Genomic DNA, 57,671 nt, shown 5'->3' with positions numbered 1-57,671 from the left:
TTCTAGCATCGGGATTAAAGGGCTTACCTTTTTGAATGCCAATAGCTGCTGCTTGTCCTCTAAGTTCCGGCTCCAAGAATGAAATAGGTTCTTTTTGTAATACATGCCATAACTCTTCATAGAACTCATAATCATTGGCATGGACGGTATTAAAGTACTTACCACTACCATTAACAAATTTCATTGTTTTCGGTTTTTTAGCATCTTTTAGTGGATAGATTTTTAAACCCGTGCGCCACATATTGGAGGCATGATCAGGCTTACCATCTTTTAAGAAGCCACGTAATATCAGCCAATTGGTATAACTGGTAGATTGCGCCACCCAAACTTTAGTTTCTATACCTGCAATCAGAGTAGTAATTCGAGTATCTTTCCCTCTGTGCTGCATGCCATTTAACGTTGGTTTTAGCTCACCTTTATAATCCGGCGGTAAGATAATGTAAGTGCCACCTTTTTTAGCATCTGGACCCGGAGCACCCATATCAACAACAAAACGGAAGAAAGCATCATTTACTGTACCTGGACCAGCGCCAGCTGGAATTTCAACGACAGTCACGCCATCTTTTTCAAGATCTAACATGGCACATGCATAAACAGTATCGGTATTACCTGTTAAAAATAACGGGCTGGAGTCCATTAAATTATCAAAGACCAATACTTCATTGGAATTTTTAACCCCTAAGCTTTTCATGCCTAAGCGGATGCCCTCAATGGAGGTCGCCGGAATAAAGTTCAAAAATACATCAATACCGCGGATAAAATCTAAATGGTCATAGACTTTGGTTAGTGTTTCATCGGTTGGAATACCATCATAAAAGTTTAAATCACCAATACGGGTTTTCACCTTGTTTGGCGTCATTATTTGCTCAGGGATTTTATGGTTAAAACCCGGTGTTACTTCTTTGTCCACAGCCCACGAACTCTGCATACTGGTAAGTAAAATACTCACTGTGAGTGCAACAACTACTTTAGGAAAGTTTTTCATTGGTAAGTTCTCCATGCTCTAAAACCAATTAGCATGATGTACAAAATTTGAGTTATTAAACGCGACTAGTTAACAAATAACAAGTTAATTAACAACTTAGCTGATTCTGCACCACCTAGTTTTTAACTAGGTGAGTATTATCTTTTTGATGAAGTGGCTAATAGCCCCCCGGTTTCATTACTAAACTAATGCTTATGTTTATGATAATGACTGCATCATATCGCTGACCGCTTTATTCATTGCCTGCTGACGTTCTTCGGCAGTTTCATAGGACTTTAATGGCTTAGTTAACGTGCTACGATAAATACTTAGCTTGCTGTCATTATCAATAATATCCAGCACTAACGTACCCTCGACATAGTTACGAGTATTGATATGAGTAACTCCGCCGCCATAGCCGTAACCACAACGATAACAACTGCTGGCATAACCTCCGCTATAACTAGAGTTCACTTTGACTTTATCTTTAGTGACGACAAAATAACTCACCAATACATCTGCTTTCTCTGGACTAACTTCTTCAATATTGTGCTGCTGCATTGAAATATCTATCGCGGCATCAAAACGCGCTCGGTCTATATCACTAAACATTGGGTTTTTAAGCTGCTCATCACCAATAACGCTATAAGTCTCGATCTTGGAAAAGTCATATGAACTACTTTGATCTGTCTCTGGCACATAGTTACTTGAACATGCGCCAAGTAGTAATACCAGCGGTAGAGCTGAATACATAAGGTTAAATTTAACAAATTTTTTATCCGTGTTAGTTACTCTTTTACTTACATTGCTTAATATTAAATTTTTCATATTAATTCTCTCTCGTTACAAGGCTGACTTAGTGATAACAATGATAAAAGTATATTCCCGTCAACCTATGTCATCCAACGACTTATATTCATGACAAATATGCGCAAAACGCATATCCATGTATACTCAACTCATTATTAAAACAATTCACTGGCAGAAACAGATGGCTTTATTAGAACAAAAATTAGCAAGGGTCGATCTTAATTTATTGGTATCACTTAGCGTGTTATTAAAAGAAAAGAATGTCAGCAGAGCCGCTGAGCGTTTGTACTTATCGCAATCGGCCATGAGTAGAACCTTGCAGCGCTTACGAGATCTGTTTGAAGACCCACTTTTTCATCGCACATCAACCGGCATAGTACCAACAGAAAAAGCGCAAACCATAGAAGCTTTATTGCCAGACCTATTACAAAGACTTGAGTCTATTCTACAAGGTGATGACTTCTCGCCACAAAGTTGTGATAAACACTTTTCTATTTCTCTGCCTTCTTTAGCCAGCCATACACTTTTCTTACCTTTAGTGCAGAGTATTAATAATGAAGCGCCTACGGTTCAACTGTCTGAGTACTCAGCAAATATAAGCTCAAACAAATCACTCGAATCAGGCTTGCTAGACTTCGTCATTCATATTGAAAAGCCCAATGATGCTGCTTTCATTGCCACCTCATTAGGAAATATATCTTTAGCGGTTTTTGCAAGAAAGAGTCATCCGTTAGCCATACAGCAGCAAGTGGCATTAGCCGATTGTTTTACTTACCGATTTCTTGATCTAAATGTGCGAGAAGATTCCGGTATCACCTTGACTAACCCCATTGATAGTATCTTGCTCAAACAAGGTTTTAAGCGCGATATCCAATTAAAAACTAGCCAGATCAGCATTCTAGTGGAAGTACTCAAGTCATCAGACACCTTACTTATCGCGCCGAGCTTTTTTGCTAATTCTTCACCTTATAAAGATCAGTTGGTCAGTGTTTATCAGTTTGAACAAACACCAAGCAATATGGTTGAATTGTTCTTACTGCAACATCAGCGCACCTTAAATAGTGCGGCGCATCAATGGTTAAAAGATAAGATTTTACAGTGCCGTTTGTAATTCCCCCCTTGCTAATCATTAATTTCTAGGGGAAAATTACTACATATGAACACATATTCAAACAATTTAACTGGGTTTTCCTCAAACATTCTCAAAGAGTAACCATGGCCCTATTAAAAAAAATCGTCGCACCTGTTTTTATCTCGCTTTTCTCGACCAGTATCTTGGCAGCTTCGGGACTATTTACCGATAAGCTAGATGGCCAGTTAGATGCTTCACGTTACCTGTCAGAAAATGCTTACGGCTTTCTACCTGTGCCAATTATTATCACCGATCCAGCTGTAGAAGGTGGCTTAGGCATGATGGGCTTATTTTTTCACGAAACCGAAGAAGAAAAGTCTGCCCGATTAGCTGCCATGCAAGATGAAAATAATGATCAAGCCGCACACAGCTTAATGCCGCCGAGTGTTTCTGTAGCTTTTGGCGCCTATACCGGCAATGACTCTTATTTTGTTGGTGGTGGCCACATGGGTTTTTTCAATCAAGGCAGTATTCGTTATATGGGCGGTGGTGGTTATGGTGATGTTAATATCGATTTTTACGGTTTTGGTGATATAAGCCTTAACAAACCACTGGGAATAAAAACCAAAGCTACCGCTATAATGCAAACACTAAAGTTCAAGCTTGCTGACAGCAACTTTTACTTAGGCCCAACACACCGATATATTGATGCGCAAATTTCACCAACGAATATCAACGACTTAATTGGTAGCTTTCCGCCCGAATGGCAAGAAGCATTAACGAATTTATTGACTAGAAACATCACTACCTCAGGCGCAGGGTTTTCCTTAGAATATGACTCAAGAGACAACATTTTTTCGCCAACTAACGGCTTAAAATATCAACTCAATTACCTCTGGTTTGATGAAACTATTGGCTCTGATGTTGATTATCACTTAACAGAGTTATCGGCTTTACATTACTTTCAGCTGTCTAAACATTGGCGTACTGCCTTTAGAGTAGAAGCAAATTACGCTAACAGTGACAGCCTTTTACCCCCTTACGCAACACCAAGTATTAGTATGCGCGGTATTCCCGCCGCCCGCTATCAAGGACAGTCTGTTGCCATGTCTGAGCTGGAATTAATCTATAAAATCAATTTACGCTGGGAAGTAAATGCATTTGCCGGTGTGGGTAAAGCCACCAATGAATTTTCAGAGTTTTCAGAGAGCCCTAGCAGAGTCAGTAAAGGCGTTGGTTTTAGATACCTAGTTGCACGTCGTTATGGCTTTAATATGGGAGTAGATATCGCTAAGGGACCTGAGGATACGGTTTTTTACATTCAAGCAGGCTCTGCCTGGTAAATTACTCTCTAGCAGCTATTTTTACTTATTATCTGCGTTAAATTCACTTGCAATAGCTCGCTATTGACGCGTAAATTTGCCTTGAAATAAGCAAAACTATCAAGCTAGACAATAGTTACCTAAATAAAGTGTTATAGATAAAATACTGAGTTAATCACTTTTCACTTATCTTACTACTACAAAAGATGAGTAATTCTATTTAGACGAATTTTTTACGTTAGAAACACATAAAAAAACACCGCAATCTCAAAGAGAGTGCGGTGTTTTTATTAATAACTTAATAGCCATAGCTTAACGCTATGACAAAGTTATTATGCTTCAGCGATAACAACAACTTTGATGCTAGTATCAACATCAGTGTGTAAGTGAATAACGATTTCGAATTCACCTGTTTCGCGGATAGCACCTAATGGTAAACGTACTTCAGCTTTAGCAACTTCAACGCCAGCTTCAGTGATCGCATCAGCGATATCACGAGTACCAATAGAACCGAATAATTTACCTTCGTCACCAGATTTTGATGCGATAGTAACTTCAGCTAACTCAACAATTTTTGCTGCACGAGCTTCAGCTGCTGCTAATACTTCAGCTAATTTAGCTTCAATGTCAGCACGACGAGCTTCAAAGTGCTCAACGTTAGCTTCAGATGCAAATACTGCTTTACCTTGTGGTAATAAGTAGTTACGTGCATAACCTGATTTAACAGATACCTTGTCACCAAGGCCGCCTAATTTGGCGATTTTATCAAGAAGAATTACTTCCATTTTAAATCCCTATTAGCTTACTTATGTAAGTCAGTATATGGTAATAATGACAAGTAACGAGCGCGTTTAATAGCACGAGTTAGTTGACGTTGATATTTAGCAGCAGTACCAGTGATACGGCTAGGAACAATTTTACCACTTTCAGTGATATAGTTTTTTAAAGTAGCAACATCTTTATAATCAATAGAAGTTGCGCCTTCCGCTGTGAAGCGACAAAACTTACGGCGTCTAAAAAAACGAGACATGGAGTTCTCCAATATGGTTTTATTTAAATAACGATTCCGTTAGTAAATAAAGCCTAATTAATCATTTCAATTTGCTGGGCATGTAACACTAAAAGCGGGTTTCCGTTTCTAGATTCGTGGCGGTTGATAAAACCACTCACTTTTACATTTTTTCCAGCAACTAATTCACGTGTTAAGTGTGATAATTCACCTGTAGCAACAACTTGTATTCTGACAAATGCTTGTCGATTCATGCCGGCTTCATTTTGTATAGACTTATGGTCTATTGAAAACTGACTATGAGCAATACCAGCTGGGCTAGTTGACTGTTTTGGTGTTCTTACTACCTCACCAACCAACACTAGGCAATTCTCTTGCGAGAGCATCACAAATTACTTATTCGCTAGCAGCTTCTTCAGACTTCTCTTCTGTAGAGACTTCTTTAGCTTCAACTGGCGCAGTAGTAACTTCTTTCTTAACTTCGCGACGGTCATCACGACGATCGTCACGACGGTCATCTTTAGCAGCAGCCATAGGCGATGCTTCAGTTACCGCGTCTTTAGTACGCATGATCATGTTACGAATAACAACTTCGTTATAACGGAAAGCTGATTCTAACTCATCAATAACTGACTGTGGCGCTTCAATGTTCATAAGAACATAGTGTGCTTTGTGTAGTTTATTGATTGGGTATGCTAATTGGCGACGGCCCCAGTCTTCAAGACGGTGGATTTTGCCTTCAGCAGCATTAATCAAGTCTGTGTAGCGCTGGATCATACCAGACACTTGTTCACTCTGATCAGGGTGAACCATAAATACGATTTCGTAATGACGCATTACGAGCTCCTTACGGTTGTAGCCTCATAGTCTGGCTCAGCCAACACCAGTTGAGGCAAGGAACAAAAAGTTCAGGCTGAATTAAGGAGGCGTATTGTAGGGAAAACAAGCAATAAAAGCAAGTAATAGATAAGTACTAATAGCAACAGCTTAAATTTACCTTTGCTTAGCTAAAGTTGCTGCTGGCCTATGGGTTCGATATTGACAATTACTGAGCGATTCAAGGTGATTTTAAAACGTTGCAATGATTCTTCGCCCTTATAAACATGACGTAATATAAGGTTGATTTGATAACGCCGTTCGACCCCTTGACTAGATATTTTCTGTCCATCTAAGCTATACAGTCGACCTGCGCCTTTTTTCAAGAAGCGGACAAAAGGCGTTAAGTTAAAAAAGGTTTGTTGCTGAATTTCATCGTAACCCGGTAAAAACTCTTTCGCCATAACCTTATTATCACAGCGAAAATGCAATAATTGTGCATCTTGTTTGTTTTGCTGTCTGCGCTGCTGAAACAGCGCATTCACTGACTTAGGCAAATCTTTACTGCTGATATATTCTAGCCACAGAATTTGACTTAAAACCCGCTTTTTGGTGACGCTATGGGTAAATAGATTTTGCCATTTAGGTCGGCCTTTTTGAATTTTACGCCATATTAGACTGGTTAAGTCCTCTTTAAAGGTTTCTCGTAAACCATAAATAAGGCCAAGAAAGGCTACTAACGCCACTGTCACTTCGGTAAAATTCGAGCGAGCATTTAATACCAACACCATAACAAAAGCCATGATAATTGCGGTTACCACACCACGCACTAATCGCTTTAAGTTAAGGTTCAAATAACGGGTTTGCCGTTTAAAGACCACGCCATACTCTATTAACCGTTGTAATAAACGCATTTTATTGGTGATACGGTTAGCGTCGTCTAGGGTAACTTGAGAGTTATATTTATTATCAACGCGATAGCTATTTTCACCTTTACATAAACTCAACAGCAACTCACGTTCAGGGGTAAATTCAGAACTCTTTGGCCCTAACGTTAATAACTTTAAAAATGATTGCTCTATATGCCAGCTTAAATAGTTGTCGGCATTTTCAAAAAAAGAGATAAGTTTGTTATCGGAGGGAGTATAACGTCGTAATTTTTTGGTCAAGGATTGCGTTTGCTCTGCCAACTCAACCGCCGCAGGATAAAATTCTTCCGCTGTTTTTAGCTTTAATGTTTGTTTGATATCGGCATCCAGTGCCTTTTTTACTTGGTAAGAATATAAATTAAGGTTTAGCCGGTAATCGCTTTGCTCACCTTTATTTTGGCTAATAAAACGGCTTCTGACTAACGGCAGGTGTAATTTATCCGCATAATAAGCACTGTGATTTTTAATGTTGGAGTAAAAAAACTCCTCTTCATTGAGGGTACTAGGATTGATGCCCATTTCAACCGGAAGTGAGAAGTAGAGATCGATACGCTGATAATCTTGCGGCAATAGCTGATGACTGACTTTGAATGACAAGTTTTCATCTTGGCTGAGTTTAGCTTTATTCACTCGTAGAAAAGACTCCTTATTTTTACTTTACTTAGCTAATAAAAAATAATTAACAATCATTCTTTATTAGTTAAGCATAACAAAAACAAGGCTTTTTGATAGTCTTTTAAACCGTTAACTTAAGAAGTTCACGTTGAAATTAACGGCTAAGATAATGTTACTAAATTTTGATGAATATTTTGCGTTGATAGAGCTTTAATGACACATACCAGAAAAATACCACATGTGAAAAAGCAAAAATAAATGATGCTAATTTCGCTGGTAATACCGAACTAAGCTGCTGATATAGCCAAGCATACATTGAGACATCACCAATATTAATGTTTAAGTACACAGTCACTACTAAAAATGACAGTACATAAACAAACAATGGGTTAGTACCATAAACCAGTAAGGGCTCGGCGATTTTCACTAGCTTCATAACATCAATTAACCAAATAAAGGCGGCCAGTAACAGACAAGAAAAGCCTGTGGTATAAATAACATAAGATGGTGTCCATAAAGATTTATTAATGGGCAGTACTAAACTCCATAACGCACCTAAACCAATCGCTAAACCGCCAATCAGGGTTAACTTTATAACACTACTTTTTTTATCTTTAATACTGGTTAAATAACGCGTTAGTTCAAAACCAAGTAACATATTAACAATGGCAGGAATGGTACTTAATAACCCTTCCGGCTCAAACGCTACACCACGCATGGTATACATATGATTAGCGCCCAGTACGGCGATATCAAGCTGACGAATAATATTACCATCAAGAGTTAAAGCACCGTCACCAATACTCAAGAGTAATGCCCAGTAAGCCAATAACATAACCGCTGATACTATAAATACTCCACTGCGATTTAGTATTAGTACTAAACAAGCCGCTACAGCGTAAGCTATACCGATGCGCTGTAAAACACCCATAATGCGCCAATCATCAATATTGGTGGTAAATGGAATGACGTTTAACATAAAGCCAATAAAAAACATGATAAAACCACGTTTAATAATACGTTTAAATTGCTCGGGGCTGGCAGCAAAGTTACTCTTTTTGAAAGAGAAGAACATCGCAGAACCAATGATGAATAAGAAAAATGGGAAGACTAAATCCGTTGGTGTAGCGCCATGCCACTCTGCATGTAATAAGGGTGTATAAACATGCGACCAGGTTCCCGGCGTATTCACTAAAATCATTAAAGCTATGGTAATGCCTCTAAAAGCATCAAGCGCGAGATAACGGGTCATGTTAATTTCCTAGCAGGTTAACCATCAAAAAGTGTCAAAAGACAGCGCTGTCTTTTAGCGAATAAGCCTCATTGTAATTGAAGGCTATTTAAATGGCGAATGGTTTTTAACAACCTAATAAAGCTTACCCTAACAAGCCATACTAACCATCTGATTGACCTAAGCTAAAAATATTTACGTCCTGATAAAGAGCTATGCTACACTGGAAAACTAATCAACTCTTAGACAAAAAATATCCGAATAGCACCATGACGGCAGAATCTTTATTACATCAAGCACAACTCGTTTGCCAAAAAAAAGGCGCTCGCTTTACTAAAGTAAGAGAACAAGTTTTTTTACTATTGGCTAATCATCAAGGGGCTGTTGGCGCCTACGATTTATTAGCTGAACTAAAAGAATTAGATGCTGCGGCTAAACCAGCCACCATTTATCGTGCTTTAGATTTTTTATCTAAACAGGGCTTTGTTCATAAAATAGAGTCCATTAATGCCTTTATCATGTGTCACCATTTCGGTGAATGTAATCACCCGGTGCAACTATTAATTTGCGACCAATGTGGCCATGTTGAAGAAATACAATCTAATAACTTTGATTTAGCTTTGCGCACTATGGCCGATGCCAATGGTTTCACCATCAGTCATCAAATCGTTGAAGCACATGGCAGCTGTAAAAACTGTACTCAAGTCTGATCTTCATTACCCTCTATCCATTTATCCTAATTAATTAGCTTTTTATCGCAAATGACTCTTTGTCAGTAACAAGGTGTTGCTGATTGTGATATAAAAGCCAGATCAGTATTAAATATTGTATACACTCTATAAAAACGTGTGCTAAATCTACACTGGAAAATTATGAAATATTCAACGTCTACTGCCTTAATAGGCCTAGTACTGGCATTTTCTGGCCTACTGTCAGCAAATAGCCAAGCAAGTAAAGCTCCCTTCGATGATAAGTTCCGCCAATTAGAGGAGGTATTACCTACCCCTAATATTTACCGTACCGCTTCTGGTGCACCAGGCCATAAATATTGGCAGCAGCAAGTAGATTACGACATTGCCATTGCCCTAGATGACAAAACCCAGCGTTTAACGGGCGCGCAAACCATGGATTATCAGAATAACTCTCCTGATACCTTGCGCTACTTATGGTTACAGCTAGACCAAAATCGCATGAAACGTGATTCTGCTAACAAAATGACCAGTACTGCTCCTAGTAAAAAGAAAGTTAGCTTTAAAGGCTTTCGTTCTCTGGTAGAAGCTCCTGAGTTCGATGGCGGTTATGAAATAACCAAAGTAAGTGCAAGTAATGGTAAGCCACTACATTATATTATCAATGGCACTATGATGCGCATTGATCTGCCTAAACCATTAAGATCAGGTAAAAGCGTCGAAATAAATATTAACTGGCACTACCAATTACATGAACAAAAAGTACTGGGTGGTCGTTCAGGTTATGAGTACTTTAAAGAAGATGATAACTACCTTTATGAAATTGCCAGCTGGTTCCCAAGAGCCGCGGCTTATTACGATGCGATAGGCTGGCAAAATAAACAATTTTTAGGCAGTGGCGAATTCACTTTAGAGTTTGGTGACTACGATGTAAAAATTACTGTACCTGCCGACCATGTTGTTGCGGCTACGGGTGTTTTACAAAATGAAAGTAAAGTATTAACAAGCACTCAACGCAAACGTTTAAAACAAGCTAAAACAGCGAACAAGCCAGTGTTGATCATTACGCCAGCAGAAGCGTTAGCAAATGAAAAATCACGTAGTAGCAAAACAAAAACGTGGCACTTTAAAGCCAAAAACATTCGTGATTTTGCTTTTGCTTCTAGCCGAAAGTTCATCTGGGATGCCCAAGGTTACCAACAAGGTAATAGTGACACTATGGCGATGTCATTTTACCCTAACGAAGGTAATCCTCTTTGGGAAAAGTATTCAACTGAAGCTATTATCCATACGATGGAGCAATACAATAAATATACCTTTGATTACCCATACCCAGTTTCTATTTCAGTAAACGGTCCTGTCGGTGGCATGGAATATCCAATGATCACTTTCAATGGTCCACGTCCTACGTTAGATAAAAAAACTGGTGAGAAAACCTATTCCCGTCGTACTAAATACGGCTTAATCGGCGTTATTATTCATGAAGTAGGTCATAACTACTTTCCAATGATTGTTAATTCTGATGAACGTCAATGGACTTGGATGGACGAGGGCTTGAATACCTTTTTACAATTCCTTGCTGAGCAAGCTTGGGAAGAAGGCTACCCATCTCGCCGTGGTCATGCGGCCAAAATTACTAGCTATATGAAAAGTAATAATCAAGTACCAATTATGACTAACTCAGAGTCTATTTTACAGTTTGGTAATAACGCTTACGGTAAACCGGCAACGGCATTAAACATTTTACGTGAAACCATTATGGGCCGTGAGTTATTTGATTTTGCTTTTAAAGAATATGCGCAGCGCTGGAAGTTCAAGCGACCTACGCCAGCAGACTTTTTCCGTACTATGGAAGATGCTTCAGCTGTTGATTTAGATTGGTTCTGGCGCGGCTGGTTCTACACCACAGATCACGTTGACTTATCTATTGATAATGTCTATTTGTATCGTCCAAACAGTCAAAATCCTGATATCGAAGAAGCTTGGGAGCGCGCTCTAGATAACGAACAACCAGAATTCATCAGTGATTTACGCAATAAAAGGCAATGGGTGCGTACACAAGACAAACCTGAGTTATTAGACTTTTACAATGAACATGACAAGTTTACTGCCACTAATGCCGATCGTAATAAATACAATAAAGCTCATAAAGCACTAGAACCTTGGCAACAAGAGCTATTAGTTAATGATAGTAAATTCTATGTTATCGACTTCTCGAATCACGGTGGTTTAGTGATGCCAATTTTACTTGATATTACTTATGCTGACAGCACAACTGAGCATATTTATATTCCAGCGGAAATCTGGCGTAGAAATACCAAAAAAGTATCTAAACTGCTAATTCGTGATAAAGAAATTACTGAAATTGCCTTAGATGCTAATTGGCAAACTGCTGACGTAAACATAAATAATAACTACTGGCCAGCACGCCCTATTCAATCTCGCTTTGACCTTTATAAAGCCAAGAAAAAAGATATGATGCGTGATTATAATAAGAAACTTAAAGATATCTCGAGTGAAGAAATCGACGACGAGAAAGAAGAAGGCCAATAATGTTTAAAGTGTTGAGCAAGTGCTTACTTGCTATCAGCTTTTATATGGGACTTGTAGCTTCGGCTACAGGTCACACCTATTTCTTTGGTGTGACTGACTTAAATGTTAATGCCAAAACTAAGCACCTGGAAATAGTCCATCAATTTACCACCCATGATATTGAAAATTCCATTGCTGAGCGGAAACAAATTCACTTTTCGGCAGAGCATAAAAGTTACGATTTATATATTCAGCAGTATTTTGAAGAGCAATTTTCACTAGAGAAAAATAGCATAAAAATTCCGTTAAATTGGCTGGGTTTTGAAATAATCTCAGGAAAAATAATAGCCTATCAAGAAAGTAAGCAACAAAGTTTTTTACCGCAAATAGTGGTAAAAAATGCAATACTCATCGATACTTACCCTAAGCAAGTGAATACAGTTAATTATCAAGGTAAAGATCTTCAAGGTGTTGCACTTTTTGGCAGCTTAACTTTCGATTATAGAATTAAAGAAGCAATAATCACTCCCCAAACAGATCACTAACAAAACCCCTAAGCGATTAACTGTATAAACTATAAAACTATTACGCTATTTGATTTACATTTGTAAAATAAGCATGCAAAATCAAATAAAGTACTTTGTCTAAACAGTTAAGATTCGGAATCTTCATGAATGTAGAGTTTATCAATCCATTTTTATCTTCAATGCTTAATGTCATGTCAACTATGGCTCAAATGGAATTAATACCAGAAAAACCACGACTCAAAAAAAATGAAGTCGCCATGGGTGATGTATCAGGTTTAATTGGTATGGTTAGCCCGCAAGCAAAAGGCTCTTTATCAATTACTTTTGAAGCAGGCTTAGCCTTAGCTACAATGAAAAATATGGTCGGTGAAGCACCGGATGAAGTAAACGAAGAGATTACTGATTTAGTAGGTGAAATTACTAATATGGTCACTGGCGGCGCTAAACGTCTGCTAAGTGAAAAAGGTATTGAGTTTGATATGGCCACACCTATAGTGGTTTCTGGTCCCAATCACACCATTCATCACAAAGCCAAAGGCCCTGTTATTCTTATTCCGTTGAAAAGTGAATTAGGTAGAGCCTATATTGAATTTAGTTTTGATGACTAAGCCTCACGCGAGTCTTCAATAAATAATCTAGCAATAATCTAGCAATATAAGTTGCTAACAAAAAAGCGACCAGCTGTTTCAGCCGGTCGCTTTTTTAATAGTAGTCTAGCAATTCAACCTTACTGGTATTATACCAATTTCATTAAATCATTGCTCACTTGTGCTGGTTAAAATACGCCATGTCTGCGTTGCTCTCAATCCCAATAGCCAGCTATTACTCAATCGAGCGCCTTGCCCTGATTTATTTTTCCTATGCACAACAAGATCACAAACTTAATGAAACTGGTCTTAGCTATAACCCCAACGTGGCATAATGTCTTGCGCAATACCAAGGTGATCTAATACTCTAGCCACCATAAAATCGATAAGATCTTCAATTGACTCTGCCTTATGATAGAAGCCTGGCGAAGCTGGCATAATGGTAACCCCCTGTTGAGACAGGCTGAGCATATTTTGTAAATGCAGGGTTGAGAATGGCGTTTCCCTGACCATCAAAATTAACTGACCACGTTCTTTTATCACCACGTCTGCAGCTCGCTCAATCAAGTTATCACTCATACCATGACAAATAGCCGCCATAGTTCCGGTCGAGCAAGGACAAACAACCATTTGTTTCGGTGCCGCTGAGCCCGAAGCAACAGGAGAGAACCATTGCTCTTTACCAAACACAGTAATTTGTTGTGCTTTCGCTTGATACTTTTCCGTTAAAAATTCACTAGCGGCGTCTGGTGAGCTAGGAATTTTTACACCTACTTCAGTATCGACAACAATTCGGCCGGCACTTGAGCACAGTATATATAATTGATAATTAGCAGCGACTAAACATTCAATTAAACGTAAGGCATAACCCGCACCTGAAGCACCAGTAATCGCTAGTGTTATTTTGCCGTTAAAGTCACTTTGCCCCGTTACAGCATTGCTTGATTTATTTGTCATTAATCATCCACTTTCTTGCTTATTTATTTAGTCATTCAATAAAGTTAGCTGTTTTTAATCATTTTTTTAACTTTCTTTAACGCCATTTGTTTTTTAAGTGGCGACAAGTAATCAATAAATAAAGTACCTTTTAAGTGATCTATTTCATGCTGCATAGCAATGGCAAGAAAATCATCACTGGTAATAGTAATTTCTTTGCCATGGCGGTCTAACGCCTCAACGGTAACTTTAGTAAAACGCTCTACGTCAGCGTAATAACCCGGTACAGATAAACATCCCTCTTGACCTTTAGCTTTTTCGTCACCGCTAACGATCTCTGGGTTTACTAAAACTAACGGCTCATCACGATTTTCTGAAATATCGATAACCACTACGGCCTCTCTGCGACCAACTTGTGTAGCAGCTAAACCAATACCGTCTTCAGTATCGTACATGGTAGCAAGTAAATCCTCGATTAAAACCTGGATTTTACTGACATCTGTTACAGGTGTTGCTGGCTTTAATAACTGCTCATTGGGGGCGGTAAGTATGGTTAAAACTGTCATTGTGCTTGGTTCTCTTTTTACGAATTTAATTAAACTACTATTATACGAAATGGTATTACTTAGATGCTAATACTTAAACGGCTTTTTTCTTTATACTGTTATGTAATTTATACGGTTATGTTAGCTAAACGGCCTAATAATTTGTCATGTATACCGGCAAAACTACCGTTACTCATGACAACAATAATATCGCCCGCTTGTGCTTGTAGCGCTATATTTTCAACTAACTTTTCAATATCATCTTCAACTTGGCAAGGTGCTTGGCACTGTTTGATCATTTCACTTACTGACCAAGTTACTTGCTCTCCCTGATAGATAAAGACCTGATCAGCATCAATAAGTGACTGAGGCAGAGCTTCTTTATGCACCCCTGACTTCATGGTATTAGATCTCGGCTCTAATACCGCTAAGATACGGCCAGGCTGAACTTGTTCGCCTATTTTAGCACGTACGCCGGCTAATGTTTTTGCTATGGCTGTGGGATGATGGGCAAAATCATCATAAACACTTATACCATTGACTGTGCCACGCAGCTCAAACCGGCGTTTAGTATTAATAAACTCCGCTAGGGCTTCAATAGCCACTGAGCTTGGTACGCCAGCATGACGGGCTGCGGCTATTGCCATGACACCGTTATCAATATTAAAATCGCCAATCAGATCCCATTTAACTGTGCCCTGTGTTTTACCGTCGAATTTAACGATAAACTCACTGCCTTGAGCCGTTAACTTTTCAACTTGCCAACCCGTTTCAAGCTGAGTGTCGTGCTGAGAAAACTCAGTTGCTGTCCAACAGCCCATGGCTAAAGTTTCACTAATGGCGGCTTCATTGGCCGGAGACAAAATCAAGCCATTACTGGGCACTGTGCGGATAAGATGATGAAATTGTTTTTGAATATCACTGAGATCATTAAAAATATCTCCATGATCAAACTCTAAATTATTGATCACTAAGGTACGCGGTCGGTAATGGACAAATTTAGAGCGCTTATCAAAAAAGGCACTATCGTATTCATCGGCTTCAATGACAAAAAAAGGTGCATCACCTAGGCGAGCAGAGCAAGAGAGATTTTGCGGTACTCCACCAATTAAAAAGCCTGGCGACATATGCGCATATTCTAAAATCCACGCCAGCATACTACTGGTAGTTGTTTTGCCATGTGTACCCGATACAGCGAGTACCCAACGGTCTTTTAAAACATTATCTAACAGCCATTCAGGTCCGGAAATATAAGGAATATTGCGATCTAACATATACTCCACCATGGCGTTACCGCGGGACATGGCATTACCAACAATAACCATATCGATATCATCAGTGAAATTTTCCACTTGATAACCAGACTTCAACTCAATACCAAGTTGCTCTAGCTGAGTGCTCATTGGCGGGTAAACGTTAGCATCAGAGCCACTGACTTTAAAACCAAGCTCTTTAGCTATAGCGGCAATGCCACCCATAAAAGTACCACAAATGCCTAATATATGAAGATGTTGAATTTTTTTGCTCATAGGTATAATAATCAAGGATAATGAAGCGCTATAATTGGCGATATCATACCTTAATTACTAAGCTTTAACTGTAAACAGGCTGCTTAAACTTAGTTGAGTAAATTAAAAAATGGTCCTACCTACCGCGACAAAACAAACATTTCAATTAATTTGTCAAAAGATTCAAATAGAAACACCTGATGTAAAAACGTTTATTTTCTCTTACCCAAAATCAGCAACAAAGCTGTCTTTTCACTATTACGCCGGTCAGCACCTAACATTTACCGTTAAAATGGCAGGTAAAGCACAGTCGTGCTGCTATACCTTGTCTTCTTCTCCCACAACACCCGATTATGTTAGCATCACCATAAAACGTATCCCGCAAGGAAAGATCTCTAACTATTTCCATGATCACTTTAAGATAGGTCAGGTAATTTCTACTCAAGAGGTTGCTGGCAATTTCTATCTGAGTGAGTCTGTTCCGCAGAAGGTATTATTGTTAAGCGCTGGCAGTGGTGTAACACCAATGCTTTCAATGCTACGTTATATGGTCACTAAACAATGTAAAAATCAAATCGTCTTTCTTCATAGTGCGCAAAAGGAAAACGACCTGATCGCTCAAGCTGAAATTACCAGTCTGGCTAGGCAACATGGAAATTGCCAAATAATTTACACCCTGACTCAATCTAGCTGCCCACAATGGTATGGCTTTCAAGGGCGCTTAAATGAACATATGTTGCACAATATAGAGCAAATTAGTCATTATCAAACCTATGTTTGTGGACCAAAATCATTCAGAAAAACAGCGCAACAACTTTTACGAAAATTAGGTTTACCGCCTAACCATTACCATTATGAAAGTTATGGTGAATATGAATATTCGAAGCAAGATGTCAGCTCTGCTAATAAAGGAAATACAATGACTAATCCTATGATTGACAACAAAATAATAACAACCGGATACAACAAAGCGAAAGTATCAATTTCCTTTAAGCGTTGGAATAAACAATATCTAGGCAATAAAGAGGACTCTTTATTAGAGCAAGGAGAAGCTGCCGGATTAATTTTGCCTTATTCATGTCGAGGAGGTTGCTGTGGCAGTTGCAAAGCGAAATTAATAAGCGGTCAAGTTAAGCAGCATTCAACTAATGGCTTATCTGCTAGCGAGCGGCAACAAGGTTATATTTTGCTTTGCAGCTGTAACGCCCTTACCGATGTTGTGATCAGCCATGAATAATTCAGCATCATAGCACTGTAAATAACAGTGCTGAAAATAAGAGTGCTGTAAAGATTAAAAATCATAACCTAGACTGAAGACCAAACTATAGTCATTGGATTTTGGTGCCACGGTATTAATTGATGAAACAGGCTCGGCAACACGGTCAAGATAAAAAATGACATCTAATTCAAGATCATTACTCAACTCAAATTCAAAGCCGGTCTTTAAATGTGAATTTCGCTTGCCCGAGCTCTGCTCAACAAACTGAATTTGATAATCAAATAGAAAATCTACTCGGCTTGACAGGCTATAATCCAATAAAGTCCCAAGAGCGACTACGCCACTATGCTGTTTACTTGCTGAACTACTGTCTTCATAAACTGTTTGTTGGTAACTAGGGCCAACAGTCAGATCCCACTGTAAGCGTTTATTTTGCATAATATGGTAACCTAAACTGACACCTAAAGTATCCCTTGAGCTAATATTTTGCTGTAAGTCTTTAAAGTGCTCATAGTCAAAGACACGAAAGAACATCTTACTACTATAAAACCAGTCAAAATAAGTAGTTAGGCGACCAGTATCAGTAATTACTTGTGCATCATCATCTAAAGTAGACTTACTATAGTTATAGATAAAGTCGACTTTAAATCGGCTGAAAGGGGTTCTTCTTTGTAATCTTGCACTGGCTATATAGTCAAGTTGATTGACATTACCGACATTAACATCAAAGCCTAAACTCAATTTACCGTCCCATAGTTCTGTGCGGTCATCCGATGAGGAAGTTATCGATAAGAGCTCAGATAAGGGATAATGTTGCTCACTACCGTCACTGATTATAATTAAGTGTTCATCTTTAACAATAAGAAAGCCTTGCTTTACCTCACCATTAGCAAAACGTATTTGTTGATCAAACCGGCTACGTAATTCTGCTACATCTTGCCAATCAAAAAAGATGGTATTAAATTCATCGCTGTCAAACTCAAGCTCATCCTCATACATGGAGATAATATCCCCTCTAAGCCATTCGCCAGAGCGTAACTGAAGCCAATCAAATTGTTGAGAAAATACCGGTGTAGGTGGACTCCATACAGCTGTATGCTCCGAAGGTTGCTGCCCATAACTAATAGAGCTAACCAAGGTAACAAAGAATAGGCCAAGTAATAGAAGATTTTTCACACTATGTAATAGGCCTACAGTCAAAGTATGGATAATAGAAAAGTGGATTAATTAAAAGTCATAACCAAAACTAACCACTAAACGGAAATCGTTTTTTTCAGGTATACCGCCTTCACTATCCGGTTTTGGATTATCGGTACGATCGGCATAGAAAGTTAAATCAAGATCAAAATCATTAGTAAGATCGATTTCTAAACCTGTTTGAAAGTGATGGATGTTACCACCTGAAGCCTCGTCAACCATCTGGACATTATAAGAAACATCAAAATCAATATCACTGCTTACTTCAAAGCTAAAATCGGTACCTAAAGTTAAACCAAATGAATCTTCGGTATCGCTATCATCATTTTGAACATCCAAGAACTTACTTTTCTGATAACTTGGACCAGCATTAACATCCCAAGTTATTCGACTAGTATCGACAAGGTGATAACCCAGGGCAACACCATAATGGATACGATAATCAAGGTTTAAAAATTCATCCGCTATATATTCAACATCTGCGACACGAAAATAAACCTTAGGACTAAAGAACCAGTCATAAGATGACGTTAACCGTTCACTATCTGCGGTAACTTTAGTTTCTTCGGTTTTTTGATCTTCATAACGACTATAATCTGTGGTGTAGTCAGCCTTAAAGCGACTACTCGAACTGCGGCGCTGCATACCAGCAGCAAAGGTATAATCAACTTGTACCGTATTACCTTGTCGTAAATTAATACCTAAATTAACATAACCATCCCATAAATCTATTTCGTTCTTTCCTGAAGAGGCAATCGATAAAAGGTTACTTAATTCATAGTGGCTAGTCACCCCATGTTTAACTAAAGATAAATCCCCCTCTTTTACTACTAAATAACCTTCTGCGATAGTGCCATCAAACATACGAATACTTTGCCACTGTTTGCTACGTAGCTCGGCTACATCATCCCAATCAATAGTTTGCATATCAAGTTCATCACTATCAAACTCTAATTTCTCGTCGTACATCGACACTATATCGCCTTTAAGCCATTCGTCTGAGGTCAGCTTTACCCAATCAAAGTCTTGCTTAAAAATTGGCGTTGGCTTTTGCCAATTACTTAGCTCTTCTTTAGCATAAGCACTCATCGAGATAATTAACGAAAAGATGATAAAAGAAACTTTAGCTAGCACAATAGCCATCAATTTATTCATAAAAACCCCATACCTTAAAGGTACCTACTTAATAAAATGGTATAAAAATTAGCAGTATAGCTATGACTAATACAAATTTATATAGCTACAAACATGATTAAATGTATCCTTGGGCATATATTTTAAGCATAACAGCTGAAAAAGTATAAATTATTAAGGGCAAGCAGCTAAATATATTCTATAGTAACATTCTTACAATAGTCACCAGCGCACCAAAATAGAGCAACGCAAGCGCCAACATGGTGCACAAAGAAAAGCTTAAACAATAAAAAAGCTTATTAATCAATGCCCTTCATCTTGGCATGATTTTAGCTAATTAATGAGCAATAATAGATGAATAATGATAATAACGAACCTTTATAACTTCATCCATTTTAAAACTTACTCGATTATTTACTAAAAATTTATAAAATTAACCTCACTGGAGAGACAAAATGTCACAAGCAGTATTCGACTTAATTAAAGAACACGATGTCAAATTTGTTGACCTTCGTTTTACTGATTCAAAAGGTAAAGAACAACATATTTCAATTCCTCATCACCAAGTAGATGAAGACTTCTTTGAAGACGGTAAAATGTTCGATGGCTCTTCAATTGAAGGTTGGAAAGGCATTGATGAATCTGACATGGTTATGATGCCTGATGCATCAACCGCTGTGCTAGACCCATTCACTGAGGCTGTTACTTTAAATATTCGTTGTGATATTTTAGAACCTGCAACTATGCAAGGTTACAGCCGGGACCCACGTTCTGTAGCTCATCGTGCTGAAGAATATTTACGTAGTACTGGCATTGCCGATACAGTATTAATTGGTCCTGAACCAGAATTCTTCGTTTTTGATGATGTTCGTTTCCACACTGATATGAGTGGTTCTTTCTACAAAATTGATGATAAAGAAGCTGCTTGGAATTCAGGTACCAAATACGAAGAAGGTAACATGGGTCACCGTCCTGGCGTTAAAGGTGGTTACTTCCCAACAGCACCAGTAGATTCTTCACAAGATTTACGTTCAGCTATGTGTTTAGTTATGGAAGATATGGGCTTAGTTGTTGAAGCGCATCATCATGAAGTAGCGACTTGTGGCCAAAACGAAATCGCTTGTCGCTTTAATACTATGGTATTGAAAGCTGATGAAGTACAAATATATAAGTATGTTGTTCATAACGTTGCACACGCATACGGTAAAACAGCTACTTTCATGCCTAAGCCATTAGTGGGTGATAATGGTACTGGTATGCATGTTCACCAATCTTTAGCTAAAGATGGCGTTAACTTATTCTCAGGTGATAAGTACGGTGGCTTGTCTGAAATGGCGATTTTCTATATTGGCGGTATCATCAAGCATGCTAAAGCATTAAATGCTTTCACTAATGCTTCAACTAACTCATACAAGCGTCTTGTCCCTGGATTTGAAGCGCCGGTAATGCTTGCTTATTCAGCACGTAACCGCTCTGCATCAATCCGTATACCTATGGTACCTTCACCGAAAGCAATGCGTATAGAAGTTCGTTTCCCTGATCCAACAATGAACCCTTACTTAGGCTTCACAGCTATGTTAATGGCTGGACTTGACGGCATCAAAAACAAAATCCATCCTGGCGATGCTATGGATAAAGATTTATACGACCTGCCAGCAGAAGAAGCAGCAGCCATTCCACAAGTTTGTTCTTCATTTGGTGAAGCGCTTGATGCCTTAGAAGCTGATAACGATTTCTTAACGGCAGGTGGTGTTATGGATATCGATATGATTAATGCTTATATTGGCCTAAAACGTAAAGAAATTGAACTATTAAATGCTACTACTCACCCGGTAGAATTTGATATGTACTACAGCGTTTAATTTCGCTTAGTACTATTTTGGTAGCGCTTGGCGCTCATCATAAAAAACTCACTTAGGTGAGTTTTTTTATGGGTGGAATAGCAATACCACCACATTAAAATAGCAAGTTACAAGCTATTCACCTTAAAAGATTACTAATTGACAGATAAAACAATAAAAAACATTTTGTTGTATAAATTATAGATATATACTTAAGTTAGCGTACATTATGGAACGATGCGGATTTTGAGCACCCAAGCACAGGAAGAATATAACGAACTATGATCAAGTTATTGCTGTTTTCACTATTGGTAATTACATTAGCAGCTCCTGTGCACCCAAACACGGCCAAAATCTATGTCTGGCGTAATGAAAACGGCGTATTAGTTTTTTCTGACTCTCCTAGAGCTGGCGCAGTAGAAGTAAAAACTAAGCCTGGTAATATAATTCAATCAAGTACCTCGGTTGAAACTAAAGTACTAGACATCACTCCTCAAAAGATCATTGAAAAGTACGAAATAGTAATAAATACCCCTAAAAACAATGCCACCATACGTGATAATACTGGCTCTATATATATTGGTGGCGGTATCAAGCCAAGATTTAAGTCGGGATTAGAAGTACAATTACTCCTTGATGGTAAACCTCATCAAAATCCTCAAAAGCACTCTATGTTTTCTCTAAGAAATGTTGATAGAGGTGAACATAAAATAAAAATGTTACTACTTGATGAAGAAGGCAAGGTTATTGCATCATCAGCATCAGTAACGTTTTATATGCATAGAGCTTCTGCTAACTAAGTTAACCCTATTATTTTTAGTGCCTACTACCACTGGGCTAGCAGGAAATATAACAGAGTTAACATCTTCTAGTTAATAAAAATAGCACTGCAAATAAAACCTTTCTTTAGTAAACTTACCTTTTACGCACCAAAAAAGTGCAATAGAAGTGTCTTCCTAAGGGTTTTTATGCGTAGTCGAAGTTATATACAAGAGCAAAAGTTATCTTATCAGCAGTCTCTCGCTAATCAGTTAGTAACAGCTGTAATTATTCTCAATCCAGAACTCGCCATCGTATATGCAAACCCTGCTGCCGAAGCACTATTAAACAAGAGCCTTTATCGTTTATATGATACTGCAGCGGAAACAATTTTTGCTAATACCAGCATTAATAGCCCTCGCTTAAAACAACTCTTTGCTACAGGTCAGGAGTTTACTGATAGTGATATAGTTGTTGAGCTCAATGAAAGTCATCGCTTTACCGCAGAAGTAACAGCATCTTCGGTTGAATTTGTCCGAAGTCCTCATGTATTACTTGAATTCAAGCAAATAGACCAACAAAAACAAATAAGCCTAGAGGTATTTCAACACCAACAATGGCTTGCTGCACGCGATCTCATCAAGGGCCTAGCTCACGAAATTAAAAATCCACTTGGCGGCTTACGTGGTGCGGCACAGCTACTAAGTAAAGAACTAAATGAAGACCAGCAAGAATACACCAACATGATCATCGAGCAAGCAGATAGACTAACAAATTTAGTTGACCGTTTACTGGGGCCAAATCAATTGCCGCAAATAGAGGCACACAATATTCACGGTATACTAGAAAAAGTCTGTCAGCTGGTCAGTTATTCAAATGGACAAAAATTTCATTTATTACGTGACTATGACCCTTCACTTCCCTCTATTGAATGTGATCAAGAAAAGCTACAACAAGCCGTACTTAATATTGTTAATAATGCAATTCAAGCCATAGATGAAGTACATGACATTACTTTAAAAACACGAATCGCCAGCAACAAGACCATTCATGGCAAACGCGTAAAATTAGCCGTGCAAATTAGTATTATTGATAATGGCCCTGGTATTCCAAGTAAAATTCAAAATACCTTGTTCTATCCAATGGTATCTGGACGTTCGAATGGCACAGGTTTAGGTTTATCCATTGCACAAACCCTGATAAATCAGCATCAAGGTAAACTATCCTGCCATAGCCGTCCTGGTCATACCGAGTTTACAATTCTACTACCATTGAAACAACAGCCTTTAAAGCAAGAACATTTATCACAAGAGAATGAATTATGATCACAGAAGAAGTGTGGATAGTTGACGACGATAGCTCAATTAGATGGGTGTTAGAAAAAGCCTTTGCCAATGCAAATATCAGTTGCGCCGCCTTTGAAAGCGCTGAAAATTTATTAATTGCTTTAGATCATGGCCAACCAGAAGTGATTATTTCTGATATTCGTATGCCGAATATTGATGGTATGGAATTATTAAAAAAGATAAATAAACAGCATAATCATATTCCCGTAATTATTATGACTGCACATTCGGATTTAGACAGTGCTGTTAATGCCTATCAAGGTGGCGCCTTTGAATATTTGCCCAAACCATTTGATATCGATGAAGCTATCACTCTGACCAAACGTGCACTTACTCATGCTAGAGAACAAAACCCAAAAAGCCAGCAAAAGAAAAATGTTCCTTTAGCGGTTGGTTTGATCGGTGAAGCACCAGCTATGCAAGAAGTATTTCGTGCCATTGGCCGCTTATCTCGATCAAGTATTAGTGTCTTGATTAATGGTGAATCTGGCACAGGCAAAGAGTTAGTTGCACAGGCCCTACATTCCCATAGTCCAAGAGTGAATGCACCCTTCATTCCATTAAATATGGCTGCCATTCCAAAAGATCTGATTGAATCAGAATTATTTGGCCATGAAAAAGGGGCTTTTACCGGTGCTAATGCTGTCCGACAAGGACGATTTGAACAAGCTCATGGTGGTACGCTATTTTTAGATGAGATTGGCGATATGCCGCTAGATATTCAAACGCGCCTTTTACGAGTACTGTCTGACGGGCAGTTCTATCGAGTAGGTGGACATTCACCGGTCCAGGTTGATGTACGTATCATTGCAGCCACTCACCAACACCTTGAAGAGCGTGTAAAAAAAGGTGAATTTAGGGAAGACTTATTTCATCGACTTAATGTTATTAGAATTCACTTACCTAGCCTTAGGGAACGTAAAGAAGATATACCACAGCTTAGCCAACATTTTTTAACACAAGCGGCGAATGAGTTGAGTGTTGATGTTAAAACATTAAGCAAAAAAGCCAGTCACTTTCTAAATAACTGCCATTGGCCAGGTAATGTTAGGCAGTTGGAAAATATTTGTCGATTTTTAACGGTAATGGCAAGTGGTCAAGAAATTCTGATTGAAGATTTACCTAATGAATTAACCGAAAGTTCGACACCTTTAAAGCATGAGTCTAATGCATGGCAGGAAGTACTCAGCGCTTGGATGGATAAAGAACTAGCACAAGGTAAAGATGCAATTCTTGATTATGCTCAAATAGAGTTTGAAAAAATCATGCTCGAGCGAGCGTTAATATTTACCCAAGGTCATAAACAAGATGCAGCGAAAAAGCTGGGCTGGGGTAGAAATACTTTAACTAGAAAATTAAAAGAGTTTGAAAGCTAGCTGCTAACCCACTAAGTTAGTAACTTGGTGGGTCATTACTTACAGCTATTAACTATTACAAGCTTCGTCATCACATTGCTTGCAATTGTTACACAGTTTCATATTAATGTAATGAGCAGCAATAATGAGGCTAGCGCCACCAATAATAAAGTACGGCTCTAATTCCTGAGAGTAGTCATGTTTTATCCAATACAAGGCAACACCTAAATAAAGCAAATAGAACGGATAAAGGCGTTTGTGGTAGCGTTTAAAGCCAGAAAATAAAGCGATGCTACCAAGTGCCGCTGTCATCAGCAGGAAGACATGTTCCCATGCATGATCAGCTAGAAAGCTTAAACCCAGTAAGGGGAGCATAGGTAATAAAATAGGTAATAATATGCAATGTAATGCACATAAGGAAGTTGCTGTAATGCCTATTCTATCTAACATGATTGTTCCGTGAATCTAGATTAATTTACTGTCATTGGTCAGTTGAGACCATCAAAATGAGATAATATCACAATTGAGATAGTATAACATTAGTAAATTAATCTTAAAGCTGCAAACCTAATCTATCCCGATATTTTAAACGAGATATAAGTCATAAAAACGGTGCTTATTTTAAGCACTATTAACAACAAAATAATGCGTTAATTTACTTTTTAAGTGTTCAAAAAAATCATCATTACTTTTATCGCTAATCAAGTGAGCAAGCTCAGCCCCTAGTGGGGTAAACTTGTAAAATTGCAGGCAAACATTGGCTTTTATTGCCGTTAACTTTAACGGTAAACCGTTATAGGTAAATTGTAGAACTTCTCCTTTACTTATCAGGCTCGATTCACTCTCTTGCAAATATATAAGGTGATTCTCTGATAAAGCTAATAAGTCCGCGTAATTCAGACCATAATGGCTTAGGTTACAATATTGCTGCCGCTGCTTAGAGAAGAAATTAAAAAAACCAGGCTGTTGATAAGCACCAGTAATTAACCGAATGCCTTTTTTATTGGGATCTTTTATCGCTAAGGAGCAAGCTTTAGCTAATAGTTTCGCATCAAAAATACTCATATCTCGAAAAACTTGTAGAGCCTTAAATGAAAATGCGCCAGGCTTGGTCAGCTCTCCTGCTAAAATTTTAGCCCATAGATCTTGCATGGTCGGATTACTTACCTCTTCAGACAAAGCAATATAGCGACTAAACCAATCAAGATCTGTTCTTTGCCCTATTTCAAAATCCGCACAATAAGTTAACGTTTTCTGCATAATACTTTCAATATTTTTCTGCTTGCGTAACTGGCTTAACCTAGCTCGTTTAACTGTTCTATCTTCAATGAGCATTTGCTTATCTTCAGGCAACAAAGCGCCATCGATGGCGAATTTTTTGGCAAGCTTCAAAAACTGCTGAGAAACACCTGCTTCAGCCGAAGTTTGATGCGATTTACTGGTTGTCACAATTACCGTATCATCGGCTGATTTTTGAAGATCTTTTTCCAGTACCACAACTTCTGATTTATCTTTACTCACTTTGCTAACTCCTTCTCGCAATATCTTAAGATAAAGTAGGTATAATTCACTTAATGGTCAATACTTAGCGTCTTAAATCACTGAGCTACATGATAAAGTGCTATTAACCGGACAGCAATCAATTCAATTTATTATAACTTACCGAAATAAATCAAATAAAATATTTGTAAACAGACTTTTAATATCCAGTTCAATAGTGTAAAAAAGTAGTATTAGGTTATAGTTAAACTAAATAAAATACATTTCAGTTTTAGCTGAGTATATAGGTAATAAATATGCTTAGTTATGAGGGCAGTATGCAAGCATCCGAAAATTCAAACGATGATTTTTTATTTATCGATGATAGTGATGAAGACGAGATTTTAGCGTTTGGCAGTGATGAAACTTGGCAGGTTTTAATTGTTGACGATGATCCCGAGATTCATTCCGTTACTCAATTAGCATTATCCGATTTAATTGTCTTAGGTCGCCGCCTTGAGTATTTACATGCTTACTCAGGTAAGGATGCTTGTCAGCTTATTGAAGAGCATAGTGATATTGTGCTGGTACTACTTGATGTCGTTATGGAAACGGATGATGCTGGCCTAAATGTAGTAAAATACATAAGAGAAACATTAGAACGAAAAGATATCCGCATTGTTTTACGTACCGGTCAACCCGGCTATGCCCCCGAAGAAAGTGTTATCAAAGAATATGATATTAATGACTACAAAACAAAAACAGAATTAACTCGCCGTAAACTTGTAACAACTGTTTTTGCTGCAATTCGTTCTTTTCAACAAATAGCTACCGTCAATGAGAATCGCAAAGGTCTAGAGAAAATAGTTTCTGGTGCCACAGAGCTATCATCTCAGCATTCGCTCTCGACCTATAGCCAAGGAGTTTTAGCACAATTAAGAGCTCTAATAGATGATGATATATCTGCCGTATTTTGCGCTAGAGGCCAAGGTATTATTGAGAATGTTGATGATTTAAGTTTTTATGTTTTAGCACAAACCGGTTTTGATGATGACTTAATTAATCAAAAACTCGACAAACTTCAAAATGAGCAAGCGAGTAAACAAGTAAAAGCTTGTTTCTTACAACAAAAGCATCAATACCAAGATGAAAGTCTAAATCTATATGTTGCCAAAGGAGATTATCGAGCAGTTATCCATGTAACGCTCCCTAACCCACTCACAGAAATTCAAACTCAGCTACTTAATGTGTTTTTAACCGGAGTTGCAGTCGGCTATGAAAATGTCCACTTATTCCAAAAGCTCACTAATGCTGCTTATAAAGATTGGCTAACTAATTTACCAAACCGCCTAGAATTTGTTCGTCTACTTGACCACTTTGCACAAAGCGATCAAGAAAACCAAGTCGCTGCCTTAATCGACATTAACCATTTCAGTGATATCAACGATGCCTTAGGGCAAGATATCGGTAATAAACTACTTACCGCTGTTGGTCAACGCATGCAAAGTATCAATCGTGATTGTAAATTTGCCCGTGTTGGCGCAGATGTTTTTGGCATTATCGGTCCTGAAGATTCTTTAACCCCTGAAAGCTTGATGGCTTTATTCCATCAACCTTTTACTGCAGGTGATCAACATCTTCCAATCAATGCTTGTTTTGGTCTTTGTACCAAAGAGCATGCGCAAAGCAGTGGAGTGCAAGTTTTAAACCAAATTAATATCGCTTTAAATATTGCCAAAAAGAATCGTTTAGAACATTTTGCTTATTATCACTCGGATATAGAAGATCAAATGCAGTGGCGACTGAATATGATCCGTCAACTACGTAATGATTTTGCCAATAACTGTCTGGAACTTTGGTATCAACCGCAACTATCTTTAAGTACAGGTAAAGTAATAGGCGCTGAAGCTTTACTTCGATGGCGCACCGCTGATGGAAAATTTGTTTCCCCTGCTGTTTTTATTCCTCTAGCTGAATATTCAGGCTTAATTATTGAAATTGGTGACTGGGTTATTAGCCAAGCATGTAAACAATTAAAAATTCTAGAGAAAGATTTCGCCGACATTAGTATTTCAGTCAATGTATCGATACCTCAATTTAGACAAGATAATTTCGTTGATAATATTATTAACACCATTACTGAACATAAAATTAAGCCAAGTAAACTTGAGTTAGAAATTACTGAAAATATTTTAATGGACGAACCGCAAATCATTATTGATGCCTTAACTAAGTTAAAGGCCCAAGAGATCAGCATAGCCTTAGATGATTTTGGTACTGGTTTTTCTTCATTAAGCTATTTACAAAAACTGCCTCTTGATCGACTCAAAGTTGATCGCGCCTTTGTTACCGATATTCATAAAGAAGGTCAGTCCGTTATTGCTGAAACCATTATCAATCTGGGTAAGAAGATGAAACTTAAAGTTATTGCTGAAGGTATTGAAGAAATTGAGCAACAAGAACGCTTAATTGAACTTGGCTGTGATGAAGTACAGGGGTTCTATTATGCCAAACCAATGCCAGGTAGTGATTTCATCAATTTTCTCCAACAACAAAATTAAAACATCAGATAATACTAAAGTTACCGCTACTTATTAGCGCGAGCGCATTCAATTGAAATACCCAGCCATATTCGCTGGGTATTTTTTTATATGCTTTACTATACTTATTCAGAGCAAACAAACAGCCAATTAAAACACCTGTTTAAATTTATTGCATTTAACTTTTTTTCAAGGCACACTCAGTCAGCTATTATTAGTTATCTAAGTTTTTTAGAATGATAATTTCGCTAAAAAAACTAGATTAATCATCCAAACATCAACACCACATTTAGGTGAAGGAGACGAAGCATGATATATCAAGGCAACAGCCTTTCTGCCCAATTACTCGAAGACGGCATTGTCGAACTTAAGTTCGATGCTCAAGGTTCAGTAAACAAATTTGATCAAGCAACTTTTGAAGAATATATCGCGGTAGTTGCAGCAATTAACAACTGCGCAGACGCTAAAGGCGTTATGGTTACCTCTGGTAAATCAACATTTATTGTTGGCGCGGATATCACTGAATTTTTAACTTCATTTAGTCAACCAGAAGATGAATTAGCCTCTTGGGCAAAGAAGGCATCTGATGTTTTCGATTCCTTTGAAGATATTCAATTACCTACCATTGCCGCCATTAATGGTGTTGCATTAGGCGGTGGTTGTGAAATGGCACTTGCCTGTGATTACCGTGTTGCAGATACTACCGTAAGCATTGGCTTACCAGAAGTTAAGCTTGGCCTTATGCCCGGTTTTGGTGGCACTGTAAGACTACCTCGACTTATCGGTTTTGATAATGCAGCAACGTGGATGTCTACTGGTAAAGCATTTAAACCGGCGGCGGCACTTGCACAAGGTGTTCTTGACGCAGTTGTTGAGCCAGAAAATTTACGCAGTGCAGCGATTAGCATGCTTAAATTAGCAATTAATGGCAAGCTAGATTGGCGCGCTAAACGTCAGCCTAAATTAGAAGCATTAAACTTATCTCCGACAGAATTAATCATGTCATCGACAACATGCAAAGGCATGATTGCCGCTAAAGCTGGTAAACATTACCCTGCACCAATGGTGATGATAAATACATTGATTGCTAGTGCTAACTTAGATCGCACTGGTGCAATGGCTGCTGAGAATGCCGGTTTTGCAAAATTAGCAAAAACTGATGCAGCAACAGCACAAATTGGTTTGTTTATGGCAGACCAAGTCATTAAAAGTAAAGCTAAAAAAGCGGGTAAACTGGCAACTAAAATAGTCAAAAAGGCCGCAGTATTAGGTGCAGGTATTATGGGTGGTGGTATTGCCTATCAATCAGCCTATAAAGGCACGCCTATCATTATGAAAGATATTAATGACCAAGCACTCGATTTAGGTTTAACTACAGCAACGGGCATATTAACTAAGCAAGTTGAACGTGGTCGTATGGATGCTAAGAAAATGGCTTGTGTATTGAATAACATCACGCCAAGCTTAAGTTACGACAGCGTTAAAGATGTAGATATTGTTGTTGAAGCTGTTGTTGAAAACCCTAAAATAAAAGGCATGGTTCTAGCTGAAGTTGAAGGCGTAATCAGTGACGATGCTATTCTTACTTCTAATACTTCGACTATCTCAATTGATTTATTAGCACAAAGCATAAAACGTCCGCAAAATTTTTGTGGTATGCACTTTTTCAATCCCGTAAATAAAATGCCATTAGTTGAAGTAATTCGCGGTAAAGATACCTCGGATGAAACGGTAGCTGCAGTTGTAGCTTATGCCGCTAAAATGGGTAAGTCGCCGATTGTTGTTAATGATTGCCCTGGTTTTTATGTAAACCGTGTTTTATTCCCATACTTTGCTGGCTTTAGTCAATTAGTACTTGAAGGTGCTGACTTTAGCGCTATCGATAAAGTAATGGAAAAACAATTTGGTTGGCCAATGGGTCCAGCATATTTGCTTGATGTTGTTGGTGTTGATACGGCTGATCACTGTACAGATGTTATGTCAGCTGGTTTCCCTACCCGCATGAAGAAAATTGCCAATGACCCAGTTAGTACTCTTTATGCTAATGAGCGTTTTGGTCAGAAAAATGGCAAAGGCTTTTATGATCACATGAAAGATAAACGTGGTCGTCCAATAAAAGTACCTGCTCCTATTGCATACGAATTACTTGGCCAACATTGTGCTGATAAAAAAGACTTCAGCAGCGAAGAAATTATTGCTCGCATGATGATCCCTATGGTTAATGAAGTGGTACGTTGTTTAGAAGAAGGTGTCGTTGATACCGCAGCTGAAGCTGATATGGGCTTAATCTATGGTGTTGGTTTCCCACCATTTAGAGGTGGTGCTATTCGCTATTTAGAAACACTTGGTTTAAATAACTTCATCGAAATGGCGGATAAATATGCTGATTTAGGTGAAATATATCAAGTTACTGATGGCCTACGTGAGATGGCAAAATCAGGTAAATCTTATTTCACTACCGATGTTAAATCAGCTTAAGCCGAGGAGAATAAAATGAACGAAGTTGTAATTGTAGACTGCATACGAACTCCAATGGGTCGCTCTAAGGCCGGCGTTTTTCGCAATGTACGTGCTGAAGCATTATCAGCACACCTAATGAAACAAATTTTAGTACGCAACCCAGCATTAAACCCAGAAGACATTGAAGATGTTATTTGGGGCTGTGTAAAACAAACTAAAGAACAAGGTTTTAATATTGCACGTAATGCATCATTACTTGCTGGTTTACCAAAATCTATTGCTGGTGTTACGGTTAACCGCTTATGTGGTTCTTCTATGGAAGCGTTGCACCAAGCGACTACCAGTATCATGGCTGGTCAAGGTGATGTATTTCTAATTGGCGGTGTTGAACACATGGGTCACGTACCTATGATGTATGATGTTGATTTTGATCCTGCACTAAATAAACATATTGCCTTAGCCTCTGGAAATATGGGATTAACTGCTGAGTTATTGGGTAAGCAACACGGCATTACCCGTGAAATGCAAGATGCTTTTGGTGCACGTTCGCATCAAAAAGCCCATGAAGCACACTTGGCTGGTCGTTGGGACAATGAAATTGTTGCCACACAAGGCCATGATGCTACAGGTGCACTAACGTTAGTTGAGCATGATGAAGTAATTCGTCCTGACACAACGGCTGAAAGCTTATCTGCATTGCGTCCAGTGTTTGACCCAGTGAATGGTACCGTTACTGCGGGAACTTCTTCTGCTCTTTCTGACGGCGCTTCAGCAATGTTAATTATGTCTGCTAAGAAAGCAAAAGAACTAGGTTTAACAGCTCGCGTTAAAGTTCGTGGTATGGCCGTTGCTGGTTGCGATCCTGCGACTATGGGTTATGGCCCTGTTCCTGCAACGAATAAAGCGTTAAAACGTGCCGGTCTATCAATTGCAGATATTGAGTTATTTGAATTTAACGAAGCTTTTGCTGCCCAAGCACTTTCTTGTGTAAGAGCATTAAAAGTTGAAGATAAAATGGATCAAATTAACTTAAATGGCGGCGCTATAGCACTTGGTCATCCTTTAGGTTGTTCAGGTACACGTATATCAGGTACCTTGATTAACTTAATGGAAGGCCAAGATGTCAATCTTGGTTTAGCCACTATGTGTATCGGCTTAGGTCAAGGTATTGCAACAGTATTTGAACGCGTTTAATTTGAAATAGCTCAAATAACTGAAATAAAAAAACCCAGCACTTGCTGGGTTTTTTATTGAAAGCAATTTTCTTTTAAACAGTAGCTAACTACTTAAGAAAAATTTCTTGAAGCGGTGGAACAACTTGTTTTTTACGGCTTAATACACCGTCTAACCAAGCCTTACCATTTTGTGGTGCTACACCAAATGCTTGTTCAGCCAAGGTATCACTATCACTGGCAATTAGAAGCTCTGAGCCTTCTTTCATAATATCGGTTAGCAGTAAAAAGACACTATGACGTCCGCCTTCAGCTTTAAGCTTGGCTATATCAGCGTATAACTCATCTTTGATTTCATCAAAAACCGATAAATCAATGACTTCAAGTTGGCCAATACCAACCTTATGACCATTCATATTAAAGTCTTTAAAATCACGTTTTACTAAAGTTCGAATAGGAGTACCTGCAACAGCAGATTTTACTCTGAACATATCCATGCCAAGTTCTTTAAAGTCTTCTATACCGGCAATTTCGGCTAATGCTTCTACACATTTTATATCTGCAGTGGTACAGGTTGGTGATTTAAAGATAACGGTATCACTCAAAATGGCACATAACATGGCACCGGCAATATTTTTTGGAATTTCTACATTATGAAAGTCATACATCATCTTAATGATAGTATTAGTACAACCCACCGGACGAACCCAAATTTCAAGTGGCGATGTCGTCGTTAAATCTCCCAGTTTGTGATGATCAATGATTCCTAAGATTGTAGCCTTCTCTATATCATCAGGAGCAAGTTCAAGATCACTGTGATCAACAATATATACTCCTTCGCCAGCATAACTAGTTTTTAGCTCTGGCTGCTCAAAGCCAAACTTATCTAAGATAAACAGTGTTTCAGGGGTAAGTTCACCTAAACGTGCAGGAACAGTTTCCTCACCTAAGCTAGTTTTTAAATATGATAATGCGATTGCTGAACAGATTGAGTCTGAATCTGGTATCTTGTGACCTACAACGTAATTTGGCATAAAAGTGCTCTCCTTTAAATTAGCGACATTCTACCAAAGTAAACATTGATTGTGTATGTTGTTCACGTTGAGCTAAGTGATATCTTATAACTAGTTAGATTCAACTGCAGTTTTAGAAATGCAGCTTTGTGTACTTATCAAAATTAAATTATAATTACAGTATTAAAGATTCATATTCCTCTTAAATTCCCATAAGATACCTTATTATTTCAGCTAAACTCTCAGCTTCCCTAATACTAGATTGGACTGAAATATAGATTTATAAGGGCCTTGAGGTAAATATTTCACACTGTTGGAACCATGTAAAATACAAAAAATATAAAGTCGCCCCAAATCCAATACCAACTACACCACTAATTTTTATGATTCTTTCTTCCTCGCTGTAATCTTCGTTATAGAGAACACTATTTTTAATAAATTATCCCGGTCATATTACTGGGAAGTTTCCCTAATAAGCAGTTAGGCGATATAAATTGTCAACTTTTTTTACACACCTTTTTTTTTACTAGATAAATACCAAAAACATCAACACGTTATATATTGGCACTATATATGCTTTTTTAATAATTAATGACTAATTATTAAAAATGTCGAGGTAGCATGAAAATATATATTGGATTATTACTTTGTTTCATCATGAGTACTGGCGTTAATGCGACCCTGTTAACTAGCGAAGTAGCAGATGATGCTTATGTGACGTTTGCGGGTTATGACTTAGCATGGGCATCTCCTTGTAGTGATGGCCTTCTAGAAGGTTCATGTGGTGCCATAGACTTAAGTGAGCAATCTGGATACGGTTGGAAAATAATGACTTCAGATTTGTTCACCTCATTGAACATCACTGCGTCAACATTTGTCGTAGATTATACATCTTCGAATACACAATTTTTCAGTGGTAGTAATTACGCTAAAGCATCAGGTTGGTTTTCAAATTCTTACTTACATATAGATATAAATAACGGTTTAGCAGGGAGTTGGGCTTTTGCAGATACCGCAGAGAGTTGTTGTAGTGAAACAATCACTTATCGTGTCTCAAGTAGTGTCAGTGTTCCTGAACCATCGTCAATTGCATTAGTAAGTGATCCTGAACCAATCACTTATCTTATATCAAATAGTGTCAGTATTCCTGAACCATCGTCAATTACATTGCTTGGTCTTTGCTTGGCTGGGCTGGGTTTATCAAGAAAAAAGAAAACAGCATAGATTGACTGTTTAGCCTTATTTGAAACCTCGACATTCGTCGGGCCTTTTTTATACCTAACAAGCGGTGAAACCAAGGTGGATTTCAATGCTAAAATTTACGTAAACCTTTATTTTCATTGGGATTAGATAACACACGAAACACTAATGTGACCGGTATTAAAATCAGGTATTATAAAAAGGATTCCAAACGCCACGTCATCGCTTAGACTGATGATTTTTAGTTCTTCTTTTTAAGTTTCTTTATATAGAATATTGGTATCTGATAGGCCAGGATAATAGCAGTCACACTCAATTATTAAAGTAATGTAACTTCACCCGTAGTGGAATCATAGATGAAACCAAACTCAATTTTTCTTGTTAGCTTGTATGAGCAAGTATTATTACCTTCATAGTTACTAATAAATTCTTTCGAATCATCAATCGCTGCTTTGTTGTCACCGTCTTCTATTAGCGCTACCCATAAAGATAAGCAATCATCGTCATTATCTGTCGATATTACTACATCACTTCCAGGATAACTTTGAGCAGGAAAACCTTCTGGATTAATATCAATTTGTCCCGATGCATCAGTCCCATATAGTTGAATATTATCGCGCTGACTAAATGCAGCTGGTGACCCCAAAACGCGCCATTTCATGTTGGCAAGTTCTACACCTGATCTTAAAGCACCAGCATTGGCTTCAACTTTTGCCTCTAAAGCATCATCGGTTAAATTCATATATTTTGGTGCTGCTGTCACTGCCAATATACCCAGTATGACAATAACAACTACGAGTTCTATTAAGGTGAAACCTTTATTCTTTATCATTCATTACTCAGTTGTATTTGATCATCTTGTATATTTTTCTTTATGATCATTACAGGTATATGTTTTCTATTTTATAAATATAGTATTTTACTTAGTTTGGGCCTCAATAACACGTTATAAAATACAACAACCAAAAAATTCAGTCTTATGCTAGATTGGACGTAAATCACTATATCTACTACCCTCCCCTCACTCATGGAACCCTATTGGAACCACGAAAAATAAATGTATCTAAAAAGGGCCCCAAATCGAACTCTCACTTCATCACTATTTCTAATAAATTATTCATTTCATATTACTGAAAAACCTAGTATTAACCCAAAAACCAATACATTTAACATTCGTTTTATTGATATTAAACAAAGTATAGTTATATTTACGGTTGATATAACTCAGACTCCTTTGTAGCATCCAAGATGCTAACAATAAACCACATATTTTAAGTATCTAAACCATTGAAACTATGGGATATTAATACAAATAAAATCTATGGAGAGGACGTTTCCATAAGTAAGCTTTATTTTTCAAGGGAGATGACAGTGAGTATCGAAGAATTATCATTAAAATTGTTTTTAGAAAACAACCGTATTACCCAAAAAAATTGGGAAAAGTCTGCGATTGAGTTTAGTGACTTAAAGGCTATTGCAATAGATCATAACTCAAAAGTCGCAAGTTTAGATGACGCAGCAAGCTATTTGGCCAAAATCCTACAAAAATGCCCCCAAGTCCATTCTGTAAGATGGAGAGTAAAGAACCCAGAACACTTGATTGAAAAAATAGTAAGGAAACGTGCCATTGGTAGTGAAAAGTACCTATCCATAAATACTGAAAACTATACGGAAATAATTACAGATTTAGTCGGTGTTAGAGTTTTACACCTTTTTAAATACGAATGGGTAAATATTCAAAAACACATACTAAAGCATTGGAAAACAGAAGAGCCTCCCATCGCTTATATTCGTTCAGGAGATGAAGGGGAAATAATTGATAGTTATAAAACCAACTCTTGTGAAGTAAAAAATCACCCTGCTGGCTATCGCTCTATTCATTACGTAATATCGACACAGCCAACCTTAAACAAAGTATTTTCTGAAATTCAGGTTAGAACAATTTTTGAAGAAGGTTGGAGTGAAATTGATCACAGAATACGCTATCCGAATTTTTCAGATAATGAATTAATATCTTATTTTTTAACTATTTTCAACCGTATGGCTGGTAGTGCAGATGAGATGGGATCATTTGTTAGAAATTTGACTTCAGAAATTACCATTCAAGAGCTAAAAATTGAGGAAATCAATAGAGAACAAGAGCTTCACCTTTCTAAAATTGAGGATATCAATAGAGAACAAGAGCTTCACCTTTCTAAAATTGAAGAGCTGGTATCTGAACTATCGAATGAAAAAAATAAAAATAAAAACAATGATAGTAAAGTTAATAAATTAAACCTTGAAATTAAAAAGTTAAGGGCAAATTCTCAAACTCGCCCATCAAGTGAATATAATAGTTTATTGTCAGGAGTTTTTAACTCTCAATTGCCTAATATTTCAAGTGATAATTACGCTTCTAAGCTAGCATCAATGAACGCTAGAATTTTTGGTGGAAATTCCGCATCTGAACTAGCAACAGTGAACGCTAGAATTTTTGGTGGAAGCTCCGTATCTGAACTCGCATCAATGAACGCTAGAATTTTTGGTGGTAGCTCCGTATCTGAACTAGCATCAATGAACGCTAGAATTTTTGGCGGAAACTCCACATCAGAAAGAGCATCAATGAACGCTAGAATTTTTGGTGGAAATTCCGCACCTGGACTAGCATCAGTGAACACTAGTCTTTTAAGTGGAAAAATCACTTCACAAAAAACTGAAAAAGAAATACCTAAAGTGGAGTCTGAAGAAGAAGTAAATAAATCAGAAACGTCAACTAAAGAAAAATTGAAAATTGAAAAATAACAAGTTGCTCAAGCAGAAAAAATAAGAGTTGGCCATCACTTTGCGATTATAGCCAACCCTTATTTTTCTCTTAGCAATACGTTCTGTTCCTAAGTCGGCTCCCAACCTGCATATGAGTATGCTCTCATGTCAGATGTAAATAGGATTTAACATGAATTCAAATGACCTAATTTCAAAAGGCTTCTTTCCAAAAGAGTTTCCTTCATTTTTTGACTCTTCGGGGTTCGGGTTATCACTACAAATCAATAATACAATTCTTGAAGCAGCACCTAAAACTAGTCATACAATCAAAGCTAGCATTCCCAAAGGTGCTGGATTTAGACGAAACATTGCAATTCCGAACCCAAAACATTTTACTTTACTTGCAAAATTCTTAAGTGAAAAATCAAACGATATTACTCAATTTTACGACGTAAGTGAAATATCTATGAGTAAATCAAGATCTAAGTTCGGAAGTATTCGAGCGGTATCAAACTCCCATTTATACGAAGAATTTATTGAAGAGCGAATAATAAAGGGGTTTGCATCTAAATACCTTGTGACGGCAGATATCTCTAAATTTTATGGTTCAATTTATACGCACAGTATACCTTGGGCTTTACATGGAAAAATAGAATCTAAAAATAATCGGTCTGATGATTTGTGGGGCAATAAACTCGACCGATTAGTAAGAAATATGCAGGACGGACAAACTTTAGGTCTTCCTATCGGACCTGATACATCTAGAATTATTTCCGAAATTATCGGGGTAGCACTAGATAAAATAATTTCAGAATCTAGTCACAAAATTAATGGAATTAGGTTTATTGATGACTTTTTCTTATTTGCTGACACACACTCTGAAGCTGAAGCAGTGAGTAATACAATCAATAGGGCCTTACGGCAATTTGAATTAACGGCAAATGAAGTTAAAACTAAAATTGAAAAAATGCCTGCTATTGTTGAAAACATTCATCTTCAAACTATTCAAAATTTCAAGATTAGAAAAGGTATACACGAACAAAAATCTGACATTATCCATTTGTATAATCTGGCAATAGAAATTTATAAAGAAAATCCTAATGACAATGCCTTTGCTTATTTTCTCGCTAAAATAGAGCCGATAAAAATTCATAAAAGTAATTGGAACTTAGTTGAATCTATCTGTTTACAAATAGCGTCTGCTGAAACTAAAAACCTAATAGAAATATCTAAAATTTTTGTATCATATAAATCTTATGGGTATCCTTTAAGCTTAGATAAAATAAAGGAAGGGCTTCTAAAAATTGCTCAACATGGGATTGACAATAATTTTGGCTTTGAAATTTCCTGGGCGTTTTGGCTATTAACCGAGTTAAAGATAGTTGTAAATAATGAATTTAATAACTTATCCAATCTAAAAGATCCTATGGCTATTATTTCAATATTTATGGCAAGAGAAAAAGAGTCTTATACCCGTAACTTAGATTTAAGAAATTGGAATAATTTGCTTCACGCTGAAGCATTATATGATGATAGTTGGTTGCTTGCATATGAGGGAGAATCTAGAGGCTGGTTAAAAAATCAAAATGGTATAAAACTAATCGACCAAGATGATTATTTTAAAAAATTAAAAAACTTGAACATTTCATTTTTGAACTTTGGCAAAACGATTCAACCTCTGGAAGAGAATACTTTGAAAGAAGAAAGTGATCATGAACATGAAGTAACAGGAATCTTTAGATCTAAATATGCTTTCTAAATATGTGAATTAAGGGTCTATTAGTATCAAGTTACTAAAAAAGGATACGCAACAGTTGGTTGCGTTATTAGCGCGTTATGCGTCTAGTGGTATTTAAGGGAAATGTTATGGATCGAATTCTAGTTTTATGTGGTTCAGCCAATAGTGGGAAAACTACCACTTTAAAGCAAGTTATAAGAATGCTAGAAATATCATTTAGCATTTGTGATATTGAGCATCGGATAGAAAGTGAGTATGACGAGAGAGTGATTTTTGACGTAAATGGTAAAAAAGTTGGTATAGAAACTCAGGGAGACCCTAGTAGTAGATTAAGAGAGAGTATCCCACTTTTTGTTAATCTTAATTGTGACCTTATAGTTTGCGCGACAAGAACACGGGGGCAGACAGTAAAAACTGTTATTGAGCATGCAAGCTCGCATGACATTATTTCTTGGAGAAGTCAGTCCTGTTTATCCAGAACTGAACAGCGAGAGCCAAGTAATAATTCAATCGCTCAGCTTATTGTCAAAGAAGTGTTGGGTCTATGCGGTGCATAATAAGCTAATTAAACGGAGAGTTTACAGTTGGGCTGCACTCAAAATTTTAGCCAAACTGTATTTTTCGCCTAGCCAGGCGTTAAATTATCTAATAATTGCTTTATGCCATTAGTTATCATTTTCTAGTACTAAGAGCTCTAATATTTTGGAGTTCTTTATCTTTTAAAATCATTTTTAATTTTTACAAAGTTATTACATTCTTTGCCCTGACCAAACCACTCGCCCAATAATTTCCATATCTGTTCCATCTAAGTTTTCTTTATTTATCTCCCAAGGTTCGTAGATATCATTGTCGGACTTCACTTTGATAATCCCTTTAGGCAACATTTGTAAGCGTTTAACAAGTAAGTTTTGTTCGTACCGCATTACATAAATCCCATCACTTAACCCATTAAAGTGTTTGTTCACCATTATCATGGCACCACTCTTTAATGTCGGGTACATACTGTCACCATCGACTAACATCAAAAATACATCATTGGCGTTTACACCAATTTCTTTATTTAGCCACTCAGGTTTAAAGCTGATTAAGTGAGTTTGTTTTTCAGCTTCCACTAAAACCCCATCACCAGCCGATGCTTTTACTTCGTAAAAAGGTAAATTTATATGGCCTAAAGAAAGATGCTTTTTAAGTTCCGACTTGGAACCTTCTTTAGCTAAAGGAGCATCATTATCATTAGGATCAAAGAACCAACTCGCTAAATATACGAATTTTTCATTACTTAATATTTGCTCTACTGCTGATAGACCATTTGATATTCCACTTTCTATTTTTTTCAATGTACTCAATGGAATAGATGATTCTACAGCGAAATCTTTTTGTGTGAGTTCTAGAGAAGATCTTAATGATTTTATCTTTTTATCATAATTCATTTGACAAAGGTTCCTGATAGGTACTAATATCTGCTCAAAGGTTCTTTGTAGGAACTTTATGGCGATTGTAATCGCTTTGAATTGCTTTAACCGCAAATGATTACATAGGTGATATATGAATACAAATTTCGCACTTCTAGCTCGCTTTGAATCTCCAGTAATAGAACTGAAAGACGTTTGCCAGGAGTTCTTCGGTATTACCGTAAAAACGGCTAAGCAAAAAATTAAAGGCCAAGATTTTCCTGTACCTACTTTCAGCTTAATTAAATCTGAGCGCTCCCCTGTCTTTATAAAAGTAGAAGATTTGGCGAGTTATATCGACAAACAATATCAAATTGCCTCGAAAGAGTGGCAACAAGTGCACGTGAACTAATTGTTATGCGCATTGAAATTTACTACGAGAGCGACCCAATCATGGGCGTAAATGTCACTTACGACTTTAACGGAAAGCGTCGTTATGACTTTTTCAGTTCTCTGTATCTATTCAATGTTTGGGCTTCATCTGAATTTTATAACGCTGAATTAGTTGAAATTACTAACAGTAATTATCCGCAGTTAGTGCAGCAGGGAAAACTCTAATGAAAGTTAGTAATAAAAAGGACGTTTATACCCAAACTGCTGAAGCGTTAATGGCTCATGAAAAATCTGATGCTATCAAAATAGATCACTTAGCTTTTGCTTTCCCAATTTCAGCACTTCGCTACTGTCGTAAAGCGGGTGCAGCTAATTTACAAATGGAATTAGTCACCGGTTATAAGAAATCATTTTTCACTAACAAGGACGTTCCCCAAATAACGCGTATTAAACGCCATGGTATTTATCCAAAACCACCTGTTATCAAATCAAGCCAAGCTTTCGGCATTGACGAATATGAAGCCCATAAAGATAAAGTCGCTGTGTTGATGACTGACTTTTACGAAAGAACATTAAAAGTTTGGGTAAATACCGTATTAGGTTTTGAAATGTCACCTATGCGTGGTCGTGGTTTACATGGCTATAAAGACTCAATGACCTTACGCGCTAATGGCGTAGAAGTTGGCTTCATTGGTTTAGGTGGTCAACGCGACACCATATATTTTCAAATTTCGGGTACGGGTTGTAAATCATTATTCAGCCACATAACACCATTCGTTATGCACCATTGGCTATCAAAGGTATTTACCGTCACTAAGTTAAGCCGTGTCGATTTAGCCTTTGATGATTTTGACGAAAACTTTGATTGTGACTATGCCGAAAAAGCTTACAAGGACGGTTGGTTTAGAACCTCCAATAGAGGGCAGTCTCCAACAATTAATCCTAATAACAAATACACCTACGATAGCAACTTGAAGAAAGTATTCACGCAAGAAATGGTTTGTGTCGGCTCTCGTACCTCGCTTATCTATTGGCGCATCTACGACAAGAAATTAGAACAATGTATCAAGCAAGATAACTTCTCCTGGTATCGCTCTGAAGCTGAATTAAAGAAATGGTCTGTTGATTGTTTACTTAACTTAGCCGCCACCTTTGCTGGCCTATGCCCTTTCGCTGCCTCTGTTGATTTAGACAAAGGCGTTAAAACTAGGTCAATGAGTAAAGTAAAAGAGGTTTGTCTCGATGTGGCTGCTCGTGTTCGTCACGTTCGCCGCTCTGCTGGTAAAGCCTTGGGCGATATCTTAGAAGTTTTCCAAGGTGATATTGAACACACAATGGGTTTAATTTTACCCGAAGAAACAGGCGGTAAACTCGGAATACCACCTACCTATCAACAATTAATCAACAAAGTTATAGAGGTTTAACATGTCGAACAAAATCATTTTATGTGGTCTGCAAATTACCAGTTTTCCTGAAAGCAAAAACCCTGATGCTGAATCAGCATTATTACTAATGCTTTATCCATTGGAAAACGTAAACGCACCAAAATTTAAACGTAAAGCGGTAGGCCAATCAACTGAAACGCCATTTGGTAAACAGTCGTTAAGCATTAACGCCAAATACGCCCATTTACTTATAGATACTGGCGCCTTTGTTTCAAACAAAGAGTATGACCTTGTCGTTGGTTTCAACACGGACACTTTTGAAAATGAGATTTCAAAAATAACACCTGTTGACCCTGCGGTTAAAAAGCATTTTGACGAATGTTTGAGCGCTAAATAATTATGAACTCCGCTGTAACGTTGGCTAAACAAAAGTTGGGTATAGCAACTATCAAAGCTTTTATGCCCATTGTTTTGAAATCACTTAATGAATTTAAAGTGAAAAGCTTTGATGAAAAGTTACAGCGTTCTTACTTCTTAGTAGGTAAGAAAAAATGAAGTATTTAGTTTTAATAGTGTTGTTGTTTAGCTTTACCTCAAATGCTGCCCATTGCGTTTATGTTGACGGAACAGGCACTTTGAAAACCTCAGCTACACCTATTGAGACTTGCAATGATTTGGTTTTGTTATCCAAGACCGAATACGATTCTATAAGTGTTGAAACTATCATTTTGACGCTTAAAGAATTGTTTGAATTCTCAGCCGAAGATTTTGCGATGTTTAATGCAATTTGTTTGATTGGGTTTATTAGTGGCCATGCACTTGGCCGTGTTAACCGATTACTCGGTAAAACGTAAATTTTAAAAACTAATCCTTTAAGGGGAAAAACATGAAAACTATTCAAATGGTAAATATTGGTGGTCAGTGGGTAGCTACACAAGCTAAGAAAAAATCTAAAGCACTTGCTGCTGGTGGTACTGCTCTCTTCGTTTCTGCTAGCTCATTTGCTGTTGACCATTCAACTGCTATCGCTGCGGCTGGTACTGATGGCACTGCAAATACGACAGCGGCTGCTTTAGTTGTTATTGCTATTGCGTCGGTTGTTACTGGTATCACTTTGGTTCTGGGTTTATTACGTAAGTAATGCTTACTTCCATAATGTTTGCATCGATTTTTACTTATTGTTTTGTTGAGGGGTTTTCTAGTGGCATTCGTACAAGTTAAGAATACGCTGCAAACGTGGAAATTAGCGGCTTTTATAGTCGCTTTTTTTTCGCCTTTTTTTAGTCATTCTATCAATATCCCATCAGATTTTTCTTTTGATGGATTGGCTTTTAAGCTTCCTTTCTTAGATACCACTAAACATTATACCTGTAATATTTTGGGTGTTGATATGGGTATAAGCTCAAGTGCTTTATCTTGTGCTAATAGATTGTCGGCGGCTGTTGCAATTACAAGCCCTTCTAGTTGTGGATTTAGGTTAACTAGGACTGGTACCGTAACCGAACTCTCAGTTCGTTTATATTATCAAATAGGTACTATCCGTGAAAGTGGTCACTGTGGAACAGTTTCAGCAGGTGCCTACGCGCAACTTATCAACCCTGTTGAGAATTCTACTTACCGTTGCCCACCTTCAGACGACGCCACTTTTGATGTTCATCATTATCCCGATAATACCCCTAATGGTAATTGTTATCGTTCTTCGGATATTCAACGTCTTATTGATGGCTTAGAAAACGATAGTAAAAATGATGATAAATGTAAGGCTTTGATTTTAGATTCTGGTAATAACTCCGCTGAATCACTTTGTTATTCTCCCCCTTATAGTGGTATTTCATGCGATGTAGATAAAGTAACTTTTGGCGATACCTCTTATTATTCTGGCTCTGGCTCTGTAGATGGAGGCTGTATAAATAGCGACAAGCCAGATTTTGATGGCTCTGGTATTGGAGATTCAAAGGATAATTGTATTTACTCAAATAATACTAATTATTGCGCGGCAAATAGAGATAAACATTGTTCTACTATCCAAGGTAGTAGCATTTGTGACGATGGCTGCATTGATGATGGAACCACTGTTTTTTGTGATGTCGGTTTGCATCCTGATGTTGGTGAGGGTGATAGTAATTATTTTGATAGTAACGGTACTTGCTCTGTTGTTGGTGCTAGTGCTAGCCGTGGTTTTTGTAATGAAATGGGTGGTACTTGGGATGAAACACAAGATTATCAAGAAACTTCTTGTCCTACTGGAACGGGTAATTGTTCCGTTGCTAGTGCTGGTTTGTGTCGGGCTTGTTTTGATGCTGGTGGAACGTGGACACCAGACGAAAATTCAGAACACTCAGATGAAACCAAAGCTAGTTTGGAAACTGGGGCATTAATAAAGAGTACAAATCAAAAACTTGACTCAATTGAACATGGTCAACGTATGACAATGGAGTCAATACAATCAACGATGAAAAGTGGTGACGGTAAAGTGGTTGCTGCTATTGAAGCTTTAGGCGAAAAACTAGATAAACCAAAAGAAGAGGAGGAAGAGAAAAGTTTTACAACGACTACGCAAGATGTCGATAAATCCGCTTTTTTATCTATGTTTGATTCCTCAGCACAAGAGGCCATTAAAGCTAGGGTTGTTACTGCCCAAGCTGAATATGACTCTCAGATACGATCTATTCTAGCCGAGGCTAAAACTATTTTTAGTGTCACTGTTCCTAATGCTATTGGTTACCAAGCAAGAAGAATTGAGCTTTCTTATGGTTCGGTTGATGCTTCACTGTCTCGCTATAGTGATTTTTTTAAAGCGCTTGCTGGTCCAATTATGATGCTTTGTTCATTGATTGCGGCTTTAGCAATATTGAGAGATTAAACAAATGAAAAAAATAATATTATTACTTGTTCTTTTTATCCCCTTTTTTGCTTTTTCAGATACCTATGAAGATGTAGCAGGAGCCTCGCAAATGGTAGCCGATGAATTTTCTGGGTTTTGGGATTTCTTTTTTGAGGATATCCCATCAATTATCACTGACCTTTTTAAATTTTTAATGGAAACAGCTTTAGAAGTGAAACTTTTTATGATGATTCACTTTGTTAAAGCTTCGTGGGCCATTGCTAAGGAAATGATAGAGAGCTTACAGATTATGAGTACGATTGCTGCGAATGTTAATTTATTGCCGCAAGATGTTAGGCAAGCGCTTGTTGATATGCGTCTTTTTGAGGGATTTAACTTAATAGTTCAAGCCTATGTAACTCGCTTTGTTATGAATCAATTCTAAGGAACTATAATGGCTGCTAATATTTTTCATGGCGCTCCTGGTTCTTTTAAGTCTGCCAGTGCTTTTTGGTTTGAAGTACTTCCAGCACTTAGAGAAGGCCGTGTTGTTGTTACTAATATTGAAGGAATTCTTACTAAAGAATCCATTGAAATGGAACTCGATGAGATTTTTCCTGAAAGTGCTGATATATGGCGCTTATCTAGTCAGACTGAAAACGGTTTATACCTTTGGCGTAGGTGGTTTTGGTGGATGCCTGTTAAGGCTTTTATCATTATCGATGAAGTTCAAGATGTTTTCCCTAACGATACAAAAGTTTTTAAACCTGAAGAACTAGATAGTAAAGGGATTGAATCGTTAAAAGAGTTACTTCCAGTTAAGTTTTACGATCACTATAAAAAAGCTATCCATGATTTTAAACCTGATTTATCAGAAGCTACTTCTGATGATACTGGTGAAACTATTTTAGATTCAGACGGTAATATTCTTTACCCGAAGTTGATGCGTGAGGCTAACATGCGGCATCGAAAATATAACTGGGATATTATTTACTGTACACCTGAAATTACCGAAATTCATAAACTTGTACGCTCTGTTTGTGAGTTTGCATATTTCCATAAATATAATGAATCGTTTGAATTCATTCCTTACTTTAAACGTAGACCACGTATACACCAACACAGCCCTAAATCCTCTGGAATACCTTTGAAAAAAGGTGACCCTACTAAATGGCGAAAGGTACCTATCGATGTCCATAAATGTTACAGAAGCACAAGCACAGGAAAAATTACTAAAGCAGGAGCAATTAACGCGTTCAAAGATCCTACTCTTATTTTTGTTGTCGCCTTACTATTTCTTAGCTTCGGCTACCTCACATGGTATGCGTTTTTTCAAACTTCTAGTGCGCAGGCCATTACAGTTGATAGTAAAGCAACTCAAAGTAATAGGCAGATATCTAGCAAAACCATTGTTAAGGGTGTTGGTGTTTCTAGTTCTTCTATTCCTGTTCAAGGTAGTTATGAAAGCTCTATTCCTTTAGAACTACCTTTTGATGCTACTAATATATATTTAACAGGCTATCAAGATGTAATGCTGAACAAGGATAAGAGGTATAAGCAATATTTCTTTGTTATGACTGCTGGAGACGACCAGATATCAATTAACAACCATGACTTATATTACTTTGGGTATGACGTTAGTTTTATTAACGAGTGCATGGTTAAACTCAAGAAAGATAATCAATTTAAGATTGTTACTTGTGAGCCTCGAATTATAGAAAAACCTATCAAAGAAAGTGAGCAACCGATGTTGTCAGCTTCATTGTAAGTTACTTGGATTTAGCGGTGTTTTTTGTGGTTAGGTTGAGTGTAAGGATTCACAAAGTATTTAAGGAGATAACTATTCTTACGTACTTTTAGCATTTTAGTACCAAAGTTGTTTAACCTGGCTCAACCGGCAAGCTGATTTTGGTACTAATTCATCCTCCTGGACAGTTACCAGGAGAAGTTTTTGGTAATGCCCCTTACAATATACGATACACTTCGTAAGTTATATCTCACACTTTTGTGAGACATGACTTACATAAAGTTCAGTAGCATACAGAGAGTCAATCCCTAACCAATTGATATTTATTTGTTTTACTTTCTTTGTTTGTTTTATCTTTGTTTCTTAAACTTCATTGTTATATGTTTTTCTTCCAAATGGTCAACTTTCTTTTAAATTATGATTTATAATTTAATCATGGAGTAAAAAAGGAGTACAACTGCATGGATGCCCAAGAATTTGCACGCTTAAATTATTTGTCTGAAAAATCAATCAATGACAATGTATCGATTCGAGAAATGAATGAGTTTGAACAACTACACGATAAATGGACTATATCGGAAGAATTTAATTTGTTTCTAGCATTTAATTAACACTGATAACCCCCCTCCATTCTGACCGTGATGAAACCTCTTAAACTTGAGGTTATAAAATAATTTAGCTCTAGCTGTTAGCATCGTCACAACCACAAAATTACATCTTAGCGCTACTGCTTTATTAGCGGCAAAAGTAACTGCTAGTCCTTTCAATCTGAATAAACCTATAATGGCAACTTTGAGCTTAAAGCGGTCATTAACCGAACAGAGCAAAGGTAATATTATTTAATAAATTCAATTACTTGACGGGGTGTTTTTGTGTCTGATTATTTTACAGTGCCTCATTATTAAATATCAGGATAGCTTGCATAACATTGAAATTGTTATGTATTTTACGTTCGGCATACATTTTGCTAAATAAAAGAAAAATATAATTAATTGATTAATATTTTCCATACCAATATTAATGGAAAATAATTAAAAGGAAAATAACTATGAATTTTAAATTTTTAAAAGCTGCCTTTGCGGGAGCAATATTAGTATCGAGTAACCTTGCTAACGCTGGAATTATTTTATACGCACAAGATCATGCCTCAGGTGATACTTCTATTGCTAATGTATTATCAAATGACGGTCATAATGTAACATCTTTAGTTGGAGGGTTCTCATCTGGGGTCAATTCAGATTTAACAAGTAACCTTTCGGGTTATGATGCTATCTTTTGGAGTGCCAGTGGTGAGGGCTCTGGGAATGTACATAATGAAAACCAATTTACCGCCTTATTAAGTTACGTGTTCAATGGTGGTAACGTTTTTGTAACAGGATATGATTCAATTGCTAGCCCATTTGATTCTTGGCTAGTAAGCTTTGTCGGTGGTTCTGGTTCTGTAGACTTACCCGGGACGGACCTAACGCAGCTAGTTGGTTCGAATAGTTTAACCACTGGACTTTTTGATATTGAAAACATAACGCCGACGGGTGCGTACAATGATCGTGACGGCTTAACCGGATTGACGGCAGGCACGAATTGCTTATCAACAACTACTGGAGGCTCTTGTCAATGGTCACTACGTACATATGGAGCTGGTGAAATTGCGTATGTATCAGCCGGAGCTAGTGGAAGTGGTGTAGATCCCGCATTGAGTACTAACGGTAACGTTTATAATTCTGGACTACGTAACTTTGCTTACAATGCTAATATGCCACAAATACCGGAGCCATCCACACTTGCTATTTTTGCATTAGGAATTATTGGTTTAGCATCACGTCGATTTAAGAAAAAGTCTTAATAATTTATTAAAATTGATTCTATAAAAACACTAGCTGTAATGGTTGGTGTTTTTTTGTTTATAGCATTTAATTAACACTGATCCCCCCCTCCATTCTGACAGTGATGAAGCCTCTTAAACTTGAGGTTATCAAATAATTTAGCTCTAACGGTTAGCATCGTTCCAACCAAAAAATTTCATTTTAGCGCTGCTGTTTTGTGAGCTAAGGCGACATCAAAATTTGAATATGCCAGAAAAATTTACTGTCAACTATGAGATCCTAAAGCAGTCATGAACTTAATTTTATTTTAAAAAGACTTTGTACCAAAAACGACTTACGTCACATTTTTTTAATATATATCAACTGATTGATAATTTGAATTGATGTCAGTATTTTTTACAGCTCAATATAACATCCTACGCTATCACATTGAAAACACTTGGTATTTTAAGATTGGCATATTTTGTGCCTATAATAAGAAAATGAGTTACTAATTCAATAATCACCTACCAAAATAATGGAAAAGGATTAAAAGGAATAATAAATGAATATTAAATTTTGGACAAAGTCTGTTTTAACTTTTGCTTTTGGCTTGTTAATGAATACGGCTAATGCTGGATTAATTACTGGTACAACAACCAATACATCTATTGATACAATAACTGGCTTTGAATGGCTAGATTTTAGTTTTACGGTAGGTATGTCTTATAATAGTGTTTTAAGTAGCAGTTTTGTTGTTTCGGAAGGGTATGAAATTGCGACTTTTGATCAAGTTAAGGATTTATGGTTGAGTGCAGGGCGTTTTACTGATGTTAATGCCGGAGCGAATTCGATTTTGACTAATATGGGGTGTATGTCGTACTTGGTGTTTGGTACAACTTGTGATCAAGTAGGTGAAGAGTGGACAGGGGCATATTATAAGTCCAACACGGCAAGTGTTAATTTCATGCTCGTAGATACGAGAGACGGAGTTAACGGATTATTCCTCGAATCGTGGGCAGGCTCGGTTGGTAAAGCTGACGTTTTTAGAAGTGATATAGCCGCGTATTTGGTTCGCACTACAACGCAGCAAGAAATACCAGAACCATCTACACTTGCTATTTTTGCTTTAGGAATCTTTGGTTTAGCATCACGTCGATTTAAGAAACAATCTTAATATAGTTTTTTAATATTAGATTCTAGAAAACATCAATTGTCATGGTTGGTGTTTTTTTGTATCTAGCGGTTGGTAATTTAGATTTTATAATCAGTAAACCATCACCTCAGGATACTTGAGCTTTTGCTATACATATGAGTATTAGTCTTCAGGTATTGAACAACTACACGATAAGTGGACTAAGTCGGCAGAATTTAATTTGTTTTTACCATTTAATTAACACTGATAACCCCCCTTCCATTCTGACAGTTAATAAACCTCTTAAACTTGAGGTTTTCAAACACTTTAGTTCTAGCTGTTAGCATCGTCCAGCCAAAAAAATTGCATTTTAGCGCTACGGCGACATTAGCAGGTTGTTATAGCTAACGTCCGTTTCAAGCTCATTGCTAATATCCTACTTTCGCTAACAACGGATGAATACTCAGTTAGTTAGGGTTTCGATGTTAATTTCACACATATTAAATTATTACCTTGTTGCATCAATACTTTTTTAGATGCATTGGGTTTGTTTATAGGTAGAGCATAAACAAACCTTAAAGTTAGCTAATTTTTGAGTAAATAATAATTCCGCATTTTGAAATTGCATCTTGCAATATGCAATGCAACGAAACTTATCTAGATATGTCTTTTTTAACTAATTGAATTTTCGGTTTAATTTTTTATTCTTGATTGGTATGAGCTTTGCAGTAGTAGGTAACCTATTGAATTTATTATTACGTTAGAAATAATAAAAAGTAATAACAGAGGCACTTTATGAGATCTCCATTAATATACTCAGCTATTGTAGCGGCAACTTTTTCAGCCAGCCTTATTATCAACAATGCTTATGCAGGTATTATATTTTCAGAAGACTTTAGCGGGCTAAGTACTGCACTTGAAAACTCACTAATTGTTGATTGGCAAGACTCTACTGGTGGTGGTTTTGAAGTTTATCCCACTGGTGGTGCAGCGGCTCGAGGTATGAGCGGTATGTTTGATCACGATAATAACCCTTCGACTGCTGAAGTCGTGTTACCTGGTGGTCTTGAAGTTAATGATACTTCTGGAGATGTTCTTTTAACTGCTACTTTTAGTCTAGGTTCAACTATAAATGCAAATCAACTAGGATCTCTTTCATTTTTTGGTGGGGTGAGAGGTGGAAATGCAATTGGTGCAACTATTGAAATTTTCAACTTGACCGAAGATATATCTTTAACGGGCGTTTTAGTTCCAACACTAGGTTCATTTAATTGGATATATAATGAATTCAATTTTTCATCAACAGCAGCGAGTATTGGTGATCAAATTCAGTTTCGTTGGGAAGGTGGGGGAACTAATTCAGCTGATGGGCAAGAAATGGCTTTAATCTCATTTTCAATTATTGATGATCCCGCTGCCGCGGCTGCTGTATCAGTACCTGAACCATATACACTTGCTATTTTTGCATTAGGTATGATTGGTTTAGCATCACGTCTATTTAAGAAATAATCTTAATAATTTTTTAAATTAAGCATTTAAGAAAACATCAATTGTCATAGTTGGTGTTTTTCCATTTATGGTGATTGGCAATTTAGATTTTTTAATCAGTAAACCCTCACCATAGGATACTTGAGCTTTTGCTATACCAATGAGTATAAGTCTTCAGGTATTTTAGCTAAACATTTAACACTACTAGCGTCAGTTTTAGTACCAAACTTGTTTTACCTGGCTAAACCGGCAACAACATTTTGGTACTATTTTATGCTGCTGCACCAATTGCCAGGAGAACTTTTTGGTACTAATTAGTTAAAATATCGAGGGCTTGTTGTAATCCCTTTTGTTGCTGCTTTATGTTTTTGATTTCTTCAAGTATATCTTCTAGCCTCTCCAGCTTTCTTTTAGTCTTCCTTAAGTCGTTAACGACTGATACGTGATTAATAATCGCTTTCTTTGCTGCACCAGCTGCGGTCGCTTCACTGTAATGTTGCTTTAGGCCATCAACGAACGCTACGAACTCAGACTCTGATTCATTAATTTTGATTAGCATTGGTTAACCCCTTTTTATCATCAGCAGAATTTTGTTTCTTCATCTTAGCCACAATTGCACGTGTCTCTTCCTTTAGTTCTTCAATCTCTTTTAAAGTGTTAGCTATTTCAGCTTCCATATCAGTCATGCTCTAAGTTCCTTGATAGTGTCAATTTAAGAAGTACCCGTTTCGTAGAAACATAGGGGTGCGCGCTTAATTTGATGCTAATCAAACAGAGTGATTGAGAACTTTAGTCAAAGAAAAATCTCGGAGTGTCTGAGGTTATTTTTGTCTCTTTGAAAATGTTCTTAGAAACCGTTATTTTTATTGACGAAAGGGTGAATGAAGCTCTTTGGAACCTTCTTTTGAACTTTTGTGTATTCTTGTGTTTTATTGGTTTTGGTAGCGAACGACGAGGACGAGGGCGAAGCCTGAGCAACGAGGAAGAGTAGAGAGCGGAAAACCCCCGTCATGTATTACGGGGGTAGATTCCACCAAACTATGCAGCTTTGGCTTAATATTTCAATTTTTAACTTGTTGAAATCATCTTCTAATAACCTTGCAAATGTTAATTGACCAAAGTTGCTTATATATACTATTGTACGTGTCGCTTTGGATTGATGACATCCTCATTGGAAGCAACTCTACTTAACTACGATAAGATCAAGTGTGATTACAAGGAAAGATAATTATGGATACTACGATACTATTAAAAGCTTTATCAAAGCCCGCTATAAAGGCGTCAATGCCACTTTTTAGAGCCCTAAAGGATAGGGTACATCATGCTTTTAATGATGGAATGATTGAGTATTTTTCGGCATCGCTTGATAAATATAAAAACATCAAAACACTTCTCCACCGCCAACCTACTCCTTTTTATAATATATATTTTCCTACAACATTAGTTGATAAAGGTACTCGACAAGATATTAGTACCAATTCAGTTGAATCATTATTTAAAGAATATAATTGCATTACGATAATAGGTGATGCTGGTAGTGGAAAAAGCACACTATTAAAGCATTTGTTTATTTCTACCTTCGTTGAAAATTATAAGGCTCCTATCTTTGTGAACCTAAGGGATTTGGATTTAACAACGAGTAATTTAGATGAGTTTTTATGTAGCCATATATTACAAAATAAACTTTCGCCTAGTGAAGATTTTATCAAAAAGTTATTAAAAAACGGTGAGTTTCTTTTTTTTCTTGATGGGTATGATGAAATCAAGTCGTCAGAAAAGCATCAAATAACAAAGAATTTAGAAAACTTCATAGATATATATCCGAATAATAATTTCTTACTTACCTCACGACCTTATTCCAGTATTGAATTTTTCAAAAACTTTAGAAATTTTCATATTAAGGATATGGAAAAGACGTGCCAAATATCTTTCATTAAGCAACAAATCATAGACACAAGGTTATCTACAAAAATAGTAGATTCAATAAAAGATAGTTCTGATAGGTATATACAGTCATTTTTTAAAAATGCCCTTCTACTTACTCTTTATATAATGGCTTATAGTAAAAACTCCTCGATACCTAACAAAAAATATATATTTTATAGGAGAGTTTTTGATGTGCTTTTTGCTGAACATGATAGTGCGACTAAAATTGGATATGAACGAGAAATTAAATCACAACTAAATCAAGAGTCATTAGAGTATGTGTTGAAAGTATTCTGTTTTTTAAGTTACTTTGAGAGTCAATTTGATTTTAAGAAGGATTATATTTTTAAACAGTTAGGTATTATAAAAGATAAATCCGATTTCAAATTTAAGAACAACGACTTTATTGATGATATGAAGCTATCTATCGGTCTTTGGTCTGAAGACTGTGGCGTTTATTCATTTGCTCATCGTTCAATGCAAGAATATTTTGCTTCGGTACATTTAACAAATATGAAAAGCATTAAACATAAAAAAATAGTATATAAAAAAATCATGGCCCTAACTTATGACATGGATTTTAATGTTACTAACTTTTTATCATTATGCTACGAAATGGATGAACAATTTTTTATAGAAAATTACTCCATTAAATTAATTAAAAAATTAAAAAAATTAATTATAAACAATAATGGCGACTATAACTTATCACTTCCTTATCTAGGCAACGGCATCTTTGAAAGTAATAGTGGTAAAGAAAATACACATATTAAGTCATACTCTTATGGAGTTACAAAAGATACTATGATAGCGGCTGGTTCCTATATTACCCCTAAAGTTTCTTATGGGTTTTTCCATGAAGTAGCCCTTATAATAACTAGTAACATTCACCATAAAGACTTCAATAAATTCATAACTATTAAAAATAAGGGTAGTAATAATCATCAGGTGGGATATTACCTCCCTCAAAAAATATTTAAGTTAGGATATAAAGAGTTTTTAGAGGAAATTGGAGTTTTTGATGAGTTTGACAACATTATTAAAAAACTTGATAAAATCCTTTTAAATTTAGAGAAACAAGTATCCACGGGTAAAAACATAGAAGAAAGTTTTGCAGCCATGATTTAACCTTTTAATTTAGTAGCTGATATTTCTTAAATCCTGAATTCACTTTGAATTTGGGATTTTTAACTTTTATTCCTTATTTATCAAACTTATCATGTAGCTTATGAGGGAATAACTGCGTATAAACTTGCCAAAGTATATTCAGATTTCTATGGCCTGTGACTTGAGCTACCTCTTCAATGCTATAACCTTTCTCAAACAGCCTAGATGCACCCTCTCGCCTTAAGTCATGATATCTCAGGTCAGTTATACCCAAATCATTCCTAACACGCTGAAAACCTGCTGTTACAGACCTAGGATTATAAGGGAATATTCTATCATCCGTTTCTGCCTGCTTTTTTACTAAGTCATATGAACCAGCTAACAATGGTACGATCATATGGTTACCCTCTTTTTTCCTTGGGTCTTTCCTGTCTCGTACAATTACTGTTTTATGGTCATGTTTTAAATCTTTCCATTCTATTTTACAAACTTCGCCTATTCTCATGCAGGTGAGTATAGAAAAATTAAGAATATCAACAAAGGGAATTTTACTGCCCTGCTTGTCTTGCCTTTCAGTTAATGCTGCAATTAACTTATCGAGTTCATTCTCAGTAGGCCTGCGTGTTCGCTTTTGGCTTTTACCTATTAACTTCATTTCAGTTAATACGGGTACAGCATCTTCAAATATTTTCCAATTGGCCGTTACATCAAAAACAGGTAAAGCTATTTTCATTACACTTCGTAAATATGCAATATCATGATAAATAGTTGCTGCTCCAGCTCCTGCTGCTCTTCGCATTTTACAATGAGCTATTAAGTCACTGCTTTTAAGTTGGTTTGATAATATATCTGCTATTGGGCAATCTCTTAGCATTTTCACTACGTATTGCTTAGTTCTTCCAGTAGCCGCCCACAAATCAGCATCATTAAAGTAGAGGTCTAATAGTTCGCCAATGGTAATTATTTTGTCTTGTTTGGTTATGCTGTTTAGCTCTGCTGCCTCTTTTTGTATTTTCCCCCAAGTTTTTGCTAATTCTTTTTTACTGAATGTTCTCGATTCTCTATGTATAATTACACCATTCTTTTTTACGCGAATTGTGCAGCGGTAGCTAAAATCTCCGTTAGCTTTTTGGCGTTTATCAATTGTTACTGAAGCCATAGTATTTTCCTTAATCGTCCTACCCAAAATGGGGCACATTTGGAACACCTTAAACGGAAACCCAACGAAAGTACAGGCGATTCAAGGCGACTTAGAGTATAACTAAATGACTACAACCAAGACTCCAAACCCATACACATCAGGCTCTACAATAGATCACAGGCTAAGTGTAGCGCCTATGCTAGATTGGACTGACAAGCACTGTCGATACTTCTATAGACTGATGTCTAAACATACGGTTCTATACACCGAAATGGTAACCACAGGTGCTATTTTGCGCGGTAAAGGTGATTATTTATCGTATAATGACGCTGAGCACCCGCTGGTATTGCAATTAGGCGGCAGTGACGTTAAAGCCATGACTGAGTGTGCAAAGATAGCCGAGCAATACGGCTATGATGAAATTAACATTAATGTTGGCTGTCCATCAGATAGAGTACAAAACGGTCGTTTCGGTGCTTGCTTGATGACAGAACCCTCCTTAGTTGCTGAGTGTATTGATCAAATGCAAGCAGCCACGAACATTCCTGTTACGGTTAAGTCACGTATAGGTATTGATGATCTAGACTCATACGAATTCCTACATACTTTTATTGAACAAGTAGCACAAGCGGGTTGTCAGCATTTCATTATACACGCGAGAAAAGCTTGGTTAAGCGGGTTAAGTCCTAAACAAAACCGTGATGTTCCGCCATTAGACTATAAGCGTGTTTATCAGATAAAAAATGATTTTGATAACTTGGAAATTTCCATTAATGGAGGTATCAAATCTTTTACTGAAGCCAATGAGCATCTCAGACACATTGATGGAGTTATGATTGGTCGCGAGATATATAATAGTCCCTATATGCTTGTGGATGCTGATAGTGATATATATAAAACAGATGCAACAAAGCTAACAAGAACGGAAGTCATTGAGTTAATGATTCCATATATCAATGATACGGTTAATAGTGGAGGTCGTGCATGGCATATATTACGCCATATGCTCGGCCTGTGTAATGGACTGGCAGGTGCACGTAAATTTAGGCAACACCTAAGTGAATGTGCCGGTAAAGATGGGGCTAATGGACAAGTCCTTCTCGATGCATTCAGAAAAGTTACATTGCCAGAATAACACCTTCAAGATCTCAATATTGGGAATAGCTGTCCCGATATTGAGATCGATATATACCAAATAAATGATACCTTAAAATAATAAATATTATTTTAACCAATAAACACTATTTATAACCAGTTAATAGCCCTTATCACTACCTCTCTTTTCCTAGCTTTATCCATTTACTATATTCATTGCTTTGATTAAAATAAATATCACTATATATCAGTTACTTAATAAATAATCTTAACCTTGGCACAACCTTTGTAACACTTAATGCAACTTAGTAATAACTACAAACATTTTTGCATCAATTTTATCTTTACTGTCGGTGCAAAGGATACAAGGAATGACCATGTTAGACTTAAATACATTATTCATATTAACCATGATACCTGCTTCAGCTATGTTACTTATTTCAATGGTTGTTGGTGCATTTGAACCAAAGATCTAGTTACTAAATTTTTGGCATATCTACCACTGCGTAATTGAGCCATGACAGAAATGTGAGTGTAACTGTAAATTGACTAGATTATGGTGACACTACATTTTTCAAAGCTTAACGAATATTCATAACCTAGATTCATTCTTATAGATTCTCCCTAGAGTTACACGTTACTTATTTATTAGCGAGTGATGTGGAGAATACCCCACGGCTATATGGGCATATCTATTATCAGCCACACAACTATAGTCGTAATTTTTTAATTCCCAGACAGCGAGAAGCACAAATTAGAATTCTAGTAATGTCCTACACTCACATGGGCACATCTAATATAAGTCACATTAATATCGGCGTAACTTTTCAAACTCCCAGACAGAAAAAGCCCGTTACTTTCGTAACGGGCTTTTCGTGTGCCGAAGCACAAATTAGAAGTTTAGCAATGTCCTACTCTCACATGGGAACTCCCACACTACCATCGGCGCA

General features: G+C 37.0%; 56 protein-coding genes (1 of these 56 running past the window's edge). 35 read left to right on the top strand and 21 right to left on the bottom strand.

The genetic code is table 11. The annotated features are described in order from the left end of the window. Window positions 1-985, bottom strand: the 5' portion of a protein-coding gene (locus HRT55_RS18905) for a DUF1254 domain-containing protein (protein WP_291623731.1). 632 nt of this gene lie to the left of the window's left edge; 985 of the gene's 1,617 nt are visible here — the first part of the coding sequence; it begins with the start codon at window positions 983-985; the stop codon falls past the left edge of the window. Between the two features lie 198 nt (window positions 986-1,183). Then, window positions 1,184-1,792, bottom strand: a complete 609-nt coding sequence (locus tag HRT55_RS18900) for a DUF4136 domain-containing protein (protein WP_291623728.1) — start codon at window positions 1,790-1,792, stop codon at window positions 1,184-1,186. A 163-nt stretch (window positions 1,793-1,955) separates the two neighbouring features. Here HRT55_RS18900 and HRT55_RS18895 point away from each other — a divergent pair, with 163 nt between their 5' ends. Together HRT55_RS18895 and HRT55_RS18890 are read left to right on the top strand one after the other, a co-directional pair. After that, the gene (locus HRT55_RS18895) at window positions 1,956-2,885 is read left to right on the top strand and encodes a LysR family transcriptional regulator (protein WP_291623726.1); all 930 of its coding nucleotides are present in this window, start codon (window positions 1,956-1,958) and stop codon (window positions 2,883-2,885) included. 104 nt (window positions 2,886-2,989) lie between these two features. Continuing rightward, window positions 2,990-4,189, top strand: a complete 1,200-nt coding sequence (locus tag HRT55_RS18890; protein WP_291623724.1) for a BamA/TamA family outer membrane protein — start codon at window positions 2,990-2,992, stop codon at window positions 4,187-4,189. A gap of 311 nt (window positions 4,190-4,500) precedes the next feature. Here the strand turns inward: HRT55_RS18890 and rplI are convergent, their stop codons facing one another. The 6 genes from rplI to HRT55_RS18860 all read right to left on the bottom strand — a co-directional run bounded on the left by rplI (window position 4,501) and on the right by HRT55_RS18860 (window position 8,789). After that, entirely contained in the window at window positions 4,501-4,953 is a 453-nt protein-coding gene (gene rplI, locus HRT55_RS18885; protein ID WP_291610765.1) for a 50S ribosomal protein L9, read from the bottom strand. A gap of 17 nt (window positions 4,954-4,970) precedes the next feature. Then, window positions 4,971-5,198 carry a 30S ribosomal protein S18 gene (rpsR, locus tag HRT55_RS18880; protein ID WP_019029522.1) on the bottom strand — a complete coding sequence of 76 codons (228 nt, stop codon included), beginning with the start codon at window positions 5,196-5,198 and terminating at the stop codon, window positions 4,971-4,973. Between the two features lie 53 nt (window positions 5,199-5,251). Beyond that, window positions 5,252-5,563 (bottom strand): primosomal replication protein N, encoded by a 312-nt coding sequence (priB, locus tag HRT55_RS18875; RefSeq protein ID WP_291623722.1) that lies wholly within the window; start codon window positions 5,561-5,563, stop codon window positions 5,252-5,254. Between the two features lie 10 nt (window positions 5,564-5,573). Beyond that, entirely contained in the window at window positions 5,574-6,014 is a 441-nt protein-coding gene (gene rpsF / locus HRT55_RS18870) for a 30S ribosomal protein S6 (RefSeq protein WP_291623720.1), read from the bottom strand. Between the two features lie 170 nt (window positions 6,015-6,184). Then, complete coding sequence (locus HRT55_RS18865) at window positions 6,185-7,552, bottom strand: hypothetical protein (RefSeq protein WP_291623718.1); 1,368 nt, start codon at window positions 7,550-7,552, stop codon at window positions 6,185-6,187. 160 nt (window positions 7,553-7,712) lie between these two features. Beyond that, window positions 7,713-8,789, bottom strand: a complete 1,077-nt coding sequence (locus tag HRT55_RS18860; protein WP_291623717.1) for an acyltransferase family protein — start codon at window positions 8,787-8,789, stop codon at window positions 7,713-7,715. Window positions 8,790-9,037: 248 nt separating this feature from the next. Here HRT55_RS18860 and HRT55_RS18855 point away from each other — a divergent pair, with 248 nt between their 5' ends. From HRT55_RS18855 to HRT55_RS18840, 4 genes are all read left to right on the top strand, one after another. Continuing rightward, a complete protein-coding gene (locus tag HRT55_RS18855; RefSeq protein ID WP_291610752.1) occupies window positions 9,038-9,478 on the top strand; it encodes a transcriptional repressor in 441 nt (146 codons plus the stop codon). 162 nt (window positions 9,479-9,640) lie between these two features. Beyond that, complete coding sequence (locus tag HRT55_RS18850; RefSeq protein WP_291623715.1) at window positions 9,641-12,010, top strand: M1 family metallopeptidase; 2,370 nt, start codon at window positions 9,641-9,643, stop codon at window positions 12,008-12,010. Next, window positions 12,010-12,534 carry a DUF6702 family protein gene (locus HRT55_RS18845; protein WP_291623712.1) on the top strand — a complete coding sequence of 175 codons (525 nt, stop codon included), beginning with the start codon at window positions 12,010-12,012 and terminating at the stop codon, window positions 12,532-12,534. Before HRT55_RS18850 ends, HRT55_RS18845 begins: the two co-directional genes overlap by 1 nt. A 125-nt stretch (window positions 12,535-12,659) precedes the next feature. After that, on the top strand, window positions 12,660-13,124 hold the full coding sequence (locus tag HRT55_RS18840) for a chemotaxis protein CheX (protein ID WP_291610745.1): 465 nt from the start codon (window positions 12,660-12,662) through the stop codon (window positions 13,122-13,124). A gap of 288 nt (window positions 13,125-13,412) precedes the next feature. Here the strand turns inward: HRT55_RS18840 and HRT55_RS18835 are convergent, their stop codons facing one another. The 3 genes from HRT55_RS18835 to mpl form a co-directional block, all read right to left on the bottom strand. Beyond that, window positions 13,413-14,060 carry a flavin prenyltransferase UbiX gene (locus tag HRT55_RS18835; RefSeq protein ID WP_291623710.1) on the bottom strand — a complete coding sequence of 216 codons (648 nt, stop codon included), beginning with the start codon at window positions 14,058-14,060 and terminating at the stop codon, window positions 13,413-13,415. 44 nt (window positions 14,061-14,104) lie between these two features. Then, window positions 14,105-14,605: a peptide deformylase gene (gene def, locus HRT55_RS18830; RefSeq protein ID WP_291623708.1), complete on the bottom strand. Its 501-nt coding sequence runs from the start codon at window positions 14,603-14,605 to the stop codon at window positions 14,105-14,107. A 107-nt stretch (window positions 14,606-14,712) separates the two neighbouring features. Further along, window positions 14,713-16,113 (bottom strand): UDP-N-acetylmuramate:L-alanyl-gamma-D-glutamyl-meso-diaminopimelate ligase, encoded by a 1,401-nt coding sequence (mpl, locus tag HRT55_RS18825; RefSeq protein WP_291623706.1) that lies wholly within the window; start codon window positions 16,111-16,113, stop codon window positions 14,713-14,715. A gap of 109 nt (window positions 16,114-16,222) precedes the next feature. On the opposite strand from mpl, the gene HRT55_RS18820 reads away from it, so the two are divergent. Continuing rightward, window positions 16,223-17,329, top strand: coding sequence for a hybrid-cluster NAD(P)-dependent oxidoreductase (locus tag HRT55_RS18820; RefSeq protein ID WP_291623704.1), 1,107 nt, complete (start codon window positions 16,223-16,225; stop codon window positions 17,327-17,329). 54 nt (window positions 17,330-17,383) lie between these two features. Here HRT55_RS18820 and HRT55_RS18815 read toward each other — a convergent pair whose 3' ends face one another. Together HRT55_RS18815 and HRT55_RS18810 are read right to left on the bottom strand one after the other, a co-directional pair. Continuing rightward, window positions 17,384-18,487, bottom strand: a complete 1,104-nt coding sequence (locus HRT55_RS18815) for a DUF481 domain-containing protein (protein ID WP_291623702.1) — start codon at window positions 18,485-18,487, stop codon at window positions 17,384-17,386. A gap of 51 nt (window positions 18,488-18,538) precedes the next feature. Beyond that, window positions 18,539-19,663, bottom strand: a complete 1,125-nt coding sequence (locus HRT55_RS18810) for a DUF481 domain-containing protein (RefSeq protein WP_291623700.1) — start codon at window positions 19,661-19,663, stop codon at window positions 18,539-18,541. Between the two features lie 434 nt (window positions 19,664-20,097). Between HRT55_RS18810 and glnA the strand changes: the two genes are divergently transcribed. The 4 genes from glnA (at window position 20,098) to glnG (ending at window position 24,964) form a co-directional block, all read left to right on the top strand. Next, window positions 20,098-21,504 carry a glutamate--ammonia ligase gene (glnA, locus tag HRT55_RS18805; RefSeq protein WP_291623698.1) on the top strand — a complete coding sequence of 469 codons (1,407 nt, stop codon included), beginning with the start codon at window positions 20,098-20,100 and terminating at the stop codon, window positions 21,502-21,504. A gap of 260 nt (window positions 21,505-21,764) precedes the next feature. Continuing rightward, a complete protein-coding gene (locus HRT55_RS18800) occupies window positions 21,765-22,283 on the top strand; it encodes a DUF4124 domain-containing protein (RefSeq protein WP_291623696.1) in 519 nt (172 codons plus the stop codon). Window positions 22,284-22,451: 168 nt separating this feature from the next. Next, on the top strand, window positions 22,452-23,567 hold the full coding sequence (glnL, locus tag HRT55_RS18795) for a nitrogen regulation protein NR(II) (RefSeq protein ID WP_291623694.1): 1,116 nt from the start codon (window positions 22,452-22,454) through the stop codon (window positions 23,565-23,567). Then, window positions 23,564-24,964, top strand: coding sequence for a nitrogen regulation protein NR(I) (gene glnG, locus HRT55_RS18790; RefSeq protein WP_291623692.1), 1,401 nt, complete (start codon window positions 23,564-23,566; stop codon window positions 24,962-24,964). Before glnL ends, glnG begins: the two co-directional genes overlap by 4 nt. A gap of 48 nt (window positions 24,965-25,012) precedes the next feature. Here glnG and HRT55_RS18785 read toward each other — a convergent pair whose 3' ends face one another. Beyond that, window positions 25,013-25,393 carry a MerC domain-containing protein gene (locus tag HRT55_RS18785; protein WP_291623690.1) on the bottom strand — a complete coding sequence of 127 codons (381 nt, stop codon included), beginning with the start codon at window positions 25,391-25,393 and terminating at the stop codon, window positions 25,013-25,015. 171 nt (window positions 25,394-25,564) lie between these two features. Beyond that, a complete protein-coding gene (locus HRT55_RS18780) occupies window positions 25,565-26,464 on the bottom strand; it encodes a TIGR03899 family protein (RefSeq protein ID WP_291623688.1) in 900 nt (299 codons plus the stop codon). A gap of 296 nt (window positions 26,465-26,760) precedes the next feature. On the opposite strand from HRT55_RS18780, the gene HRT55_RS18775 reads away from it, so the two are divergent. From HRT55_RS18775 to fadA, 3 genes are all read left to right on the top strand, one after another. After that, complete coding sequence (locus tag HRT55_RS18775) at window positions 26,761-28,983, top strand: EAL domain-containing protein (protein WP_291623895.1); 2,223 nt, start codon at window positions 26,761-26,763, stop codon at window positions 28,981-28,983. A 288-nt stretch (window positions 28,984-29,271) separates the two neighbouring features. After that, window positions 29,272-31,440: a fatty acid oxidation complex subunit alpha FadB gene (fadB, locus tag HRT55_RS18770; protein WP_291623686.1), complete on the top strand. Its 2,169-nt coding sequence runs from the start codon at window positions 29,272-29,274 to the stop codon at window positions 31,438-31,440. 15 nt (window positions 31,441-31,455) lie between these two features. After that, window positions 31,456-32,616 (top strand): acetyl-CoA C-acyltransferase FadA, encoded by a 1,161-nt coding sequence (gene fadA / locus HRT55_RS18765; RefSeq protein WP_291623684.1) that lies wholly within the window; start codon window positions 31,456-31,458, stop codon window positions 32,614-32,616. An 88-nt stretch (window positions 32,617-32,704) separates the two neighbouring features. Here fadA and HRT55_RS18760 read toward each other — a convergent pair whose 3' ends face one another. Continuing rightward, on the bottom strand, window positions 32,705-33,628 hold the full coding sequence (locus HRT55_RS18760; RefSeq protein ID WP_291623683.1) for a manganese-dependent inorganic pyrophosphatase: 924 nt from the start codon (window positions 33,626-33,628) through the stop codon (window positions 32,705-32,707). 636 nt (window positions 33,629-34,264) lie between these two features. Between HRT55_RS18760 and HRT55_RS18755 the strand changes: the two genes are divergently transcribed. Continuing rightward, window positions 34,265-34,831, top strand: a complete 567-nt coding sequence (locus HRT55_RS18755; RefSeq protein WP_291623682.1) for a PEP-CTERM sorting domain-containing protein — start codon at window positions 34,265-34,267, stop codon at window positions 34,829-34,831. Between the two features lie 295 nt (window positions 34,832-35,126). Here the strand turns inward: HRT55_RS18755 and HRT55_RS18750 are convergent, their stop codons facing one another. Beyond that, window positions 35,127-35,639 (bottom strand): type II secretion system protein, encoded by a 513-nt coding sequence (locus tag HRT55_RS18750; RefSeq protein WP_291623681.1) that lies wholly within the window; start codon window positions 35,637-35,639, stop codon window positions 35,127-35,129. Between the two features lie 539 nt (window positions 35,640-36,178). Between HRT55_RS18750 and HRT55_RS18745 the strand changes: the two genes are divergently transcribed. The 3 genes from HRT55_RS18745 to HRT55_RS18735 all read left to right on the top strand — a co-directional run bounded on the left by HRT55_RS18745 (window position 36,179) and on the right by HRT55_RS18735 (window position 39,844). Further along, entirely contained in the window at window positions 36,179-37,588 is a 1,410-nt protein-coding gene (locus HRT55_RS18745; RefSeq protein WP_287206123.1) for an addiction module component, read from the top strand. Window positions 37,589-37,739: 151 nt separating this feature from the next. Then, a complete protein-coding gene (locus HRT55_RS18740) occupies window positions 37,740-39,308 on the top strand; it encodes an RNA-directed DNA polymerase (protein ID WP_287206126.1) in 1,569 nt (522 codons plus the stop codon). 107 nt (window positions 39,309-39,415) lie between these two features. Further along, window positions 39,416-39,844 (top strand): hypothetical protein, encoded by a 429-nt coding sequence (locus tag HRT55_RS18735; RefSeq protein WP_287206128.1) that lies wholly within the window; start codon window positions 39,416-39,418, stop codon window positions 39,842-39,844. 192 nt (window positions 39,845-40,036) lie between these two features. Here HRT55_RS18735 and HRT55_RS18730 read toward each other — a convergent pair whose 3' ends face one another. Continuing rightward, complete coding sequence (locus HRT55_RS18730; protein WP_291623678.1) at window positions 40,037-40,717, bottom strand: XRE family transcriptional regulator; 681 nt, start codon at window positions 40,715-40,717, stop codon at window positions 40,037-40,039. A 115-nt stretch (window positions 40,718-40,832) separates the two neighbouring features. Here HRT55_RS18730 and HRT55_RS18725 point away from each other — a divergent pair, with 115 nt between their 5' ends. From HRT55_RS18725 to HRT55_RS18660, 14 genes are all read left to right on the top strand, one after another. Further along, a complete protein-coding gene (locus HRT55_RS18725) occupies window positions 40,833-41,090 on the top strand; it encodes a pyocin activator PrtN family protein (protein ID WP_291623676.1) in 258 nt (85 codons plus the stop codon). Between the two features lie 5 nt (window positions 41,091-41,095). After that, the gene (locus HRT55_RS18720; protein WP_291623674.1) at window positions 41,096-41,296 is read left to right on the top strand and encodes a hypothetical protein; all 201 of its coding nucleotides are present in this window, start codon (window positions 41,096-41,098) and stop codon (window positions 41,294-41,296) included. Continuing rightward, on the top strand, window positions 41,296-42,495 hold the full coding sequence (locus HRT55_RS18715; RefSeq protein ID WP_291623672.1) for a replication initiation factor domain-containing protein: 1,200 nt from the start codon (window positions 41,296-41,298) through the stop codon (window positions 42,493-42,495). The genes HRT55_RS18720 and HRT55_RS18715 overlap by 1 nt, the downstream gene beginning before the upstream one ends. 1 nt (window position 42,496) lies before the next feature. Beyond that, entirely contained in the window at window positions 42,497-42,853 is a 357-nt protein-coding gene (locus tag HRT55_RS18710) for a DUF1293 family protein (protein ID WP_291623670.1), read from the top strand. A gap of 2 nt (window positions 42,854-42,855) precedes the next feature. Continuing rightward, window positions 42,856-43,011, top strand: coding sequence for a hypothetical protein (locus HRT55_RS18705; RefSeq protein WP_291623668.1), 156 nt, complete (start codon window positions 42,856-42,858; stop codon window positions 43,009-43,011). Continuing rightward, window positions 43,008-43,310: a hypothetical protein gene (locus tag HRT55_RS18700; RefSeq protein WP_291623666.1), complete on the top strand. Its 303-nt coding sequence runs from the start codon at window positions 43,008-43,010 to the stop codon at window positions 43,308-43,310. The genes HRT55_RS18705 and HRT55_RS18700 overlap by 4 nt, the downstream gene beginning before the upstream one ends. Window positions 43,311-43,342: 32 nt before the next feature. Further along, entirely contained in the window at window positions 43,343-43,597 is a 255-nt protein-coding gene (locus tag HRT55_RS18695; RefSeq protein WP_291623664.1) for a hypothetical protein, read from the top strand. Window positions 43,598-43,657: 60 nt separating this feature from the next. Beyond that, a complete protein-coding gene (locus tag HRT55_RS18690) occupies window positions 43,658-45,319 on the top strand; it encodes a hypothetical protein (RefSeq protein ID WP_291623662.1) in 1,662 nt (553 codons plus the stop codon). A 4-nt stretch (window positions 45,320-45,323) separates the two neighbouring features. After that, on the top strand, window positions 45,324-45,725 hold the full coding sequence (locus tag HRT55_RS18685) for a DUF2523 family protein (protein WP_291623661.1): 402 nt from the start codon (window positions 45,324-45,326) through the stop codon (window positions 45,723-45,725). 9 nt (window positions 45,726-45,734) lie between these two features. After that, entirely contained in the window at window positions 45,735-47,048 is a 1,314-nt protein-coding gene (locus HRT55_RS18680; RefSeq protein ID WP_291623659.1) for a zonular occludens toxin domain-containing protein, read from the top strand. 440 nt (window positions 47,049-47,488) lie between these two features. Then, the gene (locus HRT55_RS18675; protein WP_291623657.1) at window positions 47,489-47,638 is read left to right on the top strand and encodes a hypothetical protein; all 150 of its coding nucleotides are present in this window, start codon (window positions 47,489-47,491) and stop codon (window positions 47,636-47,638) included. A gap of 437 nt (window positions 47,639-48,075) precedes the next feature. Continuing rightward, entirely contained in the window at window positions 48,076-48,870 is a 795-nt protein-coding gene (locus HRT55_RS18670) for a PEP-CTERM sorting domain-containing protein (protein WP_291623655.1), read from the top strand. Window positions 48,871-49,394: 524 nt separating this feature from the next. After that, entirely contained in the window at window positions 49,395-50,006 is a 612-nt protein-coding gene (locus HRT55_RS18665; protein ID WP_291623653.1) for a PEP-CTERM sorting domain-containing protein, read from the top strand. A gap of 753 nt (window positions 50,007-50,759) precedes the next feature. After that, window positions 50,760-51,473 carry a PEP-CTERM sorting domain-containing protein gene (locus HRT55_RS18660; protein ID WP_291623651.1) on the top strand — a complete coding sequence of 238 codons (714 nt, stop codon included), beginning with the start codon at window positions 50,760-50,762 and terminating at the stop codon, window positions 51,471-51,473. A gap of 289 nt (window positions 51,474-51,762) precedes the next feature. Here the strand turns inward: HRT55_RS18660 and HRT55_RS18655 are convergent, their stop codons facing one another. Beyond that, window positions 51,763-52,011, bottom strand: coding sequence for a hypothetical protein (locus tag HRT55_RS18655; protein ID WP_291623649.1), 249 nt, complete (start codon window positions 52,009-52,011; stop codon window positions 51,763-51,765). Further along, window positions 51,995-52,138, bottom strand: a complete 144-nt coding sequence (locus HRT55_RS18650; RefSeq protein WP_287206677.1) for a hypothetical protein — start codon at window positions 52,136-52,138, stop codon at window positions 51,995-51,997. The genes HRT55_RS18655 and HRT55_RS18650 overlap by 17 nt, the downstream gene beginning before the upstream one ends. Window positions 52,139-52,682: 544 nt before the next feature. On the opposite strand from HRT55_RS18650, the gene HRT55_RS18645 reads away from it, so the two are divergent. After that, complete coding sequence (locus tag HRT55_RS18645; RefSeq protein ID WP_287206676.1) at window positions 52,683-54,506, top strand: NACHT domain-containing NTPase; 1,824 nt, start codon at window positions 52,683-52,685, stop codon at window positions 54,504-54,506. Window positions 54,507-54,579: 73 nt separating this feature from the next. Here the strand turns inward: HRT55_RS18645 and HRT55_RS18640 are convergent, their stop codons facing one another. Beyond that, entirely contained in the window at window positions 54,580-55,644 is a 1,065-nt protein-coding gene (locus HRT55_RS18640) for a site-specific integrase (protein WP_291623647.1), read from the bottom strand. 106 nt (window positions 55,645-55,750) lie between these two features. On the opposite strand from HRT55_RS18640, the gene dusA reads away from it, so the two are divergent. After that, a complete protein-coding gene (dusA, locus tag HRT55_RS18635; protein ID WP_291623645.1) occupies window positions 55,751-56,761 on the top strand; it encodes a tRNA dihydrouridine(20/20a) synthase DusA in 1,011 nt (336 codons plus the stop codon). 728 nt (window positions 56,762-57,489) lie between these two features. After that, window positions 57,490-57,671: hypothetical protein (locus tag HRT55_RS18630; protein ID WP_291623643.1), on the top strand; the 182-nt coding region annotated here is incomplete at its 3' end.

The sequence above is a fragment of the Colwellia sp. genome (genome assembly GCF_013214175.1).
GTDB lineage: Bacteria > Pseudomonadota > Gammaproteobacteria > Enterobacterales > Alteromonadaceae > Colwellia.
This window is presented reverse-complemented; position numbering and strand designations above follow the sequence as displayed.

What these genes read in the sequence shown, in the direction of transcription:
- HRT55_RS18900 (WP_291623728.1), bottom strand. Translation starts at nt 1,792, where the DNA reads ATGAAAAATTTAATATTAAGCAATGTAAGTAAAAGAGTAACTAACACG.
- HRT55_RS18895 (WP_291623726.1), top strand. Translation starts at nt 1,956, where the DNA reads ATGGCTTTATTAGAACAAAAATTAGCAAGGGTCGATCTTAATTTATTG.
- HRT55_RS18890 (WP_291623724.1), top strand. Translation starts at nt 2,990, where the DNA reads ATGGCCCTATTAAAAAAAATCGTCGCACCTGTTTTTATCTCGCTTTTC.
- rplI (WP_291610765.1), bottom strand. Translation starts at nt 4,953, where the DNA reads ATGGAAGTAATTCTTCTTGATAAAATCGCCAAATTAGGCGGCCTTGGT.
- rpsR (WP_019029522.1), bottom strand. Translation starts at nt 5,198, where the DNA reads ATGTCTCGTTTTTTTAGACGCCGTAAGTTTTGTCGCTTCACAGCGGAA.
- priB (WP_291623722.1), bottom strand. Translation starts at nt 5,563, where the DNA reads ATGCTCTCGCAAGAGAATTGCCTAGTGTTGGTTGGTGAGGTAGTAAGA.
- rpsF (WP_291623720.1), bottom strand. Translation starts at nt 6,014, where the DNA reads ATGCGTCATTACGAAATCGTATTTATGGTTCACCCTGATCAGAGTGAA.
- HRT55_RS18860 (WP_291623717.1), bottom strand. Translation starts at nt 8,789, where the DNA reads ATGACCCGTTATCTCGCGCTTGATGCTTTTAGAGGCATTACCATAGCT.
- HRT55_RS18855 (WP_291610752.1), top strand. Translation starts at nt 9,038, where the DNA reads ATGACGGCAGAATCTTTATTACATCAAGCACAACTCGTTTGCCAAAAA.
- HRT55_RS18850 (WP_291623715.1), top strand. Translation starts at nt 9,641, where the DNA reads ATGAAATATTCAACGTCTACTGCCTTAATAGGCCTAGTACTGGCATTT.
- HRT55_RS18845 (WP_291623712.1), top strand. Translation starts at nt 12,010, where the DNA reads ATGTTTAAAGTGTTGAGCAAGTGCTTACTTGCTATCAGCTTTTATATG.
- HRT55_RS18840 (WP_291610745.1), top strand. Translation starts at nt 12,660, where the DNA reads ATGAATGTAGAGTTTATCAATCCATTTTTATCTTCAATGCTTAATGTC.
- HRT55_RS18835 (WP_291623710.1), bottom strand. Translation starts at nt 14,060, where the DNA reads ATGACAAATAAATCAAGCAATGCTGTAACGGGGCAAAGTGACTTTAAC.
- def (WP_291623708.1), bottom strand. Translation starts at nt 14,605, where the DNA reads ATGACAGTTTTAACCATACTTACCGCCCCCAATGAGCAGTTATTAAAG.
- mpl (WP_291623706.1), bottom strand. Translation starts at nt 16,113, where the DNA reads ATGAGCAAAAAAATTCAACATCTTCATATATTAGGCATTTGTGGTACT.
- HRT55_RS18820 (WP_291623704.1), top strand. Translation starts at nt 16,223, where the DNA reads ATGGTCCTACCTACCGCGACAAAACAAACATTTCAATTAATTTGTCAA.
- HRT55_RS18810 (WP_291623700.1), bottom strand. Translation starts at nt 19,663, where the DNA reads ATGAATAAATTGATGGCTATTGTGCTAGCTAAAGTTTCTTTTATCATC.
- glnA (WP_291623698.1), top strand. Translation starts at nt 20,098, where the DNA reads ATGTCACAAGCAGTATTCGACTTAATTAAAGAACACGATGTCAAATTT.
- HRT55_RS18800 (WP_291623696.1), top strand. Translation starts at nt 21,765, where the DNA reads ATGATCAAGTTATTGCTGTTTTCACTATTGGTAATTACATTAGCAGCT.
- glnL (WP_291623694.1), top strand. Translation starts at nt 22,452, where the DNA reads ATGCGTAGTCGAAGTTATATACAAGAGCAAAAGTTATCTTATCAGCAG.
- glnG (WP_291623692.1), top strand. Translation starts at nt 23,564, where the DNA reads ATGATCACAGAAGAAGTGTGGATAGTTGACGACGATAGCTCAATTAGA.
- HRT55_RS18785 (WP_291623690.1), bottom strand. Translation starts at nt 25,393, where the DNA reads ATGTTAGATAGAATAGGCATTACAGCAACTTCCTTATGTGCATTACAT.
- HRT55_RS18775 (WP_291623895.1), top strand. Translation starts at nt 26,761, where the DNA reads ATGCAAGCATCCGAAAATTCAAACGATGATTTTTTATTTATCGATGAT.
- fadB (WP_291623686.1), top strand. Translation starts at nt 29,272, where the DNA reads ATGATATATCAAGGCAACAGCCTTTCTGCCCAATTACTCGAAGACGGC.
- fadA (WP_291623684.1), top strand. Translation starts at nt 31,456, where the DNA reads ATGAACGAAGTTGTAATTGTAGACTGCATACGAACTCCAATGGGTCGC.
- HRT55_RS18760 (WP_291623683.1), bottom strand. Translation starts at nt 33,628, where the DNA reads ATGCCAAATTACGTTGTAGGTCACAAGATACCAGATTCAGACTCAATC.
- HRT55_RS18755 (WP_291623682.1), top strand. Translation starts at nt 34,265, where the DNA reads ATGAGTACTGGCGTTAATGCGACCCTGTTAACTAGCGAAGTAGCAGAT.
- HRT55_RS18750 (WP_291623681.1), bottom strand. Translation starts at nt 35,639, where the DNA reads ATGATAAAGAATAAAGGTTTCACCTTAATAGAACTCGTAGTTGTTATT.
- HRT55_RS18740 (WP_287206126.1), top strand. Translation starts at nt 37,740, where the DNA reads ATGAATTCAAATGACCTAATTTCAAAAGGCTTCTTTCCAAAAGAGTTT.
- HRT55_RS18735 (WP_287206128.1), top strand. Translation starts at nt 39,416, where the DNA reads ATGGATCGAATTCTAGTTTTATGTGGTTCAGCCAATAGTGGGAAAACT.
- HRT55_RS18730 (WP_291623678.1), bottom strand. Translation starts at nt 40,717, where the DNA reads ATGAATTATGATAAAAAGATAAAATCATTAAGATCTTCTCTAGAACTC.
- HRT55_RS18725 (WP_291623676.1), top strand. Translation starts at nt 40,833, where the DNA reads ATGAATACAAATTTCGCACTTCTAGCTCGCTTTGAATCTCCAGTAATA.
- HRT55_RS18720 (WP_291623674.1), top strand. Translation starts at nt 41,096, where the DNA reads ATGCGCATTGAAATTTACTACGAGAGCGACCCAATCATGGGCGTAAAT.
- HRT55_RS18715 (WP_291623672.1), top strand. Translation starts at nt 41,296, where the DNA reads ATGAAAGTTAGTAATAAAAAGGACGTTTATACCCAAACTGCTGAAGCG.
- HRT55_RS18710 (WP_291623670.1), top strand. Translation starts at nt 42,497, where the DNA reads ATGTCGAACAAAATCATTTTATGTGGTCTGCAAATTACCAGTTTTCCT.
- HRT55_RS18705 (WP_291623668.1), top strand. Translation starts at nt 42,856, where the DNA reads ATGAACTCCGCTGTAACGTTGGCTAAACAAAAGTTGGGTATAGCAACT.
- HRT55_RS18700 (WP_291623666.1), top strand. Translation starts at nt 43,008, where the DNA reads ATGAAGTATTTAGTTTTAATAGTGTTGTTGTTTAGCTTTACCTCAAAT.
- HRT55_RS18695 (WP_291623664.1), top strand. Translation starts at nt 43,343, where the DNA reads ATGAAAACTATTCAAATGGTAAATATTGGTGGTCAGTGGGTAGCTACA.
- HRT55_RS18685 (WP_291623661.1), top strand. Translation starts at nt 45,324, where the DNA reads ATGAAAAAAATAATATTATTACTTGTTCTTTTTATCCCCTTTTTTGCT.
- HRT55_RS18680 (WP_291623659.1), top strand. Translation starts at nt 45,735, where the DNA reads ATGGCTGCTAATATTTTTCATGGCGCTCCTGGTTCTTTTAAGTCTGCC.
- HRT55_RS18675 (WP_291623657.1), top strand. Translation starts at nt 47,489, where the DNA reads ATGGATGCCCAAGAATTTGCACGCTTAAATTATTTGTCTGAAAAATCA.
- HRT55_RS18670 (WP_291623655.1), top strand. Translation starts at nt 48,076, where the DNA reads ATGAATTTTAAATTTTTAAAAGCTGCCTTTGCGGGAGCAATATTAGTA.
- HRT55_RS18665 (WP_291623653.1), top strand. Translation starts at nt 49,395, where the DNA reads ATGAATATTAAATTTTGGACAAAGTCTGTTTTAACTTTTGCTTTTGGC.
- HRT55_RS18660 (WP_291623651.1), top strand. Translation starts at nt 50,760, where the DNA reads ATGAGATCTCCATTAATATACTCAGCTATTGTAGCGGCAACTTTTTCA.
- HRT55_RS18655 (WP_291623649.1), bottom strand. Translation starts at nt 52,011, where the DNA reads ATGCTAATCAAAATTAATGAATCAGAGTCTGAGTTCGTAGCGTTCGTT.
- HRT55_RS18650 (WP_287206677.1), bottom strand. Translation starts at nt 52,138, where the DNA reads ATGACTGATATGGAAGCTGAAATAGCTAACACTTTAAAAGAGATTGAA.
- HRT55_RS18645 (WP_287206676.1), top strand. Translation starts at nt 52,683, where the DNA reads ATGGATACTACGATACTATTAAAAGCTTTATCAAAGCCCGCTATAAAG.
- HRT55_RS18640 (WP_291623647.1), bottom strand. Translation starts at nt 55,644, where the DNA reads ATGGCTTCAGTAACAATTGATAAACGCCAAAAAGCTAACGGAGATTTT.
- dusA (WP_291623645.1), top strand. Translation starts at nt 55,751, where the DNA reads ATGACTACAACCAAGACTCCAAACCCATACACATCAGGCTCTACAATA.